Consider the following 50,332-nt stretch of genomic DNA (forward strand, 5'->3'; position numbering starts at 1 on the left):
CCAGGCCGGCTGCATGGAGAAATGATCGGTGAGACGACGGCGGTTTTCGGCAACAGCTTCAGGGCTGTCCTCGACATGATCGCCCAGATTGAGGCTGTCGAACGGCGCCACACTGACGCCGCCCGCACGGGTGGTGACACAGGCTTTGACCCCGGCCGGCGCGGGCCAGTCTGGAATCAGCCAGTCACTCATCCGACAAACGCCTCGCGGTCTTGCTTGAGTAGGGTCAGCAGCCAGACGAAATCTTCCGGCAGCGGCGACTCCCAGCTCATGCGCTGGCCCGTGGTCGGGTGCTCCAGTTCCAGGAACCGCGCATGCAGGGCCTGACGCGGGAAGTGCTTCAACGACTCGACCATGGTCTGGCTGGCCGCCGGCGGAATGCGGAAACGACCGCCGTAGGCCGGGTCTCCGACCAACGGGAAGTTGATGTGCGCCATGTGCACGCGAATCTGGTGCGTACGACCGGTTTCCAGCTTGACCCGCACGTGGGTGTGCGAGCGGAAGCGCTCCAGCACGCGGTAATGGCTGACGGCCGGCTTGCCGCCTTCCATCACGGCCATGCGCTGGCGCTGCTGGCCATGGCGACCGATCGGCGCGTTGATCTTGCCGCCGGCCGTCACCACGCCGATCACGATGCATTCGTAGATACGGCTGACGGTGCGGCTCTGCAATTGAGCGACGAGCTTGGTCTGCGCCTGAATGGTCTTGGCCACCACCATCAGACCGGTGGTGTCCTTGTCCAGACGGTGCACGATACCGGCGCGCGGAACATTGATGATGTCCGGCACATGGTGCAGCAAGGCATTGAGCAAGGTGCCATCAGCGTGGCCGGCAGCCGGGTGCACCACCAGGCCTGCAGGCTTGTTGATCACCAGGATGTCGTCGTCTTCATAGACGATGTCCAGCTCGATGTCCTGAGCGACCCACTCACCCTGGGCTTCCTGCTCGGCGGTCAGTTCGAGGATGGAGCCGCCATGCACGATGTCGCGCGGGCGGATGACCGCACCGTCCACGGTCAGGCGACCTTCTTTGATCCAGGCGGAGAGGCGCGAGCGGGAGTGCTCTGCGAAGAGTTGGGCGGCGACTTGATCGAGGCGTTGGCCGCCCAAATCGGACGGCACCTCTGCGCGAAGTTCAATTTTATCGGACATGCTCGGACTGGGCGTCGGCACAGCCTTTGGTTTCGGCTGCGCGCTTGTGGTTAAATACGGCGTCTTTTGCCCCGAGGCTATTCAACGGGGCGCTCATCATAACAGGACGGCCACGCCCAAGACAGCGGCCGTCATAGGGACGCAAGCCGCTATGCAAGTGAAACACCTGCTGCTGATCGCCATCCTCGCATTGACCGCTGCTTGCTCATCGAAGGAAGTCGTAGACGAGAACCTCAGTGAAGTCGAGTTGTACCAACAGGCTCAGGCTGATCTGGACAACAACAGCTACACCAGCGCCACCGCCAAGCTGAAAGCTCTGGAATCGCGTTATCCGTTCGGTCGTTATGCCGATCAGGCGCAGCTGGAACTCATCTACGCCAACTACAAGAATGCCGAGCCCGAGGCTGCCAAAGCCGCTGCCGAGCGTTTCATCCGCCTGCATCCGCAGCATCCGAACGTCGACTACGCCTACTACCTCAAGGGCCTGACCTCGTTCGACCAGGACGTCGGCCTGCTGGCCCGTTTCCTGCCGCTGGACATGACCAAGCGTGACCCGGGCGCCGCGCGCGACTCCTATAACGAGTTCGCCCAGCTGACCAGCCGCTTCCCGAACAGCCGTTACGCACCTGACGCCAAGCAGCGCATGATCTACCTGCGCAACCTGCTGGCCGCCTACGAGATTCACGTTGCCGACTACTACCTGACCCGTCAGGCCTATGTCGCTGCCGCGAACCGTGGTCGCTACGTTGTGGAAAACTTCCAGGAAACCCCATCGGTCGGTGACGGCCTGGCGGTGATGACCGAGTCCTACCAGCGTCTGCACCTGGACGAACTGGCTGCCACCAGCCTCGAAACCCTGAAGCTCAACTACCCGAACCACCCGACCCTGGTGGACGGTCAGTTCGTGCCGACGGTCGACGAAGCCGACAACCGTTCGTGGCTGAGCAAGGCCACCCTGGGCCTGATCGAATCCCGTCCGCCGCTGCCACCGGGAGAAACCCGCGCCAACCAGGACGTGCAGAAGCAGTTCCAGGATGCCAAGGACGCGATCCCGAACGAGCTCAAGCCTAAAGATGCCGACGGTGACGTGATCGAAGAAGAAGACCATGAAGCGGAAGGCAACAACGAAGACCGTTCGTGGTTCAGCTACATGACCTTCGGCGTGTTCGACTGAAAACACCGGCGGTAATGAAAAAGGGAGACTTGAGTCTCCCTTTTTTATTGCACCCTTTTTGACATGCGCATTTGCGCTGTGCGCCCGTCATGACCTTGGCTAAACTGCCGGTTCATCAGTCAGAAAGCTGCTCATCATGCTTCGTTTATTATTCTGGATCGCGGTGATTGCCGCCGCCGTATGGTTCTGGCGCAAGTACAAGGGCCAGGCCGCAGTACCCAAGTCCCCCGCCGAGCTGGAAGCGGCACCGATGGTCCGTTGCGCCCATTGCGGCGTACACCTGCCGCGTGATCGCGCCGTCAGCTTCCAGCAACAATGGTATTGCAGCCAGGCCCACCTGGAGCAAGGCCCCGGTTCCAGTGGTCGCTGAGGCTTCCAGTCACAGCGACAAACAGGCCCAGCGACTGCTGCGCCTTTATCATCTCTACCGTCTGAGCGTCGGCATCCTTCTGGTGCTGCTGATCTCCAGCAACATGGACAACCAGTTGCTGACCTCAGCCAACGACGAGCTGTTGCGCACTGGCAGCTGGTTGTACCTGGTGCTGAATATCCTGCTGGTGGTGTTCTTCGAGAACACCCGGCATCCGACGCAATTGTTTGGCCTGGCGCTGCTCGATGTCCTGCTGCTGTGCGTGTTGTTCTACGCCGGCGGTGGCGTGGCCAGCGCCCTTGGCAATCTGCTGATCGTCTCGGTGGCCATCAGCAACACCCTGCTGCGAAGACGCATCGGGCTGTTGATTGCCGCGATCGGCGCACTTGGCATCATCGGTTCGAGTTTCCTGCTGAGCTTCAGCCACCCTCCCAGCCCCAATGACTATTTGCAGGTCGGCACCCACGGCGCCCTGTGCTTTGCCGCGGCCTTGCTGGTGCAAGGCCTGATCCGACGCCTGGAAGTCAGTGAAACCCTGGCCGAGCAGAAGGCCAGTGAAGTGATCGGCCTGGAAGCGCTCAATGCGCTGATTCTGCAACGGATGCGCACCGGGATTCTGGTGCTCGACGAACTGCGGCGCGTGCAAATGGCCAACCACAGCGCCCGATCCCTGCTCGGCAGCGCCCATCTGGAAGGCTGCCTGATCGATGAACATTTCCCCGCATTGGTCGAACGCCTGGAGCTGTGGCTGAGCAACCCGACGCTGCGCCCCCAGAGCCTGAAAATCGCCGGCAGCGGCGTGGAATTGCAGCCCAGCTTCATTGCGCTGGACCCGAGCCCCCAGCACCAGACCCTGGTGTTTCTCGAAGATCTCGCCCAGATAGCTCAACAGGCCCAACAGCTGAAGCTCGCCGCTCTCGGGCGCCTGACCGCGGGTATCGCCCATGAAATCCGCAACCCGCTGGGCGCCATCAGTCATGCCGCGCAGTTATTGCGAGAATCTGAGGAACTGAGCAGCGCCGATCAACGTCTGACTCAGATTATTCAAGATCACTCTCAGCGAATGAATCGGGTTATCGAAAACGTCCTGCAACTGTCCCGCCGCCAGCAAAGCGTCCCGCAACGACTGGACCTGAAGCCGTGGCTGGAACAATTCGTCACGGAAACCCGTGAGGGTGCGACCGAGCGCCAACAGGTTCATCTGCGCATCGCTGCCGGGGACTTCACGACCCTGATGGACCCGAACCAGCTGAACCAGATTCTCGACAACCTGATCCGCAACGGGTGGCGTCACAGTGCCCAGGATCACGATGTAGCCCAGGTCTGGCTTGAGTTGTTCATCGATGCCGCAAGCCAGCTGCCCATCCTGGAAATCCTCGACGACGGCCCCGGCGTCGCCCCCGACCATCAGGCGCAACTGTTCGAGCCGTTCTTCACCACCAGTCATCAAGGCACTGGCCTGGGGCTCTATCTGTCCCGTGAGCTGTGCGAAAGCAACCAGGCCCGCCTAGACTTCAAACCACGCCAAGGCGGCGGCTGCTTTCGCATCACCTTTGCTCACGGACGGAAACAAAGTTGAACACGAGCCCACGGCAAAAAGTCCTCATCGTCGACGATGAACCGGACATCCGCGAACTCCTGGAAATCACCCTGGGAAGGATGAAACTCGATACCTACAGCGCCCGCAATGCTGCAGAGGCCCTGGCCCTGCTCAAGCGCGAAGCCTTCGACCTGTGCCTGACCGACATGCGCCTGCCAGACGGCACGGGGCTTGAGCTGGTCCAACATATCCAGCAACGCTACCCCAACGTGCCCGTGGCGATGATCACCGCCTACGGCAGTGTCGACACCGCGATCAATGCCCTCAAGGCCGGTGCGTTCGACTTCCTGACCAAGCCGGTGGACCTCACCCGATTGCGCGAACTGGTGACCAGCGCCCTGCTTCTGCCCGCTCCGGGCATTGCCATCGACCGGCGCCTGCTGGGCGATTCCCTGCCGATGCGCAACCTGCGCAAGCAGATCGACAAGCTGGCGCGCAGTCAGGCGCCGGTGTACATCAGCGGCGAGTCCGGCAGCGGCAAGGAGCTGGTCGCACGTTTAATCCACGATCGCGGGCCCCGGGCCAACCAGCCCTTCGTTCCGGTCAACTGCGGCGCCATCCCGTCGGAGCTGATGGAGAGCGAGTTTTTCGGCCATCGCAAAGGCAGCTTCAGCGGTGCCATCGAGGACAAACCCGGGCTGTTCCAGGCCGCCCATGGCGGCACCCTGTTTCTCGATGAGGTGGCTGATTTGCCGCTGCCGATGCAGGTCAAACTGCTGCGGGCGATTCAGGAGAAAGCCGTGCGCAGTGTCGGCGGACAGCAGGAGGTGGTGGTCGATGTGCGCATCCTGTGTGCCACCCACAAGGACCTCGCTGCCGAAGTCACGGCCGAGCGCTTCCGCCAGGATTTGTACTATCGCCTGAACGTGATCGAGCTGCGGGTGCCGCCCTTGCGCGAGCGTCGCGACGACATCGAACCGCTGGCCAACCATATGCTCAAGCGCCTGGCTTCAGACACCGGCGAACCGTTGGCAAAACTTCATCCGCAAGCCCTCGATGCGCTGAAAAGCTACCGTTTTCCGGGCAATGTGCGGGAACTGGAGAACATGCTCGAGCGGGCGCATACGCTGTGCGAGAACAAACAAATCGAAGCCGGCGACCTGCGCCTGGCCGAGGGCAACAGCAGCGCAGAGGCCGGGGTGCCGGACCTCACGCAGATCGACAATCTGGAGGCGTACCTGGAAAACGTCGAGCGCCAGCTGATTCTCCAGGCGCTGGAAGAGACGCGCTGGAACCGCACGGCGGCGGCGCAGCGGTTGAATCTTTCCTTCAGGTCGATGCGCTACAGGCTGAAGAAATTGGGTCTGGATTGAGGGCTCTTTCGCGGGCAAGCCTCGCTCCTACAGACGGTGATAACCCTGTAGGAGCGAAGCTTGCCTGCGAATGCATTCAACTGGAAATCAGATCCGACCGCTCGGCGCATACGGCGCCGGATCAATGATCGGCTCCCTGCCCAGCATCACATCGGCAAACAACTGACACGACGCCGGCGCCAGCACCAGGCCGTTGCGGAAATGCCCGCAGTTGAGCCACAAACCGTCGAACCCCGGCACCCGGCCGATGTAGGGAATGCCCTCCGGCGAGCCCGGCCGCAGACCGGCCCAATGCCCCACCACCTCGGCATCCGCCAACGCCGGAATCAACTCCACCGCCGAAGCCTTGAGGCTTTCCAGTGCCGAGTCGGTCGGCGTCTTGTCGTAGCCTTCGTGCTCAAGCGTGCTGCCAATCAGAATGTGCCCGTCGCGACGGGGAATCGCATAACGCCCCTTGGCAAGCACCATGCTCGGCAGAAAATCCGCCGCGCACTTGTAGAGAATCATTTGGCCTTTCACGGGTTCGACCGGCAGATCCAGGCCCAGGCTCTTGAGCAAGTCGCCACTCCAGGCGCCAGCAGTGAGGACCACCTGATCGCCACGGATCACGCCAGCGGACGTCTGCACGCCCACCACTTTTTCGCCTTCGCGAACAAAGCCGCTGACTTCGCACTGTTCCTGAATCGTCACGTTCGGCAGCGCCTGCAACGCCGCCTTGAGGGATTTCACCAGTCGCGGGTTACGTACGTTGGCCACATCGGCCATGTAGATCGCCCGGGAAAAACCACTGCCCAATACCGGCACGGCGTCATGAGCCGCCGAGATATCCACAGCCCGCAGCGGACGACTCTCCCGCACGGCCCAGGCCAGGGCTTCGGCTTCGTCATCCAGATCCAGCCAGTACAGGCCGGTGGTATGTACTTCGGGATCGACGCCGGTGGCGGCAAACAGGCGTTCGCCCAGCTGTGGATAAAAATCCTGGGACCAATGGGCCAATGCAGTGACCGCCGGGTTGTAGCGCCATGGATAGAGCGGCGAGACGATTCCGCCCCCCGCCCAGGACGATTCCTGGCCGACACTGGAACGGTCCAGCAGCACCACGCTCTGCACCTCGGACGCCAGATTGAATGCCGTCAACAGGCCGATGACCCCACCGCCGACAATCACTACTTGCTGTTGCCTGATCATGTATTGAACCAACCGATAAATAGACAGAAGGGCGCAAAAGGTGCCCGAAAAAGAAAACTCAACGACCCCAGCAATCCTTGGTGGTCAGGCCGGCGGTGGCATTGACCATGCCCCGGGCACCGGTATTGGCGATGGTGAAATCACCGCACTTGTCCGTTGCCATGCTCGTGCCCGACTTGCGTACCGCCGTCAGCAGGAATGTCTGATCGGTAAGGGTCTGGTTGATGGTGTAGTAATCGTTGCCGCCGCTCAGGCCGGTGGCGCCGGTGTAGACGTTTTTCTGTGAATAGAAACGCTCGAGGATCTGCGCCTGTTCCGAGAGCAGGCCGGCCACTTCAGCGCGTCGGCCCTTCTTCAGGTATTCGGTGAAACTCGGGGCAGCGATGGTCATGACGATACCGATGATGGCAATCACGATCATGATTTCGATCAGGGTAAAACCGCGGTTGGATCTATGCATGCCTCAACTCTCGCTTACTGAATTTGTCGCCACATGATGCGACGGCTGCCGCCGCCGGATTTTTCCACCAGCGTGGTGATGCCGCCACTGGAATCGTTCACGATCTTGCGGGTCGCGCCATTGACGATGGCATTGAGGGTCGGGATGCCCCCGCTGAAGACCACACCGCTGGACACCGTGTCGGTACTGTCGACCACGCCGTCGTTGTTGGTGTCGAGCACCGCGTAGTTGAGCATCTTACCGCTGAACGCATCGAGTTCGATCAGTTTGCCGGTACCGAAGCTCGCGCAGGGGTCCGTGGTGTCGACGCTGGCCGTGGTGAAAATGATTCGCCCCAGGACCAGGCTGGCCTGATTGATCACCCGCTCGCCGGTCAGCGCGTTGTTATACACCAATGGCAGGAACCAACCCTTTTTCCCGGGATAGGTCACCTCGTTCTGGCTGGTGGTGACGAACTGCCCGCTGCTTCCCGAAAACACGCCGGTGATCGATTGCGCCTGCAAGCTGGAAGTCGTGATCTGCCCGGCACCACCCTCGGCATCCCAGACGGCGTAGAACGCCTGCAAATCCTTGTTGGTCTTGTCCGCGGTCTCGTTGAATTTGCCGGTGCCGAAGAAAATCTCTTTTCCTCCCAGCGCATTGTCCGCCAGCAAAGGCTGCGCAGTGATTGGCTGAGTGGCGCCGCCAGCGGTGGTGAACAGCGGCTTGCCGGAAAACGCCACGCCCCAGCTATCGGGGTTGGTGCTGCTCAGGTCGAATTTCCACAGCCGTCCACTCAGGTCACCGCCATAGGCCGCCTGCACCACATTCTGCGAATTCACGCGCAGCTTGACCGAAGACAGGCCGTTATCGGCGTTGGTGCTGTCGGCAACGATCTTCCTGATCAGCGAACCGTCGCGAACATCCACGACATACAACGCCACCACACCGGTGTTGCTGCCATAGCCGTTGGAAATGAACGCGGCCCATCGACCATCGGACAGGCGTGCCACTTCGGGTCGTGCGTAGGCATAACCCAGATCATTGAAGGCGTTCGCGGTATTGGCGGTGGCCGGCGCACTGATTTCCCACAATGCCCTGATCGCATTACCGGCCGAGGCGTCGAACAGTTGCAGCGCATAGAAGGTCCGCCCACCTGCGCCGGTACCGCCCAGCGCGAGGGTCTTCCAGGCAGTGTTGAGCTGGGCATCGAACACGCCTACCTGGCCGTCCACCAGAAACTTGTGACTGACGCCGTTGATGTAAGTGGTATCGGCGATGTAGCGCAGCGATGGCAGCACACTGGACGGCATGTAGGCGTAACGCCGTGCGCCATTGCCGGAGTTGATTACGCTGACGAAACCGTCATTGGCGTTGACCACCAGACTGGTGTTCATGTTGGCCGCCTTGGTCGCCAGGTAGGCGCTGTAGGAAGTGTCACCCGACAGGTCGGAAGCGGTTTTTTCGGTGGAGGATGCCAGTACCAGCGGCGAGTTGACGATGTCCCCCAGCAGTACGCTGCGTACCTTCAGGCCAGTCTTGTTGGTGCCCTTGCTCCACTCCACCAGATCGTTGCCGGTGATGCCCGTGGGCAACCCCTGATTGAGAGACGTCTGCTGGGGGGTGGAAAAGTTGCCGAAGGCCAGGGTGACTGGCGCGTTGGTCTGAGTGTTCCAGGATTGGTAAGTCGGCGCTGTGGCGCTCGGAACGATGGCGGTGTCGGTGGTCCACTGCACCGCGTTTGTATTGACGGTACCGTTGGCGTTGAAGCCAAACGCCTTGATCGTGCCGCGCCAGTCCTTGGGGTCGTAGCTGGTCTGGAAATAACTGGTTCCACTGGCGAGAATCGTACCGCTGGTCACGCCGCTGCCACCGGAACCCGCCTTGGAGGTGATTTCACTCAGCGCCTGGGACAATGCAGTGCTCAAGCCCGCACTGTCGGTGGCCTGGTAGTACTTGCCCTGACCGTAAGCGGCGGCATCCGAGAGCATCTGGTTGGCCGCGGTAAAACCCACGGTGTAGGTGTTCATGTTCTGCTTGGGAAAATCCGTCGCGTTCCAGCTCTTGTTCGCCAGGTCCACCCCGGTGGAACGCATGTCGATGTCGAACGCGAACTTGGCAATGTCATCCAGGTACAGCGTGTCCCCTTCGGTGTCGCCATTAGGGTTATCGCCGTCGTTGGCACTGTTGCCATCCCAGTTCGGCAGGCGGGTGCCTCCCAGCGGATCATTGGTGGGAAACGTCCGGTCGTAGGTCGGCAAGCCGTCGGTGATCACCACCCCATAGTTTTTCTGGCAACGGTATTGGATCGGGCTGGTATAGGTGCTGGGCGTAGAGTTGTAGTACGGCGCAATGCCGCGCATGTAGCGGGTTATTTCGTAATAGGTTTCTGCCAACGGGGTATTGGCGATCGCACTCAATCCGTTGATCGAGTTGATCAATGCCGTGTAGTTGGCGTTCGCCTGCGCCTGAGTGACAGTACCGCTGACAGGGGACAGGTCGCTGATGGGGCGGGCGATGAAACCGCCGGGGCCGGGGTTGCCGCTGACGGGCGGATTGAAGGTCGACAGACCGATCCGCAGGGAACGGTTGCTGGTGACCAGCGCGGTGGAAACATCCTGCGCCACACTGATACGGTAATCGTTGGGAATGGCGCCGGTGGTGTAGTCACGACTCACACCGTTGGCCTGCGATACCAGATAAGACAGGTAGTTCGCCGTATAACGGGTGCCCTGATTACCCACTGGGTCAGGTAGTTTCAGACAGATCGAGCCCAAACCCAGCAGACCACGATAAAAACCGTACCAGTTGCCATTGGTCGAACAACCGCCACGGTTCAAGCTCGACAATGTGATGTTGGTATCGCTCATGTCCAGATTCTGGCCACCCAGGCACGAAAAATCGGAGTTGCAGTTCGCGATTTGCGGGCGACTGACCGTCGGATCGAATCCTGCCGCCCAAATGATGTTGTTCATGCTCCCGGAATCATCGATCAGCAGCATTACGTTGGGCGGCACCGCCGCCGCGCTCAACAACGGAGAATCCGAAGGTGTGAAGGCATACACCGGCGCAGACAGATACAGGCCCGCGGCAACGCCGCACAAATACCGCCAGATCCGCGAGCGCGTGTCAGTACTTCGCATAGATGCTCTCCACCACGCTGCGCGAACTGCCCGCAATGCCGACTGCGGTGACGCGGTACAACGTTGCCGACGTGTTGCTCGGTACGTTCACCGCGGTGATGGAGGTGCCAATGTTCTGCACGCCATAGAAGCCGTTACCGGAGGCGATCCAGGCCACCCCCGAAGTGGAATTGACCCCGGCGGCCTTGACCGTGGACGACTCGGCCGGCGGCGCGCATTGCGTCGTGCCGCTGCACACCGCCAGCGCATAACTGTCGAGCTGCACCGCACTTTCGCCTACCCGCAACACCGCCTCCGCGGCCTGGAACGACTGATTGCGCAGGCTCACGCTGCCAGCCATTTTTTCCTGCAAGGTGGCGTTCTGCATCGACGAAATCCCGATCAGCGTCAGCAGCAACAGAAATACCAGGCTGACCAGCAGCGCCATGCCGCGCTGGGAACGAGCTGTCATCGAAGAAATACCCATCGGCACTCCCCTCATGGCAAGCGGTTGCGCAAGGCGGCAACGACGTTGAAGGTCTGTTTGCTCACGCGATTGGCGGGATCGACGAGCGTCAGGCTCAACCGCACGCTGCGAATGCGAGCCGGATCGGTCGGATTGGTGCTGTAGCTGGAGGCCGCCGTATCGGTGGCGGAACTGGCCAGGCCAAAGCTCACACTGAAGTCACTGACGTTATCCACCAGCACGGATTGAGCCGGCGTACCAGTGCCGACGCCCATGGTGAGCTGGCCGCTCTTGAGGCTGTAGATCACTCGCCGGATCGGAAACGCCAACTGGCCCGTCGCCGGCGTCTGCGCACCTGTGTAAGCCGTCGCGCTGTTTCGACAATCGGACAGCACCGTCCAGGTCGGCGTACCGCCGCTGCTGCCCACATCCGCCGTCACCAGGGTCAACTTCAGGTTGGCGTTATCCCAACTGATCGGCGTGACCTGGCTTGCATTGAACGTCGTGCCCGTACTGGCGTCGGTGATCGCCCCCAGACAGCCGAACATCCCGACCATGCGGATTTCCTGGATCATTTTGCTCAGGACGAAACGCGCGTCTTCCTGGATCGCGGCGGCGCTGTTCTGACTGAGGAAGGTGTTTTTCGCGGCGATGAACACCTGCACCACGCCCAGCACCACGATCAGGCTCAAGGTCAGGGCGATCAGCAGTTCGATCAGGCCAAAGCCTTTCTGGCGGCTCATGGCGTGGCCATCGGGTCGACGGTTGCACGGCTGGTCAGGACGAAGCTGCGACGGGCGTTGGCGGTGTTGGCCGCCCGGGAGTCATCCCAGGTAATGGTGATGGTGTACACGCGCTGGTTGAGAGCGATGCTGCCGGTGGCGGTGGCACCACCGAAACTGACGATATTGTTGGTGAAATCGTAGAGGTCCTGATCCCGGGCCACGCTCGGATTGCTCGAAGTCGGTGGTGTCACGGTGTAATCGGCGGCGGAGTTGGCGCGAATGCGGTCCATCATGTCGTAGGCGATAAAGCTGGCCTGACTGGTCATGCGCGCGCTGTCGGTGTACTTCAACGCATTGAGTTGAAACGCCGCCGCCCCCAACAGTCCGACACTCAGAATCAACAACGCCACCAGGACTTCAATCAGCGTCATGCCTTCCTGTGCACGCTTGCTCCATGAACTCATCCGCAACTTCCACCCAATAGAATTCGTCCGTTCAGACACACGTTCAGCGTCCTGCTTTGTGCTCCCAGCACGTAGTTGATCACCAACGCCGTCGACGATGATGCCAACCCGCCAAAACTGTTGAAGTCGATGGCGCTCACTCCTGAGGGTAGCGTCAGACTCGCACCGCTGCTCATTGCCGGAACAACCCGCAATACATTGGCCGAGGTCCCGGTGCTGTCGTACACCGACAACTCCCCGGTCCAGACACTGCCCCCGGCGGTGGGGCGCACCCGGATGGCCACTCCCCTGTCGATCGCTTCGAGGCGGGCAAAGTTCAGGCTCCGTTGCAAGTCACCGACCTCGGTATCGGCCTGGGTGATTTGCGTGGAGCGGGTGAACGCCGGTACCGCCAGAGTGATCAGGACCAGGAAGATCGCGATGGCGACCAGCAATTCGATCAGCGTGAAACCTTTTGAACGATGATCCATCGGTGCCCTCCTTTGCCGTCCGCTATACCTGCTGTTACACGCTAGAACATTCGAGCGCCGAAGCGAGATTGTTTCGCCATTACTGGTGCATGGATTGCACGGGCCATCACACTCCAGGGAGGGAGATGTCATGCATCAACGAGGTTTCAGCCTGGTTGAGTTACTCATGGGACTGACGATTGCCGGGATTGTTCTGCATTTGGTCAGTCCGGCGTTTGCGGCTGTTGTGAAAGCGAATCATCGGGAAGACGCGGCGCAATCACTTTTCCATGGCCTGCGCACCGCCAGGACCGAGGCCATCACACGCAATCAGACCATCGTGATCCATGCCATCAACGAGGACTGGAGCCAGGGCTGGCGGATGATTCTGGATATCAATGGCAAGGGTCATGAAGACAGCAACAATCCGCTGCTGATCGAACGCCCGAGCAGTGCCCGAGTGCCGGTAGTGGGCAATCGGCCGGTGAGGAGTTTCGTGAGGTTCAGCGGTCTGGGTGAGCCGCTCATGCCAAGCGGGGCCTTTCAAGCGGGGACGTTGCACATCTGCTCGGCCCGGGAGGCGCTGAGCCAATACCAGGTGGTACTGGCCCGGTCCGGCCTGGTCAGCCTGCGCAGCAAAAAGACCGAGCAGGCTTTGTGTATAGGCGGGGAAGACTCAGAGGACGGAACGAACGCGTAGCTCTTTCGGCATGGAGAACGTGATGTTTTCCTCGCGACCGGCCAATTCGTCGGCGCCGGTGGCACCCCAGGCCTGCAGTTGCTGAATCACGCCACGGACCAGCACTTCCGGAGCCGATGCGCCGGCGGTGATGCCGATGCGCTCGACGCCGTCGAACCAGCTTTTCTGCAAGTCTTCGGCACCGTCGATCAGGTACGCCGGCGTGGCCATGCGCTCGGCGAGTTCACGCAGGCGGTTGGAGTTGGAGCTGTTGGGGCTGCCGACTACCAGGACCACGTCGCATTCGTCGGCCAGTTGCTTGACCGCGTCCTGACGGTTTTGCGTGGCGTAGCAGATGTCGTCCTTGCGCGGACCGCCAATGGCCGGGAAACGCGTACGCAGGGCATCGATGACGCGGCTGGTATCGTCCATCGACAGGGTGGTCTGGGTGACGAACGCCAGTTTTTCCGGGTTGCGCACTTGCAGCTTGGCGACATCTTCTTCGTCTTCGACCAGATAGATCGACCCGCCATTGGCTGGATCATACTGGCCCATGGTGCCTTCGACTTCCGGGTGACCGGCGTGGCCGATGAGGATGCATTCACGCCCGTCGCGGCTGTAACGCGCGACTTCGATGTGCACCTTGGTCACCAGCGGGCAGGTGGCGTCGAACACTTTCAGGCCACGGCCGGCGGCTTCGCTACGAACAGCCTGGGACACGCCGTGGGCACTGAAGATCACGATGACGTCGTCCGGCACCTGATCCAGCTCCTCGACAAAGATCGCGCCACGGTTGCGCAGGTCCTCGACGACGAATTTGTTGTGGACCACTTCATGACGCACGTAGATCGGCGGCCCGAAGACTTCCAGGGCGCGGTTGACGATTTCGATCGCCCGGTCCACACCGGCGCAAAAGCCACGGGGGTTGGCGAGTTTGATTTGCATGCTGTGCCTCGTGTCTTGCGCGCAAGAAATAGCGAAAACTGTGAAAAACACTGTGGGAGCGGGCTTGCTCGCGAATGCTGACTGACATTCAACTCGGACGTTGTCTGACACACCGCTTTCGCGAGCAAGCCCGCTCCCACATTTTTGACCGTGTCTGGTCGGTTACAGCGCCTTGACGGAGATGATTTCCACGTCAAAGGTCAGCGTCTTGCCCGCCAGCGGGTGGTTGAAGTCGACGGTCACTTGCGTGTCGTCGAACTCTTTCACCACGCCCGGCAATTCAGTATTGGCCGCATCGTTGAAGATCACCAGCAAACCCGGCGAGAGGTCCATGTTCTGGAACTGCGAGCGCGGGATGATCTGCACGTTCTGCGGATTGGGCTGGCCGAAGGCGTTTTCAGGTTCGACGGTCAGGGTACGCTTGTCCCCTGCCTTGAAACCGAACAGCGCCGCTTCGAAGCCTGGCAACAGGTTGCCGTCACCGACCTTGAAGGTCGCCGGGGCCTTGTCGAAGGTGCTGTCCACCGTGTCGCCGTTCTCCAGGCGCAATGCGAAATGCAAGGTGACTTCCGTGTTCTGGCCGATACGTTGTTCAGCCAATACCTGTTCAGTCATGAACGGTTTCTCCGGTTTTCTTACTTTTGAACATATCCAGTGCCAGCATCACGGCGCCTACAGTGATAGCACTGTCGGCAAAGTTGAACGCCGGGAAGTACCAGCGGTTCTGCCAGTGCACCAGGATGAAATCGATCACATGGCCCAGGGCAATGCGGTCATACAGGTTGCCCAGCGCGCCGCCCAGCACCAGTGCCAGAGCGACCGCGAGCCAGGTTTCGTTGCGGCCCAGGCGCTTGAGCCAGACCACCAGCACCCCGCTGACCACCACTGCGATCAGGGCGAACAGCCAGCGCTGCCAACCGGAGCTGTCAGCCAGGAAGCTGAACGCAGCGCCCGTGTTGTAGGCCAGGGTCCAGCTGAAGTAATCGGGAATGATCACGATCTGCTGGTACATCTGGAGCCTGTCTTCGAAGTAGAACTTGCTGGCCTGGTCGATGACCAGGACCAGCAAACTCAACCAGAGCCAGCTCAGCCGTCCGAAACGGCCAACGGCATTAGGCATAGTGGCGAACCTCGCCGGTGCCGCTGATGTTGTCGACGCAACGACCGCAGATTTCCGGATGCTCCGGGTTCACGCCAACGTCTTCACGGCAGTGCCAGCAGCGGGCGCACTTGGCGTGAGCCGACTTGACGATTTTCAGCTTCAGGCCGCTGACTTCGGTCACCACGGCGTCGGCCGGAGCCTGCACCAACGGTGCAACACTGGCGGTGGAGGTGATCAGCACGAAGCGCAGTTCGTTGCTCAGCTTGGCCAGATCGGCGGTCAGGGCGTCTTCGGCGAACAGCGTCACTTCGGCCTGCAAGTTGCCACCGACGGCCTTGGCCGCGCGCTGGATCTCCATTTCCTTGTTGACCGCTACCTTGACCGCCATGATGCGGTCCCAGTACGCACGATCCAGCTCGAAGCCTTCCGGCAATTCGCTCAGGCCTTCATACCAGGTGTTGAGCATCACCGACTCGTTGCGCTCGCCCGGCAGGTACTGCCACAGCTCGTCGGCGGTGAACGCGAGGATCGGAGCGATCCAGCGCACCAGCGCTTCGCAGATGTGGAACAGCGCGGTCTGGCACGAACGACGGGCCTTGCTGTCGGCGCCGGTGGTGTACTGGCGGTCCTTGATGATGTCGAGGTAGAAACCGCCCAGCTCCTGCACGCAGAAGTTGTGGATCTTGGAGTAGACGTTCCAGAAGCGGTATTCGCCGTAATGCTCTTGCAACTCGCGTTGCAGCAGCAGGGTGCGGTCCACGGCCCAACGGTCCAGTGCCAGCATTTCATCGGCCGGCAGCAGGTCGGTGGCCGGGTTGAAACCGGTCAGGTTGGAAAGCAGGAAACGCGCGGTGTTGCGGATACGACGGTAGGCGTCGGCGCTGCGCTGCAGGATCTGCTCGGAAACCGCCATCTCGCCGGAGTAGTCGGTCGATGCCACCCACAGACGCATGATGTCGGCGCCCAGAGTGTCGTTGACCTTTTGCGGCGCGATCACGTTGCCCAGGGATTTGGACATCTTGCGGCCAGCTTCGTCGACGGTGAAACCGTGGGTCAGCAGTTCGCGGTATGGCGCGTGGTTGTCGATGGCGCAGCCGGTCAGCAGGGACGAGTGGAACCAGCCGCGGTGCTGGTCCGAACCTTCCAGGTACAGGTCGGCGCGAGGACCGGTTTCGTGGCCCATCGGGTGCGAACCGCGCAGGACGTGCCAGTGCGTGGTGCCCGAATCGAACCAGACGTCCAGGGTGTCGCTGATCTTGTCGTACTGCGGCGCTTCATCGCCCAGCAGTTCGGCGGCGTCCAGTTTGAACCAGGCTTCGATGCCTTCGACTTCGACACGCTTGGCAACGATTTCCATCAGCTCGACAGTACGCGGGTGCAGTTCGCCGCTTTCCTTGTTCAGGAAAAACGGGATCGGCACGCCCCAGTTGCGCTGACGGGAGATGCACCAGTCCGGACGGTTGGCGATCATCGAGTGCAGGCGCGCCTGGCCCCAGGCCGGAACGAACTTGGTGTCTTCGATGGCTTTGAGCGAACGCTGACGCAGGGTGTCGCCGGTGGTCGGCTGCTTGTCCATGCCGATGAACCACTGCGCGGTGGCGCGATAGATCAGCGGGGTCTTGTGGCGCCAGCAGTGCATGTAGCTGTGTTCAATGACGGTGGTGTGCATCAGCGCACCGACTTCGGTCAGCTTGTCGACGATGGCCGGGTTGGCCTTCCAGATGAACTGGCCGCCGAAGAATTCCAGCGAAGGCACGTACACGCCGTTGCTCTGCACCGGATTGAGGATGTCGTCGTTGACCATGCCGTACTTCTTGCAGGTCACGAAGTCGTCCACGCCGTAGGCCGGGGCGGAGTGAACCACACCGGTGCCGGCGCCCAGTTCGACGTAGTCGGCCAGGTAAACCGGCGACAGACGGTCGTAGAACGGGTGACGGAAGTTGATCAGTTCCAGGGCGGAACCTGGAGCGGTGGCCAGCACCGAGCCTTCGACGCCGTAACGGGACAGGCAGGATTGCACCAGCTCTTCAGCCAGGACCAGCAGCTTGTCGCCGATATCGACCAGGGCGTAGGTGAATTCAGGGTGAACGTTCAGCGCCTGGTTGGCCGGAATGGTCCACGGGGTGGTGGTCCAGATCACGATCGAGGCAGGCTTGGCCAGCGACGGCAGGCCGAACGCGGCAGCCAGTTTGGCTTCGTCGGCAATCGGGAAGGCTACGTCGATGGTCGAGGACTTCTTGTTCTCGTACTCGACTTCCGCTTCAGCCAGGGCCGAACCGCAGTCGAAGCACCAGTTCACGGGCTTGAGGCCCTTGAACACGAAACCGCCCTTGACGATTTCAGCCAGGGCGCGGATTTCACCAGCCTCGTTCTTGAAGTCCATGGTCTTGTACGGGTTGGCGAAGTCGCCCAACACGCCCAGACGGATGAATTCGGATTTCTGCCCTTCGATCTGCTCGGTGGCGTAGGCACGGCACAGTTCGCGGGTCTTGTCCGCGCCCAGGTTCTTGCCGTGGGTCACTTCGACCTTGTGTTCGATCGGCAGACCGTGGCAGTCCCAGCCCGGAACATAAGGCGCGTCGAATCCCGACAGGGTCTTCGAGCGAATGATCATGTCCTTGAGGATCTTGTTCAGTGCGTGACCGATGTGAATCGTGCCGTTGGCGTAGGGAGGACCGTCGTGCAGGACGAACTTCGGACGATCCTTGCCAATCTCGCGCAACTTTCCGTACAGGCCAATGCTGTCCCAGCGCTGCAGAATCTGCGGTTCGCGCTGAGGCAGGCCGGCCTTCATTGGGAAGGCGGTGTCCGGAAGGTTTAGCGTGGCTTTATAGTCGGTCATTTAAGGCTCTTCATTAGCGATGGGCGCTAGGTGCGGCTAGTGCACGGGCGGCGGCGACATCCGCGTTGATCGCCGTTTTCAACGCCTCCAGAGAGGCAAAACGCTGCTCTTCACGCAGCTTGTGGTGGAAAACCACCGTCAGACGCCGGTCGTACAGGTCGCCGGCAAAATCCAGAAGATGTACTTCAAGGTGGGCCTTGCCATCACCTTGAACCGTTGGCCGTACGCCAATATTGGCGACACCGGGCCAGGTCTTGCCGTCGATATCGACGTTGACCAGGTAAACCCCGGTAAACGGCACGCGACGGCGCTTGAGTTGAATGTTGGCGGTGGCCGTACCCAGCTGGCGAGCGAGCTTCTGACCGTGCAGCACGCGACCGGCGATCCGGTACGGGCGGCCGAGCAAGCGTTCGGCGAGGGCGAAATCGGCGGCGGCCAAGGCATTGCGCACCTGGGTGCTGCTGACCCGGATGCCGTCCAGCTCGACGGTTTGCGCGGCCTCGACGGTAAAGCCCTGCATGACGCCGGCCTGCTGCAGGAAATCGAAATCCCCCGCCCGATCGCAACCGAAACGGAAATCGTCGCCGACCTCAAGGTGCTGCACACCGAGGCCGTCCAACAGAATGGTATCGACGAATTCGCTGGCGCTGAGCTTGCTCAGGCGCTGGTTGAACGCCAGGCACAGGACCCGGTCGACGCCTTCGGCGGCCAGCAGTTGCAGTTTGTCTCGCAGACGGGTCAGCCGCGCCGGCGCGGTGTCGGGGGCGAAAAACTCCCGGGGCTGCGGCTCGAAAATCACCACGCAGCTGGGCACGCCCAACTCGAGCGCACGCTCACGCAGCCGCGCCAGGATAGCCTGGTGGCCACGGTGTACACCGTCAAAGTTGCCAATAGTGGCGACGCAGCCCCGATGCTGGGGGCGCAGATTTTGGAGGCCTCGAACCAGCTGCATAACGCGCTTCTTGCTCATAAAGTGGTCGATTATAACCACACCGGGCGGCCGACGACAGGCAGCACCGCAACCCAAAGTAATCGAGCCGACAAAAATGCCGGCTCGCTGCTGTTTTATCGAGCAATGTTCCTCAGCTCAACGCCTTGCGATTGAAGTCGCGCAGGCGGAAGCCCATCAACACTAACATGCCGAAATACGCCACCACACCTGCAACCACCAGGGCGCCCAGGCGCAGGAAGCGCTCGAGCATCTGCCCTTCGCCCCAGGCCGGCATGAAATGCATCCCGGCCAGCAGCACGGCGGACATCACCGCCACTGCGACCACCAGCTTGAAGGCGAATTTGGTCCAGCCCGGTTGCGGCTGATACATCTGCTGCTTGCGCAGTTGATAGAAGAGCAACCCGGCATTCAGGCACGCCCCGGCGCTGATGGCGAGCGCCAGGCCAGCATGGGCCAGCGGGCCGATCAGCACCAGGTTGAACAACTGAGTGACCACCAGGGTGAAAATCGCGATTTTCACCGGCGTGCGGATGTTCTGTTGCGCATAAAAGCCCGGCGCCAGCACTTTGATCACGATAATCGCGAGCAAACCGACCGAATAAGCGATCAGCGCCCGCTGGGTCATGGCGGCGTCAAATGCGTTGAATTGACCGTACTGGAACAGCGAAACCGTCAGCGGTTCGGCGAGAATCCCCAACGCCAGCGCGCAAGGCAGCACCAGCAGGAAGCACAGGCGCAGGCCCCAATCGAGGATCCGCGAATACTCCTGGCGATCCTTGTTGGCGTAGGTCTTGGCCAGGGTCGGCAGCAGGATAGTCCCCAATGCCACGCCCAACACGCCGGACGGCAGCTCCATCAGGCGATCGGCGTAATACATCCACGACACGGAGCCTGCGACCAGAAACGAGGCGAAAATGGTGTTGATGATCAGGGAAATCTGGCTGACCGAGACCCCGAGGATCGCCGGCAACATCTGCTTCATCACTCGCCAGACGCCGGTATCGCGCAGGTTGATCCGTGGCAGCACCAGCATGCCGATTTTCTTCAGGTGCGGCAGTTGATAGAGCAGCTGAGCCAGACCACCGGCCAGAACGGCCCACCCCAGCGCCATCACGGGTGGATCGAAATACGGCGTCAGGAACAGCGCAAAGATGATCATGCTGACGTTCAGCAGAGTCGGCACGAACGCCGGCACCGAAAAGCGGTTCCAGGTGTTGAGGATCGCGCCGGCCAGCGATGACAGGGAAATCAGCAAAATATAGGGAAAGGTCACCCGTAACAGGCTTGAGGTCAGCTCGAACTTTTCCGGGGTGTCAGTGAATCCCGGCGCCGTGACCCAGATGACCCAGGGCGCAGCCAGCATGCCCAGCGCCGTGACCAGCGCCAGCACCAGCGTCAACAGGCCTGAGACGTAGGCAATAAAGGTACGCGTCGCCTCCTCTCCCTTCTGGCTTTTGTATTCGGCAAGAATCGGCACGAACGCCTGGGAAAAAGCCCCCTCGGCGAAGATGCGTCGCAGCAGGTTGGGCAATTTGAAGGCAATAAAGAAGGCGTCGGTCGCCATTCCCGCGCCGAAAGTGCGCGCAATAAGGGTGTCACGAACAAATCCCAGAATCCGGGAAAGCATCGTGATAGAGCTGACGGCGGCCAACGATTTGAGCAGATTCATTGAAAGAGTGTGTGCCTGTCGATAAACAGCAGGCGAACTATGCGCCTACTTGTGCGATACTCCGCGCCGCAACAGCACAGAGCCAAAGCTCGCGAGTTTACAGGTCACACGCCGGAAAGAAATATCCCGTCGCACCACGCCTACCACTTAGCGGAACGTTTCAAGCGCCCTTGACAAGACTTCAACTCATCGGCATGATTCGCGGCCTATTTTGTTTGCTATTTCCTAAAAAGTCTTTCGAGGAGCTCGACGGTGGCCAACTCACCTTCCGCCAAAAAACGTGCAAAACAGGCTGAGAAGCGTCGCAGCCACAACGCCAGCCTGCGTTCCATGGTTCGTACCTACATCAAGAATGTAGTTAAAGCCATCGACGCAAAAGACGCTGCAAAAGCTCAAGCTGCATACGTTCTGGCTGTGCCTGTTATCGACCGTATGGCCGATAAAGGCATCATCCACAAGAACAAGGCTGCTCGCCATAAGAGCCGTCTGAATGGCCACGTTAAGGCCCTGAACGCTGCCGCTGCCTAAGCGACTCGTTCACTAAAAAACCGACCTAAGGGTCGGTTTTTTATTGCCTGCGATTTGGTGACCACACAAAAACTATGGGAGCGGGCTTGCTCGCGAAAGCGGTGTGCCAGCCGACGATGATATCGGCTGACAGCCCCCCCTTCGCGAGCAAGCCCGCTCCCACATTTTGATTTGCGCTGGACTTATTGAGCGCTCGCCCACGGCAAGATCGGAATCGCAGTCACCGCATTCTGCGGGCTACCCTCGATCAAGCGGTCGCTGTAGACCAGATAAACCAGGGTGTTGCGCTTCTTGTCGAGAAAGCGCACCACCTGCATGGTCTTGAACACCAGGGAAGTGCGCTCCTTGAACACCTCCTCCCCATCCTTCAATTCACCCTTGAAGTTGATCGGCCCGACCTGGCGACAGGCGATGGACGCCTCTGCACGATCTTCAGCCAGACCCAACCCACCCTTCACCCCGCCCGTCTTGGCGCGAGACAGGTAGCAGGTCACGCCCTCCACTTTCGGATCATCAAATGCCTCGACGACGATCCGGTCATTGGGACCGACGAACTTGAACACGGTCGAGACCTGGCCGATTTCCTCGGCCGATGCCAGCAATGGCATCGCCAGCAGCAAGCCCAACAATCCTTTTGCAAAACGCATTCAGGTATTCCCTCAGACCAGGATCAGGTTGTCACGGTGAACCAGTTCCGGCTCAGCCATGTAACCCAGCAAACCGACGATCGCATCAGACGACTGACCGATGATTTTCTGCGCCTCCAGCGCGCTGTAGTTGGCCAGACCACGGGCGATCTCCCGGCCATCCGGCGCCACGCACACCACCATCTCGCCGCGACGGAAGCTGCCTTGAACCAGCTTCACGCCCACCGGCAGCAAGCTCTTGTTGCCCTCGGACAGCGCCGTCACCGCACCCGCGTCCAGCACCAGCGTGCCACGGGTCTGCAGGTGCCCGGCCAGCCACTGCTTGCGCGCCGCGAGCATGCCGCGCTCAGGGGACAGCAAGGTGCCGATGCGCTCGCCTGCCTTGAGGCGATCCAGCACGCGCTCCAGACGCCCACCGACAATGATCGTATGCGCACCGGAACGGGCCGCCAGACGCGCCGCGCGCAATTTGGTCTGCATGCCGCCGCGCCCCAGTGCACCACCGGTGCCGCCCGCCACTGCGTCGAGCGTCGGATCATCGGCACGCGCTTCGTAAATCAGCTGGGCATCGGGGTTGTTGCGCGGATCGGCGTCGAACATGCCGTCGCGGTCCGTCAGAATCACCAGCAAGTCCGCCTCGACCAGGTTGGCCACCAGCGCCGCCAGGGTGTCGTTGTCGCCAAAACGGATTTCGTCGGTGACCACGGTGTCGTTTTCGTTGATCACCGGGATGACCTTCAGCTCGACCAGCGCGCGCAAGGTGCTGCGGGCGTTCAGGTAGCGCTTGCGATCGGACAGGTCATCGTGAGTCAGCAGAATCTGCGCGGTGTGCCGGCCATGCTCGGCAAAGCTCGACTCCCAGGCCTGCACCAACCCCATCTGGCCGATTGCAGCGGCAGCCTGGAGCTCGTGCATCGCACTGGGTCGCGAGGTCCAACCCAGACGGCTCATGCCGGCCGCCACCGCCCCGGAGGACACCAGCACCAGCTCGACGCCCGCCTCATGCAAGGCCACCATCTGCTCAACCCAGACACCCATTGCCGCGCGGTCCAGGCCCTTGCCGTCCGCCGTCAGCAAAGCGCTGCCGATTTTCACGACCCAACGCTGCGCACCCGTCACCTTGCTCCGCATCATCTTCAACCTTAGCTCGAGGGCAGCGCGACCGGCGCTGCCCATACATTATTCGTGACTACCAATTTCCAGATGCTATCGATTTCCAGATACTAAAACGCCGCTCTATTGAGCGGCGCTTAAGTTTATCGCAATGGATCAGTCACGCACGTAAATGATTTCCGGACCATCTTCATCATCCACATCTTCTTCGTCCCAATCATCGTCACCGATGTCGTGGACCGACTTCACGCCGCTGCGACGCAGGGCACGCTGGTCGTCCAGGGCCTGCAACTGAGCACGCGCTTCATCTTCGATGCGCTGATCGAGCTCGGACAGCTCTTCCTGGTAAGCCGGATCGTTGGCCAGACGGTCGGCACGATCCTCCAGGTAACGCATGATGTCGTGGCACAGACGCTCGGTGTTCTGCTTGGCGATGGCCGAGATCACGTAAACCGGACCGGTCCACTCCAGGCGATCGACGATTTCCTTGACGCGGGCATCGTGCTCTTCTTCGAGGATCTGGTCGCTCTTGTTCAGGATCAACCAGCGATCACGCTCGGCCAAGGACGGGCTGAACTTGGTCAGCTCGTTGACGATCACTTCAGCGGCCTCGGCAGCATCGGACTCATCCAGCGGCGCCATGTCGACGAGGTGCAGCAACAGACGGGTACGCGACAGGTGCTTGAGGAAGCGAATCCCCAGGCCCGCGCCGTCGGAAGCACCTTCGATCAGACCCGGAATGTCCGCAATCACGAAGCTTTTCCAGCGGTCGACGCTGACCACACCCAGGTTTGGCACCAGCGTGGTGAATGGATAGTCGGCGACTTTCGGCTTGGCGGCCGACACCGAACGGATAAAGGTACTCTTGCCGGCGTTCGGCAAGCCCAGCAGACCCACGTCCGCCAGCACTTTCATTTCCAGCTTGAGGTCACGCTGCTCGCCCGGCTTGCCCGGCGTGGTCTGACGTGGCGCACGATTGGTACTGGATTTGAAACGGGTGTTACCCAGACCGTGCCAGCCACCGTGAGCCACCAGCAGCTTCTGACCAGCCTTGGTCAGGTCGCCGATCACTTCCTGGGTAGCGGAGTCGATCACCGTGGTGCCGACCGGTACGCGCAGCACCAGATCCTCACCCTTCTTGCCGGTGCAGTCGGTGCTGCCGCCGTTGGAACCACGCTCGGCATCGAAGTGCCGGGTGTAACGGTAGTCAACCAGGGTATTGAGGTTCTCGTCGGCGACCATGAAGACCGAGCCGCCATCACCACCATCACCACCGTTCGGACCACCGTTTTCGATGAATTTTTCGCGACGGAAACTCATGCAACCGTTACCGCCGTCGCCTGCCTTTACTCGAATCGATACTTCATCAACAAACTTCATAACAAAACGCCTCTCGCCATACGGACGAGCCGAAAAAAACTAGACATAAGACTCTTGCAAAAATGAGCGCAGCGACCTCAATCCACGACCGCAAACCCAGCGCGCCGGCAGCCCATACAAACAGTTTTGCAAGAGACTCACCCCACAAACGAAAAAGCCCCGTCGCGAGACAGGGCTTTTCCAGCGATCGCGCAATTAAGCCGCGACTACGCTCACGTAACGACGACCGAAGGCGCCTTTTACTTCGAACTTGATCACGCCTTCGACTTTAGCGAAGAGGGTGTGATCCTTACCCATGCCAACGCCGTAGCCAGCGTGGAATTGGGTGCCGCGCTGACGCACGATGATGTTGCCTGCTTTGATAGCCTGGCCGCCATACATCTTCACGCCAAGGCGTTTGGCTTCTGAGTCGCGACCGTTACGGGTACTACCACCAGCTTTTTTGTGTGCCATGAGTTCAATTCTCCTAGTGAGGAATTAGGCTGTAATTAAGCCTGAATACCGGTGATTTTGATCTCGGTGTACCACTGGCGGTGGCCCATGCGCTTCATGTGGTGCTTACGGCGACGGAACTTGATGATGCGGACTTTATCGTGACGACCTTGGGAGATCACTTCAGCCACAACGGTAGCGCCAGCAACAACTGGAGCACCGATATTCACGTCGTCACCGTTGGCAACCAACAGAACGCGATCAAAGGTAACGGATTCGCCGGTAGCGACTTCCAGTTTTTCGATCTTCAGGTATTCACCTGGGGCGACTTTGTATTGCTTGCCGCCAGTAACGATTACTGCATAAGACATGGTATTTCTCCGATAATCCTGCTCACCCAGCTCTTTATAAGAAGAGGTATTGGCTGGCATGGCTGCATGGGGCTGGAGGCCCGCTTGCAATTGCGTAAGGCAGGTGCTGCCCAGGAAGTTCAGGGTGCGCGATTGTACGCAAGGCACGAGCGCCTTGCAATAGGCCGTCCATCGCGCCTTGACAGGCCCGGACGTGGGTCCTAGCATGCCGCGCAACCCCTCTGGAGCGACTGTCGCTGATGCAACCCCAAGCTTTCTACCGCGCGGTCGCGGACGATTTTAGCGCCGTCGACGGCATCATCAAGAAGCAGCTGACTTCCCGAGTCCCGCTGGTATCGAAAATCGGCGATTACATCACTTCGGCCGGCGGCAAACGCCTTCGTCCTTTGCTGGTTTTGCTGTCCGGCAAGGCCCTGGGCCGCGAAGGCGACGATCTGCGCCTGTTGGCCGCGACCATCGAATTCCTGCACACCGCCACCCTGCTGCATGACGACGTGGTCGACATGTCCGGCATGCGCCGTGGCCGCTCCACCGCCAACGCCATGTGGGGCAACGCGCCAAGCGTGCTGGTGGGCGACTTCCTGTACTCGCGCTCCTTCGAAATGATGGTCGAACTGGGCTCCATGCCGGTGATGAAGATCCTTTCGCAGGCCACCCGCGTCATCGCCGAAGGCGAAGTGTTGCAGTTGTCCAAAGTCCGTGACGCCAGCACCACCGAAGAAACCTACATGGAAGTCATCCGCGGCAAGACCGCGATGCTCTTCGAAGCCTCGACCCACAGCGCCGCCGCCCTGTGCGGAGCCACGCCGGAACAGGCCGAGGCCCTGCGCACCTTCGGTGACCACCTGGGCGTGGCCTTCCAGTTGGTCGACGACCTGCTGGACTACAAAGGCGACGCGGAAACACTGGGCAAGAACGTCGGCGACGATCTGGCCGAAGGCAAACCGACCCTGCCGTTGATCTACACCATGCGCGAAGGCACGCCGGAACAGGCGGCCCTGGTGCGCAAGGCGATCCAGAAAGGCGGTATCGAAGACCTGGAAAGCATCCGCATCGCCGTGGAAGCCTCCGGCTCGCTGGAATACACCGCACAATTGGCCCGCGACTACGTGGCCCGCGCGATCAAATGCCTCGAAGCGCTGCCAGCCAACGAGTATCGCGATGCACTGGTGGAACTGAGCGAGTTTGCGGTAGCCCGCACGCACTGATCCCCTCCCCCGACTCCTGTAGGAGCGAGCTTGCTCGCGATGGACGCCAGCGATGACGCTGGCATTCAGGATGCCAGTGGTGTCCTTGAGACCATCGCGAGCATGCTCGCTCCTACGGAGATTCTGAAAACCCTATACAATGTGCGCTTTTTAGCGATCCTGAATTCAAGGAGCCTTAGTGAGCACGTTGCCACCCTGCCCGAAATGCAATTCCGAATACACCTATGAAGACGGCGCCCAGCTGATCTGCCCCGAGTGCGCCCACGAATGGTCCGCCAGCGGCGAAGCTGAAGCTGCGTCCGATGACGCGGTGAAAAAGGACTCGGTGGGCAATGTCCTGCAGGACGGCGACACCATCACCGTCATCAAGGACCTGAAGGTCAAGGGCACCTCCTTGGTGGTCAAGGTCGGCACCAAGGTCAAGAACATCCGCCTGTGTGACGGTGACCATGACATCGACTGCAAGATCGATGGCATCGGCCCGATGAAGCTCAAGTCCGAGTTCGTCAGGAAAGTCTGATTTCGCTGCATTCCATCCCGCGCCTGCCGCGGGATGGCGCCTCTCCCTCCCCCTCTCGCTCGACTCCCCGCAATAGCAAAGCGCCAGCCGCTTTGACCTTACGCAATCTTTACCCGGAAAAATCCGCCATTCGCCAATCGTCTCTTGCTATTTATTGAATAGGAATTATTCTCATTGAACCCAATCAATGGAGATGAGACATGACGTATCTGATCGATGCCTGGCTGGACCGCCCGCACCCGTACCTGCGGATTCTGCATCGGGAAACCGGGGAAGTCTGCGCAGTGCTTGAAGAGGAAGCCTTGAACGAGCTGCAGGATCAGGGTGACCTGGACCTCAATGGCTTGAGTTCTAACGAGCCGGTGGTGCTCAAGGAAGTGGTGAGGAATCTGTTTCTGTTCTGCTATGCGCGGGCGTTGCGTCCGGCGGCGGATCTCAATGGCAAGTTCCACCCATGAAGCGCTGTAACTGTAGGAGCGAGCTTGCTCGCGATGGTGACTCAGACAACGCGGGCTTCCAGCAAGCCCGCGTTATCGTTGAAGTCCATCGCGAGCAAGCTCGGCTCCTACAGGTGAATCAGTAATCGGCGAGGATTACAGAACGTCCAGCAGCTCGACGTCGAACACCAGTACGCTGTGCGGCGGGATGCTGCCAACGCCTTGAGCGCCGTAAGCCAGTTCGCTCGGCACGTACAGGCGCCATTTGCTGCCGGCATTCATCAGTTGCAGGGCCTCGGTCCAGCCGGCGATCACGCCGCCAACCGGGAATTCCGCAGGCTGGCCGCGCTCGTAGGAGCTGTCGAACACAGTGCCGTCGATCAGGGTGCCGTGGTAGTGAGTACGCACGCTGTCTTCACGGGTCGGCTTGGCGCCTTCACCGGCGGTCAGCACTTCGAACTGCAGGCCGGAAGCCAGAGTGGTGATGCCGTCACGCTTGGCGTTTTCAGCCAGGAAGGCACGGCCTTCGCCAGCGGCCGCTTCAGCCTTGGCTGCAGCTTCGGCCTGCATGATTTCGCGGATCACCTTGAAGCTGGCGGACATTTCTTCCTGGCCAACGCGGCTTGGCAGGCCTGCGAAAGCGTCGGTCAGACCGGCCAGGATCGCGTCCAGGCTCACGCCCGGTGGCGGGTTGTCGCGCAGTTGGTCGCCCAGCTGACGGCCAATGCCGTAGCTGACGCGGGTTTCGTCGGTGGACAGATTTACTTCGGACATGACACTGCTCCGCTGTGCGAACGCCCGGAACGTGCCGTGCATGCACAGCGCGTCCCGAAGCGCCCGGAACCAAAAAGGGTCAGCAGACTAGCACAGATGCCATGGTGTTGATCAGAGGCCGTCAGCGCTGCGACGTGGAGCGTTGCTCGATCGGCACCTTCAGGATTTCATCGATGCCGCCCATCCCGCACATCTCGTCATGAACCAGGTGGTGCACCAGATTGAAGTTCAGCTTGGGAAAGGAGCGCAGCATGTCACGGGCATGCTCCACCGAGCGAAGGTGCATCATGTGGCCGTGGGTATCGCTCAGGGGGTAGGCGGCGCCGTGCATCCGCGCCTCCAGCAGGTAGATTCCGCCTTCCAGGGAAATCAGGTTCAGCTCATCGAGCTTCCCGGCGACGGCATAGGCATTCAGCTCTTGCAGGTTCATGAACGCACCTCGTGCAATGGCGAGTCATCACACTCACAGGCATATGCCTCGGCGCATCAAAGTACAACCCACCCGCATGACCGCCCGTCTGTTTCCCGCCATTGACGGGAACAGACGGGCGATGCGATCAGTGTTTGGTCACTTTATCCAGGTAACCCATGGCAAATGCCGACACGACGAACGTCATGTGAATGATCACGTACCACATCAGGTGCTCGGGATCGACGTTCTTGGCATCCATGAAGATCCGCAGCAGGTGGATCGAAGAAATCGCCACGATCGACGCCGCCACCTTCATCTTCAGGGAAGACGAGTCCATGGTGCCGAGCCAGTTGAGCTTTTCCTTGGTGTCGTCGATGTCCAGTTGGGAAACGAAGTTCTCGTAGCCGGAAATCATCACCATCACCAGCAAGCCGCCCACCAGCGCCATGTCGATCAGCGACAGCAGCACCAGGATCAGGTCCGATTCGGCCATCGAAAAGACGTTGGGGATGACGTGGAAGACTTCCTGGAAGAATTTCAGCGCCAGAGCCAGCAGCCCAAGGGACAGGCCGAAGTAGATCGGCGCCAGCAGCCAGCGGGAGGCGTACATTGCGTTTTCGATAAAGCGTTCCATTGAATCTCACACAAGGTCTGAAAATGGCCGCGAGTATAACAGCCGCCCGTTACCCCCAGAAACCGTTGGGAAATCCGCCACCTGCGCGTGTATGTCGAAATTTTTCTGCTAGTGTCCAAACCATTGACAGTTCAGTGTTATCGGACAGGAAGACTGGAAATGGATGTGCGTTTGCCTTTGACCAGTGCCGCAATCCTTCTGGCGCTAGCGCTGAGCGGCTGCTCGCCCGACGAGGAGAAACACGAGGTCAGCCTTGAGGAAAAGACCGCGCAGTTCGAGAAGTCCCTCGATGCCATCACCGACCCCAAGCTCAAGGACGCCGTGGCCGAACTCGGTGGCTCGTTGCTGCTGCTGGAACGGGCGCAACTCAAGCTCGACACCAAGCCGGTAGTGACCGAATACGGTGAAGACGCCCTCGCCGTGCTCAAGCACTACCCCACGCCCCAGGCCCTGGTCGACACCTACATCAACGGCCTGTTCGTGCTGCACAAGGACTCCAGCTCCGATTACCTGACCGATCTGCAACCGGTGTTTCCCTTCAACTTCAGCATTCCGGCCACCTTCCTTTTCCCCCACGGTCTGGAATGGCAGTCGGTGACCCTGAGCAACAAGCGCGTGATCGCCTTTCAGCCGGAATGGTCGGAAACCGATCCCGGCATCCAGCTGAGCCCGTCCAGCTCGAACCTGACCAACCCCGATGATCTGACCGTGACCTACCCGTTCATCGAGGGTCTGGACGTCGACATCAAGAACCAGCCGCAACCGGTCAGCCTGCAAGGCAAGGTGGAAGTCATCGCGCCACACAGGCTCTACAGCTTCGACCTGAGCAAAAAGGACGTCGGCCAGACTCGCACCAACGACAACCTCAGCGTCACCCTGGTGAAACTGGGCAACAACTACGCGGAAATCGAATACAGCAACAGCGCGCCACAGGCGGCGGAGGTCGGTGATACGGCATTGAACCCGTTGATCGCCCAGGCGCGTGACAGCAGCGGGCAGTTTCTTTCCCGCTCAGGTTCGATCAATGAGACCGCCGCGCAAGTGAGGTTCTATCAGAGCCAGCTGGCAAAAATGCAGCAACAAAAAGGCTGGAGCGAATCCTTCGAAAAGCAGATCGATGAAGAACAGCGCGCCTTCGAGAAACAACAGACCCGCCATTACTCGAAGGTGTATTTCAACGGGGTGATCGATACCCTCGAAGTCAGCCTGCTGGATTTCTCCACGGTCACGGTCACCCGCAAGGACCTGAACCTGCCGGTGCGGCGCTTCGATCCCCACACCACACAGAAATCCATTCAACCTTTGGATCTGCCGGTGCTGGTGTATGACGACCAGGCACAGAGCTGGCTCAAGGGCGCGACGCTGACCGAGGACCAACTCAAGAGCAACGTAAGTATCAGCCAGTCGGTGGATGATCCGAGCGCGGCACGCATCGAGTTCAGCCACCTCAGAACCTTCAACGACGAACTGCTCGGTACGTCCTTCAATCCCGGGGAAAGCCCGGTGAGTTTCTTCACCGAGAACAGCAAGGGCAAACTTGACGAGCCCATCGAATTGCCCGCGGAAGCCTATCAGGTCGATCCGCTGCGCGGCACCATCACTTACGACTTGAACCTGTTCCCGGAAACCCCGGCCTACGCCGTGGGTTCCATCCCGCTGTTTCTCGCCACGGTCGATAAACAGACCGTCGACGCCAGCAAACTGCCCAAGGGCCTGGAGCTCAAGGGCAATGCGCTGGTGGTGGATCTGAAGGTGTTTCCGGAAACGGACTGGCGTTTTTACGCCAAGGACGACAGCGGTCACTACCTGAAGGAAATTCTGGCGGTCAACCATGACGCCAGTGCAGAAGGCCCGTCGCTATTTGCCGTGCACTATTTCTACGGGCAACCCACGCGCCTGGAAACCTACCAACGAACTGACCTCGTCACCGTGCAATACGGCTACGAGGTCAAACTCGACAAGGCGGACATGACCAAACTGGTCGAATAACGTCGTCAATGTTCCGGCCGGAACTCCGGGCCGCCGAGGTTGCGGCCACGTCCCCCGTTGATTTCACGTAGCTGGGCTTGCAGGTGCAGGCACCAGATCTGCGGGTCGTCGGCCAGCTCATATCCGTGCAGGGTCAGGCTTTCAACAATGGTATCGAGAATGGATTCGGCCACGAACGGACCATGGAACGGGCCCTGGGCTTTGATGGCTGAAGGTTGTTCACCGGCCATTCCGGCGGCGAAGAGCAAGGTCCACATGCCGTTATCGCCGGCCAGGGGCTTGATGGCGCATTCGATACGGGTCACGAGACCCAAGCATTGACGGGTGAGGCAGAGGTTGCGCGACATGGCGGCGACCCTCGGAAAATCCGGTATTCAGCCTCCATGGGAAGCTGTTTCATTCCTGATTACTGTCTCTATCCTTGAGCAGAGAATAGAAGAAAAGTTCGAGATGCAGGCTTTTCGACACCAGAAGGCGCCGAGCGGTCATTGTGTGAATATTGACGCCAGAGTGATGGCACTTCTGCAGTTTTGATCGGGTAAAAAATGTGGGAGCGGGCTTGCTCGCGAAGGCGGTGTGCCAGTCGGTATTTGTGCTGACTGACACTACGCATTCGCGAGCAAGTCCGCTCCCACAGTTGGAGGGTGTTGATTCAGATCAGGCGGGCTTGGCCTCTGCCAGCGCTTCGATCGCCATTTCCTTCTCGGCCTCTTTCAGGTCGTCCTCGCTGATCATTTCGGCAATGACCCGCAGACGCTCCACCACCCGCGCGTTGACGCTGCCTTCCGGGAACTCGCCGTTCTCGTCCGGCTCACCCGCAGGCTCGCCGACCAGCAGGCTCAGGGCCTCGTCGGCCTGACGCACCGCATAGACATGGAACTGCCCCGCGCGCACTGCGGCCAGCACCTTCTCGTCGAGCATCAGCGTGGCGACGTTGGCGTGGGGAATGATCGCGCCCTGCTCGCCCGTCAGACCGCGGGCTTCGCAGAGACGGAAGAAGCCTTCGATCTTCTCGTTGACCCCACCCACCGCCTGCACTTCACCGAACTGGTTGATCGAGCCGGTGATGGCAAAGCACTGCTTGAGTGGCGTTTTCGACAGCGCCGAAATCAGCGTGCACGCCTCACCGAGGGACGCACTGTCGCCGTCCACGTAACCGTAGGACTGCTCCAGGGCGATACTCGCCGAAATCGCCAGCGGGAATTCCTGAGCGTAACGGCTGCCCAGATACCCGGTGAGGATCATCACGCCCTTGGAGTGGATCGGTTGGCCAAGGTTGACCTCACGCTCGATGTCGACGATGCCGCTGCCGCCCGGGTAGACCGTCGCGGAAATCCGCGCCGGCACGCCGAAGGCCGAGTCACCGACTTCCAGCACCGTCAGACCGTTGCACTTGCCGACCGCCGCACCTGCGGTATCGATCAGGATGATCCCGGCCAGCATGTCGTCGAGGATCCGCGCCGAGACGCGCCCGGTGCGAGTCGCCTTGGCCTTGAGCGCACGCTCGATGTGGCCGGCATCGGTCATCTCGTCCCCGGCCAGATGGCGAATGAAATCCGCTTCGCTGACCAGCTGGAACAGATCGCCGATACGCGCCGACAAGCGCCCCTGATGCTCGGCCAGACGCGCGCTGTAGGTCGCCAGACGCGCCACCGCATCGGCGGTCAGCGGCGCCATGCCTTCCTCGGAAGTACGGGTTTTCAGCAACTGGGCGAACTGCTCGAGGCTTTCGTCGACCATCGGGATGTCTTCATCGAAATCCACCAGGACGCGGAACATCTCCTGGAAATCCGGATCCAGGTCCTGCAGCGTGTAGTAGAGCGAGCGGGCGCCGATGATGATCACTTTGACCTGCAGCGGAATGTGCTGCGGCGTCAGGGTGACGGTGGCGAATCGCCCCATTTCGCTCAGTGGCGATTCCATCTTCAGCTTGCGCGATTGCAGGGCGCGTTTCAGCGCGTCCCACACGAACGGCTCGCCGAGCATTTTTTCCGCTTCAAGGATCAGGAAACCGCCGTTGGCCCGGTGCAGCGCACCCGGGCGCAACTGGCGGTAAGTGGTGTACAGCGCGCCCTGGTCGGTGCTGTATTCGATGCGGCCGAACAAGTTCTCGTAGGTCGGGTGCGGCTCGAACACCACCGGCGCGCCACCGCTGACGGAGTGGCCGACCACCAGGCTCGGCGCGTACTGCTCTTCAAGCAGCTTGCGGGCGACGGCGTCGGTCTTGCTGTCGTCCACCAGTTGCTCGACCACGGTCTTGAGCAGGTAAACCTGCATCGCTTGCAGATAACCGCAGACGGCCGCGTTCTCGGCATATTTCTCCGACAGCGGCGACAGTAGCGGCTGCAAGGCCAGGGTGATGGTTTCTTCGTTGAGGTGGCGCAACTGATTGCTCGACTCGCGCTTCCACTGCGGCAGGCTGGCGAGCTCTTCATTCAGGCGCTCTTCCAGGGCGGAAATGTCATCGTGGAAACGCTCGCGCTCGGCTTCCGGCAGCTGGGCGAATTCCGCCTCGTCCAGGGCCTTGCCTTCGAGCATCGGGGTGAAGGCGATGTTGCTGCTGTCGCGGTAGAGCGCGACGTCCTTTTCCAGGGCCAGACGCTCGATCACGTCCAGCGCCCGGTCGTAGCGCTGATTGAAAGCGCGGTCGATGGCGCTTTTCTTCTGCTGGTAGGACGGGTGTTCGAACACTGCCGGGAAAGTGGCCAGCAGGTTGTCGATCAAGCCGTTGATATCACCGATGAACGTACCGGCGGTGCCCGATGGCAGCTCCAGCGCACGGGGCTCGCGGGCTTCATCGAAGTTGTTGACGTAGACCCAGTCCGCCGGGGTCTGCAGGCGCTTGCCTTCGGCCTTCAGGTAGCGTTTGACGAACGAGAACCGGCCGGTACCGGGCTCGCCCATGACGAATACGTTGTAACCGGGGCGTGGCATGGCCACACCGAACTGCAAGGCTTCGACCGCGCGTTCCTGGCCGAGCACACCGCGAAAGGGCTCCAGATCGTTGGTGGTAGAGAAGCTGAACTGTTCAGCGGAAAACGGACGGGTCAGCGCTTCGGGCGCTAGACGCAAGCTGGCAGCAACAGGATCAGGCATCGGGCTTCCTTACATCAGGCGGGGCAGATAGCGGCATTCTGGCGCTGCCTGTGCCGAACTGGCAAGGAGCGCCTCAGGCCAAAGCATAGACAAGTGCGAACCCGGGCACAGGGCTGCACCAATTCACGGTTTTTGATGAATGTTCAGCAAAAAATCACGGAACCCTGTGATCGTGCCTAAACTCCAAACTGCGCGGCTGGAGTTATAACCGGCCCAACTGGCTCCGCAGGCCGGGCCAGACCCCAAAAATCGGTACGCACATTAAGAGAACAAAGCTATGAAACGGATTCTTCTCGGTACTCTCTTCACCGCTGTATCCATCAACGCCATGGCACAGGCGCCAGGCGGCCCGGATTGTGGTTGGGGCAACATGCTGTTCGAAGGACAGCGCGGCACTCCGGCTCACTTCCTGGCATCCACCACCAACGGCACTTCCGGTAATGCAACCTTCGGCATGACCTCGGGCACCAACGGTTGCTCCACCAACGCGTCGCTGACCTATGGCGGCAAATCCTGGTTTGCCATGAATGGCATGATGAACGAGCTGTCCGAAGACATGGCAAAAGGCAACGGCGAAGCGCTGACGACCTATGCCGTGGTACTGGGCGTGGCGCCGGAAGATCGCGCGCACTTCGCCGCCGTCACTCACGAGCACTTCCAGCAGATCTTCAGCAAGGCTGACGTGACCGCCGAAGATGTGCATACCAACACAATGGCCGTACTGAAGAACGATCCTCGTCTGGCCAAGTACGCCACGCAGGCTTAAGCTCGGCCCTGCCCCGCTTCTTTCGGGAAGCGGGTTTTATTTTTTGGAACTGCCCCTCTTTGGGTCTTTTTCTCACGTATTAAGTTGCCACCTATGCTCAAACGCCTCGCCTGGCTGGCGCTCTGTGTCTGCGCCCCGCTATCCGCCGCGCCACACATCGATAATCAACGTTTGCAGCAACTGGCCAACGACCCTTTCTGGATTTCCCTGGGCCATTACGAAACCGCCAAGCTCGGTGGTTGGCGCAGCTATGTCAGCGACAAGAAGTTCTTCCTCGCGCCTGATGGCAATTCACACCCTGACCACGAACTCGCCGCCACCGTGCAGGCCCTGTACGCGCCGGCCAGTGCCGGCGAGCAGCACGCTCAATGCGTCTACCCGGCACGTACCCGCTGGCTGAAAGACCAGTTGAACCTGACCGATCTGCCAGCGCCGGACTGCGCCGAGTTCAAAAAGTGGTTCAAGGACGTCTCACCCCACAGCGCGGTGATGATTTTCCCGGCGGCCTATCTGAACAGCCCGTCCTCGATGTTCGGCCACACCCTGTTGCGCATCGATCAGGCCGAAGCCCAGAGCGACAAAACCTCGCTGCTCAGTTACGCGATCAACTTCGGCGCCTACATCGAAGGCTCGGACAACAGCATCCTGTATGCCTGGAAAGGCTTGATGGGGGGCTATCCGGGGCTGTTCGCGCTGGTGCCGTATCAGGAAAAACTCTCGGAATACCGAAGCCTGGAAAACCGCGACTTGTGGGAATACCGGTTGAACCTGACTCAGGCTGAAACCGCGCGCATGGTTGAGCACGTCTGGGAGTTGAAGCAGATCCAGTTCGACTACTTCTTCTTCGACGAAAACTGCTCCTATCGCCTGCTGGAACTGCTGCAGGTGGCGCGCCCGAGCTTGCGCCTGACCGAACAATTCCCGCTGACCGCCATTCCCACCGACACCGTCAAGGCGGTGAAAGAGGCCGGACTGGTGGAGTCGATCCAGTACCGCCCTTCCCGTGAACGGGAGCTGCTCGCTCGCGCCGAACCTCTGAGCGATGAAGAACAACAGTGGGTGTTGAAAGTCAGCGCCGATCAGAAACAGCTGCAAACCGCGCAATTCAAGGCGCAGCCCCGGGAGCGCCAGGCGCTGATCATCGATGCGGCCTATCGCCTCGAACGCTACCGCGCCAATGGCCAGGAGCGTGACCCGGCGCGGGCGCAGCGCAGTTTCGAGCTGCTGCGGGCGATCAACCAGAACCCCGCGCCGGAGCTGGAAATCCCGCAGCCCGGCCTGCCCGAGGACGGCCACGAATCGCGCACCTGGCAGGCCGGCCTGGGCACCCGGGGCGACCGGGCTTTCGGCGAATACGGCCTGCGCATGGCGTATCACGATCTCAATGACAATTCCGAGAGTTTTCCCCTCGGCGCGCAGATCGAAATCCTCCAGCTGAAATTGCGTCAGTACGAAGGCAATGACTGGCAGGTGCAACAACTGGACCTGGCGACCATTCGTTCGCTGACGCCGCGCAACGAGCTGCTGCAACCGCTGTCGTGGCAGGTCACCGGGGGCCTGGAGCGGGTGCCGGGCAAGCATGACGATGAGAACCTGGTCAGCCACGTCAACGGCGGTGGCGGCGGCACCTGGCAATTGGCCGACGATATGCTGGGTTTCGCCCTGGGCACCGTACGCGTGGAGCACAATAACGATTTCGCCGAGTTCGTATCACCTGCGGCGGGGTTCAACACAGGGGTGCTGTGGAAAAATCCGTTGGGCAACTTCAGCCTGGAAACCAAAGGTGATTTTTTCACCAATGGCGAAGTACGTCGCAGCGTGAGCCTGAATCAGCAATGGGAGTTGTCGCGCAACCTCGGATTACGCCTGAGCGCCCAGCGCGAGTTCAGCCACCTGGCCTCGCCGGAAAACGAAGTGATGCTTGAGGTGAAGTGGTATCACTATTGAAAAGCGCAGGAGCGAGGCTTGCCCGCGAAAGCGGTGTGTCAGGCGACATCAATGTTGGATGTGCCGGCCTCTTCGCGGGCAAGCCTCGCTCCTACAGTGAAGGCTGCGATCTTTTGATCTTTCTTTCACGCCACACTGACGAACCCGCACCTAGACTTTCCCTGTAGGCCGTTTAACGGTCAGGGAGCCCGAGATGTTGCGTTGTGCAGGTGTGATTGGTTTGTTGCTGTTGATTGCGGGTTGCCAGACAACCCACGAAGATCTGATCGCCAGGGGTTATCCACCGGCGTTCGCCGATGGTTTCGATGACGGCTGCAGCAGTGGCCGCCAAGCCGCAGGCGCCATCACCGGCGAGTTTCGCAAGAACGTGCCGCGCTATCTGAAAGACAACAACTACGCCGAAGGCTGGAGCGATGGCTTCCGCCAGTGTCAGGCCATGCGCGAGAGCCAGGACCGCCAGGACTATTACAACAGCCACCAGAGCGAGCGCGACAAAGCCTGGCAACAGCAAAAGGACCAGGACGCCGCCCGGGCCTATCGCTCGCCATAGGTCGCTAATAGACATTCACTGAAACCAAAAGCCTGCAACCATGGCCCAAACCCTATAACGGGAGGAAACCATGAGTCGCGCCTTCGTCAATGAGGATAATGCCGCCGCGCAAACCGATCAGCCGGTCGAACGGCAGGTCAGTGCGCAGCCCAATTACGTCACGCCCGCAGGCATTGGCCAGTTGCAGGACAAAGTGGCGCAATTACAGGCGCAGCACGCAGAGCAATTGGCGCTTGGCGATCAGGCGGACAAGCAGCAACTGGTCAACCTTGAACGCGATCTGCGCTATTTCCTCCAGCGCCTGCAAAGTGCTCAAGTAGTGCCAGCGGCCACTTCGAACAAGAAGGTGCAGATCGGCAGTTGGGTCACCTATGCCGATGAACACGGCACCGAGCGCCGCGTGCAACTGGTCGGTGAAGACCAGGCCGCGGCCGCCAAAGGCCTGATCAACTGGGGCTCGCCACTGGGTCGGGCGCTGCTCGGGGCACAACTCAACGATGAGGTGCTCTGGCAGCGCCCGGCCGGCGATCAGTTGATCGAGGTCATCCGCATCGAGCCGACTTAAACCACGCCCTGAGCGAGCATCGCTTCGGCAACCTTGACGAAGCCGGCGATGTTCGCGCCCTTGACGTAGTTGACCTGGCCATTCTCTTCGCCGTAATGCACGCAAGCGTGATGAATCGACTGCATGATCGCGTGCAGCTTGCTGTCTACTTCCCCGCCGGTCCACAGCAGGCGCATGGCGTTCTGCGACATCTCCAGCCCGCTCACGGCCACGCCACCGGCGTTGGACGCCTTGCCCGGAGCGAACAGGGTGCCCGCCTCGATGAACAGGTCCACCGCCTCGAGCGTGGTCGGCATGTTCGCGCCTTCGGCCACGCAGACGCAGCCGTTGCGCAGCAAGGTGCGAGCGGCCTCGGCATCCAGTTCGTTCTGGGTGGCGCAAGGCAATGCGATGTCGCAACGCAGCCCCCACGGGTGCTGGCCGGCGAGGAACTCCAGGCCGAAGCGAGCGGCCAGTTCACGGATACGCCCGCGCTGGACGTTCTTCAACTCCAGCACCGCCTGCCACTGCTCTTCGGTCAAACCGCTTTCGCAATACAGTGTGCCTTCGGAATCGGACAGCGAAATCACCTTTCCGCCCAGGTCCATCACCTTGCGCGCCGCGTATTGCGCAACGTTGCCAGAACCGGAAATCGCCACGCGCTTGCCTTCGACGGTTTCACCGCGACGCTTGAGCATTTCCTCGGCGAAGTACACGCAACCGAAACCGGTCGCCTCAGGACGAATCAGGCTGCCGCCGTAGCTTGGGCCCTTGCCGGTCAGCACGCTGGTGAACTGGTTGCTCAGGCGCTTGTACTGGCCGAACAGGAAGCCGATCTCGCGGGCGCCCACACCGATATCACCGGCCGGCACGTCAACGTCGGCACCGATGTGGCGGTACAGCTCGCTCATGAAGGCCTGGCAGAAACGCATGACTTCCGCGTCGCTCTTGCCCTTCGGATCGAAGTCCGAACCGCCCTTGCCGCCGCCCATGGGCAGCGAGGTCAGCGAGTTCTTGAAGGTCTGTTCGAAGGCGAGGAATTTCAGCACGCCGAGGTTCACCGAAGGATGGAAGCGAAGGCCACCCTTGTAAGGGCCGATGGCGCTGTTCATCTGCACGCGGAAACCGCGGTTGACCTGCACTTTGCCGTGATCGTCGACCCAGGACACACGAAAGGTGATCGCCCGCTCCGGCTCGCAGATGCGCTCCAGGATGCCCGAGGTCAGGTAGTGCGGGTTGGCCTCCAGAAACGGCCACAGACTGCGCAGAACTTCTTCTACGGCCTGATGGAATTCAGGTTGGTCAGGGTCGCGTTGCTTGAGGCGGGCGAGGAAGGATTCGACGGATTCGATCATGGAAAAGTCTCGGCAAATTTATTGTCGTTGGAAAATTTGAGCCGGACTGTAACAAAGGACTCACGCACTGGAACAGCGCAGAATGTCGCATTGATGAAATTAAATGGTGCACAGGATATAAATCGAGTGTGGTTTTCGGTGGTTTTTGCACCAGAAAAGGGATTCACATTTCGGGTTTTGCACCATCAGGTAGATCGCCTTCGCGGGCAAGCCTCGCTCCTACAGGTCACCCATTCCCCTGTAGGAGCGAGGCTTGCCCGCAAACGGTACGACGCGGTGCCACTGAATAAACCGGCCCATAAAAAAAACGGAGCCCGAAGGCTCCGTTCTCTTTGCAACCAACCCCAAATCAGGCCAGTTTCTTGTGCCGTACACGGTGCGGCTGGGCAGCCGCTTCGCCGAGGCGCTTCTTGCGGTCGGCTTCGTATTCGGTGTAGTTGCCTTCGAAGAACACCGCTTGCGAGTCGTCTTCGTAAGCCAGGATGTGGGTCGCCACGCGGTCCAGGAACCACCGGTCGTGGGAGATCACAATGGCGGCGCCCGGGAAGTCCAGCAGGGCTTCTTCCAGGGAACGCAGGGTTTCAACGTCGAGGTCGTTGGACGGTTCGTCGAGCAGCAGGACGTTGCCGCCCTCCTTCAGGGTCAGCGCCAGGTGAAGACGACCGCGCTCACCACCGGACAGGTCCTTGACGAACTTCTGCTGATCGCCGCCCTTGAAGTTGAAGCGACCAACGTAGGTACGCGACGGGATCTCGTAGTTGCCAATGCGGATCTGGTCGGAACCGTCGGAGATCTGCTGGAACACGGTCTTGCTGCCGTCCAGGTCTTCGCGGCTCTGGTCGACGCAGGCCAGTTGCACGGTTTCGCCGATTTCGATGGAGCCCGAATCCGGAGTTTCCTTGCCCATCAGCATGCGGAACAGGGTCGACTTACCGGCACCGTTACCACCGATAACGCCGACGATCGCGCCTTTTGGCATGGCGAACGACAGGTTGTCGATCAGTACGCGATCGCCGTAGCCCTTGGTGACATTCTTGAATTCGATGACCTTGTCACCCAGGCGCGGACCGGCCGGGATGTAGATCTCGTTGGTTTCGCTGCGCTTCTGGAATTCCTGCGATTGCATTTCTTCGAAGCGTTGCAGACGAGCCTTGGATTTGGACTGGCGGGCCTTGGCGCCTTTGCGCACCCACTCCAGTTCTTCCTTCATGGCTTTTTCATGAGCCGACTGCTGCTTGGATTCCTGGGCCAGACGATCGGATTTGGCTTCCAGCCAGCCCGAATAGTTGCCCTCGTAAGGAATGCCCGCGCCGCGGTCGAGTTCCAGAATCCAGCCAGCGACGTTGTCCAGGAAGTAACGGTCGTGCGTAATCGCTACCACAGTGCCCGGGAAGTCGTGAAGGAAGTGCTCCAGCCAGGCGACGGAATCGGCGTCCAGGTGGTTGGTCGGTTCGTCGAGCAGCAGCATGTCAGGGGCCGACAGCAGCAGGCGGCACAGGGCCACACGACGCTTCTCACCACCGGACAGGTGTTCGACCTTGGCGTCCCAGGCCGGCAGGCGCAGCGCATCGGCGGCGACTTCCAGCTGGCGCTCCAGGTTGTGGCCATCGCTGGCCTGCAGGATCGCTTCGAGCTTGGCCTGCTCGGCAGCCAGCTTGTCGAAGTCGGCATCCGGATCGGCGTAGGCGGCGTAGACCTCGTCCAGACGCGCCTGGGCGTCCTTGATTACGCTGACCGCCTCCTCGACCACTTCACGCACGGTCTTGGTCGGATCAAGTTGCGGCTCTTGCGGCAGATAACCAATGTTGAGTTCTGGCATCGGACGCGCTTCGCCTTCGAACTCGGTGTCGACACCCGCCATGATCTTCAGCAGGGTGGATTTACCCGAACCGTTGAGGCCGAGCACGCCGATCTTGGCGCCGGGGAAGAAAGACAGGGAGATGTTTTTCAGGATTTCCCGCTTCGGCGGCACAACTTTGCCCAGCCGATGCATGGTGAATACGTATTGAGCCATGGAGAACCTAGGGTCAGTGACTGATGAATGATGAAAGCGCAGGCGATGCCCGGGCCAGACCGTGCGCGTGGACCGCTTGATGGAGACCCAAGCGTGCGCGCTGAAAAAAGTCTGATTCTAGGAGCTGGAACGCTCCCGCGTAACCGGCAAAGCTACCTGAATGACGAGAGGCCGTCCAGCCGAGCGGGGCTGGCACTTTGCCACAACTCAAGGCATGCTAGCCGCCCTTCGGGCGTCCGGCTTATAGTGCACGTCGCGCCAGTCCAGCCCAACCGCAGGATTACAGTTTGTCCATTGCCCCTCCGCCCCTGACCACTCGTGCGCCGACAACCGCGAACGGTTCGCCCCTGCGCGGAACACTGAAAAGCGCCCTGGCGACCCTGGTGCTGTTGCTGCTCGCGCTGATGTTCTGGCAATTGCTGGACCAACTGCGAGAAACCCAGAAAACCCAGCGTCAGTACACCATCGACTACACCGCCGACCTGGCCACCCAGGTCAGCCTGAACATGGCGCTGAACGCTCGAATCGCCCTCAACCTGTTGCCCATCGTCGAACAGCCGCAAGGCCTCGAGGAGCAACAGGCGTTGCTGCGCAAGCTGCAAAAATCGCTGCCGGACCTGACCAGCCTCGCCTTGCTCAGCCCGTCGGGAGCCATTCTCGCCGACAGCTCGAGCAACAGCGAAGACGCCGATTACCTGAGCGCGCTGGTCCGGCGCAGTCACGCCCAGCCTCATTACTTCAGCAATGCCATCGATGGTTCGGTCGTGCATCTGTTGTTGCATCAAGGCAGCGGCAGCAGCCGCGGTTACTGGGCCCTGCGCTTCAAACCGACCTTTTTCTCGTCCCTGACTCAGCTTGGCGATGCCGACAATCGTCCGCAATGGCTGGTGGAAAACCGCAACAACCACCAGATCATCAGTCGCGACGAGGCGCTGCCCCTGGTCAATCCGGGCACGCTGACCCAGGACGATCTGAGCAACAGCGTGCTGACCGTGCCCCTGAGCAGCAGCGACTGGCAACTGCGCGGGCTGTTCGATCGCCAGCAGGTGCTGGAAGAACTGCTGCCGGCCTTCATCGGCAAATGCCTGCTGGGCCTGGCCTTCTCGATGCTGCCTTTTATCGTTCTGCTGAACATGCGCCGGCGTCAGCGCCAACTGCATGAAGGTCGTCGGCGATATCAGGAGATTTTCGAAGGCACGGGCGTGGCCCTGTGTGTACTCGACATGTCCGGCCTGATGAGCGCTTTCGACAAGGCCCGCGTGCAGAGCAACGAGCAACTGCGCGAATGGCTGCGGGACCCGGAACAACGCCGGCAGCTGTTGCAGGCGCTGCGCATTACCGAAGTCAACCAGGTGGCGTTGCAACTGCTCAACGTCGGCTCCCGCGAACAGGCCTGGGATCTGCTGATAGAAGGCAACCCGCTGGATGGCAGCGCCATCGGCAATCAGGTGCTCGAGGCGACGCTCAATCAACAGAAGCAGCTGGAACTGGAGATCAAGCTCCAGGACGCCGCCGGCCGCGACCAGCACCTTTGGCTGGTGCTGCGCCTGCCGCAAAGCCCGGAAGATTATAAAGCGGTGATCCTGAGCATCACCGATATCACCAGCCGCAAGCTCACGGAGCTGTCGCTGCAGGAGCGGGAAGGTTTCTGGTCCGACGTGGTGCGTACCGTGCCCGATCACCTCTATGTGCAGGATGTGATCAGCCAGCGGATGATTTTCAGCAACCACCACCTGGGCCAGACCCTGGGTTACAACCGCACCGAACTGCAGCAGATGGGTGAGTATTTCTGGGAAATCCTTCTGCACCCCGACGATGCCGACTTCTATCACCGCTCGCGCCATCTGCAACGCCAGGATGGCTACAGCCAGTTGATGCAATGCCAGTTGCGCTTCCGTCACCGTAACGGTGAATGGCGGCGTTTCGACATTCGCGAACAGGCCCTGGCCCGGGACAAGCACAACCAGGTGACCCGCATCATTGGTGTCGCCAAGGACGTTACCGAGCAGATCGAAGCCAGTGAATCGCTGCGCGACAGCGAGCAGCGTTACCGGATGCTCGCCGAAAGCATCAGCGACGTGATCATCTCGACCGACAGCCGCCTGAGCCTCAACTACGTCAGCCCGTCGGTGCAGGCCGTGCTGGGCTACGACGCCGAGTGGATTTTCCAGAACGGCTGGCACTCGACCATCGCCAACCCGCAGCAGCTGACCGGTATCTACAGCCTGATGGAACGGGTCAGCAAGGCGCTCGATCAGCCCGAGCAACTGGCGCTGCTGCGCAGCCAGGTGCAGACGCAACTGTTCCTGTTCGACTGCCTGCGGGCCGACGGGCGCAAGATTCCGATCGAGCTGCGACTGGTGCTGGTATGGGACGAGCACGACGCGTTCGAAGGTGTGCTCGGTGTCGGTCGCGACGTCAGCCAGCAGCGCCGCGCGGAAAAAGACCTGCGCATGGCGGCCACGGTTTTCGAGCACTCGACCTCGGCGATTCTGATCACCGACCCGGCCGGCTATATCGTCCAGGCCAACGAAGCCTTCAGCCGTGTCAGCGGTTATGCGGTGGAACAGGTCCTCGACCAGTTGCCGAACATGCTGACGGTCGATGAGCAGCAGGAAGCCCACCTGCGTTATGTACTCAAGCAACTGAACCAGAACAGCACCTGGGAAGGCGAAGTCTGGCTCAAGCGACGCAACGGCGAGCACTACCCGGCCTGGGTCGGTATCACTGCGGTGTTCGACGACGAAGGCGATCTGGCCAGCTACGTGTGCTTCTTCAGCGACATCAGCGAGCGCAAGGCCAGCGAGCAGCGGATTCATCGCCTGGCCTATTACGACGCCCTGACGCACCTGCCCAACCGCTCGCTGTTCCAGGACCGCCTGCACACCGCTCTACAAGCGGCCGAACGACAGAAGTCGTGGGTGGTGCTGATGTTCCTCGACCTCGACCGTTTCAAGCCGATCAACGACTCCCTGGGGCACGCCGCGGGCGATCGCATGCTCAAGGAAATGGCGACCCGTCTGCTCGAATGCGTCGACGATGACGACACCGTGGCGCGCATGGGTGGCGACGAGTTCACCCTGCTCCTGCAACCTCGGGCCAACCGTGAGACCGCCTTGAACCGGGCGATTCACGTGGCAGAACAGATTCTCGCCGGGCTGGTGAAGCCGTTCGTGCTCGAAGGCCGCGAGTTCTTCGTCACGGCCAGTATCGGCATCGCCCTGAGCCCGCAGGACGGCAACGAACTCAGCCAACTGATGAAGAACGCCGACACCGCGATGTACCACGCCAAGGAACGCGGCAAGAACAACTTCCAGTTCTACCAGGCGGACATGAACGCCAGCGCCCTGGAGCGTCTGGAGCTGGAAAGCGATTTGCGTCATGCCCTGGAACAGAACGAGTTCACGCTGTTCTATCAGCCTCAGTTCAGCGGCGATGGCAAACGTTTGACCGGCGCCGAAGCCCTGCTGCGCTGGCGTCATCCGCGCCGCGGCATGGTGCCGCCGGGGGACTTCATTCCGGTGCTCGAGGAACTGGGCCTGGTGGTGGATGTGGGCGAGTGGGTGATCAGCGAGGCCAGCCGCCAGCTCAAGACCTGGCATCAGGCCAAAATGCGGGTGCCGAAAGTCTCGGTGAATATCTCGGCCCGGCAGTTCTCCGACGGCCAGCTCGGCACGCGGATCGCCACCATCCTCAAGGACACCGGCCTGCCGCCGGCGTGCCTGGAGCTGGAACTGACCGAAAGCATCCTGATGCGCGAAGTCAGCGAGGCGATGCAGATTCTCGATGGCCTGAAAAACCTCGGCCTGAGCCTGGCGGTCGACGACTTCGGCACCGGTTATTCATCGCTCAACTACCTCAAGCAGTTCCCGATCGACGTGCTGAAGATCGACCGCACCTTCGTCGATGGCCTGCCCTCGGGTGAACAGGATGCGCAGATCGCCCGGGCGATCATCGCCATGGCTCACAGCCTGAATCTGGCGGTAATCGCCGAGGGTGTGGAAACCCAGGAACAGCTGGATTTCCTGCGCGAACACGGCTGCGACGAAGTCCAGGGCTACCTGTTCGGGCGCCCGATGCCGGCGGACCGGTTCGAAGAGCAGTTCATCAGAGATGCAGTGGGGCAGCTTTAAGCTGCAAGCTGCAAGCTGCAAGCTGCAAGCTGCAAGCTGCAAGCTGCAAGCTGCAAGCTTCAAGCTTCAAGCTTCAAGCAAAGCCAATCCGCTTTTCCTCTTGAGGCTTGCAGCTTGAAGCTTGAAGCTGAATCCCTTTCGTCTGCGACATGACGTCCTTTCATATGCCTTCCAAAACCCGTTGGGGTAGAATGCCCCCCTTTTCCGCCCCCGATCCTTGAGGACCGCCATGTTCAGCCGTGATTTGACTATTGCCAAGTACGACGCCGATCTCTTTGCCGCCATGGAGCAAGAAGCTCAGCGCCAGGAAGAGCACATTGAGCTGATCGCTTCGGAAAACTACACCAGCCCTGCGGTGATGGAAGCTCAAGGCTCGGTACTGACCAACAAGTACGCCGAAGGCTACCCGGGCAAGCGCTACTACGGTGGTTGCGAGTACGTCGACGTCGTTGAGCAACTGGCCATCGACCGTGCAAAAGAGCTGTTCGGCGCCGATTACGCCAACGTTCAGCCGCACGCCGGCTCGCAAGCCAACAGCGCCGTCTACCTGGCCCTGCTGTCCGCTGGCGACACCATCCTGGGCATGAGCCTGGCCCACGGCGGTCACCTGACCCACGGCGCCAGCGTTTCGTCCTCGGGCAAGCTGTACAACGCCATCCAGTACGGCATCGACGCCAACGGCCTGATCGACTACGACGAAGTCGAGCGTCTGGCTGTTGAAAACAAGCCGAAAATGATCGTGGCCGGTTTCTCCGCCTACTCGCAGGTTCTGGACTTCCCGCGCTTCCGCGCCATCGCTGACAAGGTCGGTGCCTACCTGTTCGTCGACATGGCCCACGTGGCCGGTCTGGTTGCCGCCGGTGTCTACCCGAACCCGGTTCCATTCGCCGACGTCGTGACCACCACCACTCACAAGACCCTGCGCGGTCCACGTGGCGGCCTGATCCTGGCTCGCGCCAACGCCGACATCGAGAAGAAGCTGAACTCTGCGGTATTCCCTGGCGCCCAGGGCGGCCCGCTGGAGCACGTGATCGCTGCCAAGGCGATCTGCTTCAAGGAAGCACTGCAGCCTGAGTTCAAGGCCTACCAGCAACAAGTGGTAAAAAACGCCCAGGCCATGGCCAGCGTGTTCATCGAGCGCGGTTTCGACGTGGTTTCCGGCGGTACTCAGAACCACCTGTTCCTGCTGTCGCTGATCAAGCAGGAAATCTCCGGTAAAGATGCCGACGCCGCTCTGGGCAAGGCTTTCATCACCGTGAACAAGAACTCCGTGCCAAACGACCCTCGCTCCCCGTTCGTCACCTCCGGCCTGCGCTTCGGTACTCCGGCTGTGACCACTCGCGGCTTCAAGGAAGCCGAGTGCAAGGAACTGGCAGGCTGGATCTGCGACATCCTGGCTGACCTGAACAACGAAGCGGTGATCGACGCCGTTCGTGAGAAAGTCAAAGCCATCTGCAAGAAGCTGCCGGTGTACGGCGCCTGATAGCAGAGCGTTTAAAAAAGCCCGGCCATATTGGCCGGGCTTTTTTTTGCAAATCAAACATCCGAAAAGCCCTCCACAAGCTCAATAAAAATTCCGAAATATTCGATTATCAAACAAAAGCCAATTCAAACTTCGTTGCTGCTAGCTTAGTCACAAGCCGAACTGACTCGGCCCTGCTTAAAACAATGAAATGGAGTTCTCGAACATGGCCAAAAGCAAAGACCAATCTTTCGTTGCATCATTGAAAACAAACTATGGAAACCTTCATCTACCGAAAATAACCTACGGAAAAACCACCCATGTAAAAAAGCTCGATTATGATGCCTGGTCATTCGAGGCCAACATGGATGTATCCAGTTACCTGTGCGTAAAAAGTGATGCCCAGAACCATCAGATCAAGTTTTATTTTTATTGCATCGAAGACTACTATTCGATCTACCTTCTCACTAATGGCTTGTATCACCGCCAGGCCCTTAGTAACGAAAACAAGGATTTCATTGGCGCCTTCCCGCCTGACCGCAACCAAACCACATTCAACCTGCTCGATGACCGGGGACGCATCGTCACGCTCGACCAGCTCGACAGCGACCACAAAAAAATCAGGATCCAGACCCGGGGCGGAAAGACCCTGAGTGTGCGCGGCAACACCACAGTGGGCGGCCTCGTCTGCACCGAATCGGCCAAAGCAAAGCCTCTGGAATTCACACTCGATATCCTCAATCGCGGTGCGGTTTGACCATCACGGCAGGTAACGTCAATGAATACTGATCGACAAAAATCCTTCATCGCGACTATCGGCACTGATTTCGGACTTCTTAACTTTCTGGAGGTAATGCACGGTGAGCGCGCGATTTCCACACCCGTTCGTGCCAGTGGCGGATTTTTCACCGGGCGTCCGCAAGTTCGCGATGATTCACATCTATTGGGATTGCGCAGCGATGTCCCTATAAATCACATGCCTCGCCTGATGATTTACTTTAGATATTCCGATAACGGGTATCGACTCTACATTCGCACGCCAGGACCTTACTACGGAATGTGCCTCAGCATCGATGACAACGGATTAGCCGGTGCCTTTCCCGCGGACAAATCAGACATCTTTTATATAACCCGAGAAAACGGCACACCCATCAACCTTGAAAACCTCAAAAACATTACACCTTGCATTTACTTGCTACCCAGAGAATCGCAAGCTCTTCACGCGCAAATAATCCGAGGGTCACCTTATACTTATATCGCCGCCAAAGGTGGAACAGCCCAGACCTTTAACTTGAACATATTGGAAAGAAACGTTCCTTATATCAATCATCCTGATGAAGTCTGAAGCGGCAAGGTTTTGCACCTGCGGGTGACGATTGCAACATCGCACCCGCTTCGGTGACGTCTCAATCCGCCACCACCCTGGCAAACCCCTTGCGGATTTTCTCTTCCGGCAAATCATCAGCAATGAACACGATCACGCTTTCACGCGTTTCATCGTCCGCCCACTCTGTGTCCCAGTCGAAACCGTATAGCTTCAGCACCCCCTGAAACACCATGCGTCGCGGCTCGCCCAGGATGTTCAACACGCCTTTGTAGCGCAGCAATTGCTTGCCATGGTCCTCCAGCAGTTCGTTCATGAATTCGCTGAGCTTGTCGATGTCCAGCGGCTTGTCGGTGCGCAACACAAGACTGGAAATACGATCGATGGAAGGTGCCGTACTGACCGGACGCAAGCTCACACTGCCGCCCAGGTCGGCATTGAGATTAAAACCGCGCACGTCGAGCATTTCCGCCAGGTCGATTTTGCCGTGATCAACCACACGTATGGGCGCGCGGCGGTTGATGCGGGTCAGGCGCTCGCTCAGGGCATTGAAAGTCGATTCGTCCACCAGGTCACGCTTGCTCACCAACAAACGATCGGCGAAACCGATCTGCGCCTGGGCGATGGTTTGGGTCAGCTGCTGCTCGGCATGCGCCGCGTCCACCAGGGTGATGATGCCGTCGAGGATGTAACGCTCGCGCAGTTCCTCGTCGATGAAGAAGGTTTGCGCCACCGGTGCCGGATCGGCCAGCCCGGTGCATTCGATCACCAGGCGGTCGAAGGCGATTTCGCCGCTGTCCAGGCGTTCGAGCAGCAGGTAAAGCGCCTTGGTCAGATCGGTGTGGATGGTGCAGCAGACGCAGCCGTTGGACAGCGTCATCACTTGCACCGGCTCTTCGCCCAGCAACTGGGTGTCGATACCGGCGTCGCTGAATTCGTTTTCGATCACGGCGATCTTCAGGCCGTGCTCGGCCTTGAGCAGATGGCGCAGCAGCGTGGTCTTGCCGGCGCCGAGGAAGCCGCTGAGGATCGTGACCGGGATGGGAGAGGACACGGTGAATCTCCTGTCGCATGAAATTTAAAGACAAACGCAAAACAAATGTGGGAGCGGGCTTGCTCGCGAAGGGGTCGTGTCAGTCGACATGAATGCTGAATGACACACCGCTTTCGCGAGCAAGCCCGCTCCCACAAGGTATTGCGTCAACCTTCGCGCTGAATCAACAGCACTTCGGCCCACCCTTGCCACCGTAACGGGCTTCCTGGCGCTCGCGGAAGAACGCCTCGTAGCTCATCACCGGTTTGTCCGGGTGTTTGTTTTGCATGTGCTCGACGTAGTTGTCGTAGTCGGGCATGCCGACCATCAGGCGCGCGGCCTGACCGAGGTACTTACCGAGGCGACTCAGGTCATTGAACATGCTGCACTCCTCGATCACGCATCCGGTAGCGCCTGGAAGGGCGATTCTTTATCCGTACGCTCTTTTTTACCCCAGGAGGCAATGCCGACCTTGAGTGCATAGAACAGGATGCTGAACACCACGAACAGGAACAGCGCGGTCAGCGTAGCGTTGGTGTAGGCGTTGAAGATCACATGTTGCATCTGCGTGATGTCCTTGGCCGGCGCGAGGATCTGACCGTTGGCCAGGGCATCGCTGTATTTCTTGGCCAGGGACAGGAAGCCGATCGCCGGACTTGGGTCGAACAACTTGATGAAGCCTGCGGTCGAGGTGCAGATCAGCAGCCAGACCGCCGGCAGCATGGTCACCCAGACATAACGCTGGCGCTTCATTTTGATCAGAACCACGGTGCCGAGCATCAAGGCAATACCGGCCAGCATCTGGTTGGAGATGCCGAACAGCGGCCACAGGGTGTTGATGCCACCCAGCGGATCGATCACGCCCTGATACAGCAGCCAGCCCCACATGGCCACGCAGCCTGCGGTGGCGATCAGGTTGGCGGTCCAGGATTCGGTACGTTGCAACGCCGGCACGAAGGAGCCCAGCAGGTCCTGCAGCATGAAACGACCGGCACGGGTACCGGCGTCGACCG

At 60.2% G+C, this 50,332-nt stretch carries 50 protein-coding genes (1 of these 50 cut by a window edge); 20 read left to right on the forward strand and 30 right to left on the reverse strand.

Going from position 1 to position 50,332, the window contains the following annotated elements; all coding sequences use genetic code 11:
* Together pgeF and rluD are read right to left on the reverse strand one after the other, a co-directional pair.
* Window positions 1–192 carry the 5' end (the start) of a peptidoglycan editing factor PgeF gene (pgeF, locus tag HNO86_RS20875; protein ID WP_175378820.1) on the reverse strand. 534 nt of this gene lie to the left of the window's left edge, so only the first 192 of its 726 coding nucleotides appear in the window; its start codon is at window positions 190–192; its stop codon lies beyond the left edge, outside the window.
* A complete protein-coding gene (rluD, locus tag HNO86_RS20880; protein ID WP_175378821.1) occupies window positions 189–1,151 on the reverse strand; it encodes a 23S rRNA pseudouridine(1911/1915/1917) synthase RluD in 963 nt (320 codons plus the stop codon). The genes pgeF and rluD overlap by 4 nt, the downstream gene beginning before the upstream one ends.
* Window positions 1,152–1,302: 151 nt before the next feature.
* Between rluD and HNO86_RS20885 the strand changes: the two genes are divergently transcribed.
* The 4 genes from HNO86_RS20885 (at window position 1,303) to HNO86_RS20900 (ending at window position 5,608) form a co-directional block, all read left to right on the forward strand.
* The gene (locus HNO86_RS20885) at window positions 1,303–2,325 is read left to right on the forward strand and encodes an outer membrane protein assembly factor BamD (RefSeq protein ID WP_175378822.1); all 1,023 of its coding nucleotides are present in this window, start codon (window positions 1,303–1,305) and stop codon (window positions 2,323–2,325) included.
* A 136-nt stretch (window positions 2,326–2,461) separates the two neighbouring features.
* A complete protein-coding gene (locus HNO86_RS20890; RefSeq protein ID WP_175378823.1) occupies window positions 2,462–2,695 on the forward strand; it encodes a PP0621 family protein in 234 nt (77 codons plus the stop codon).
* Complete coding sequence (locus HNO86_RS20895; RefSeq protein WP_175378824.1) at window positions 2,685–4,274, forward strand: ATP-binding protein; 1,590 nt, start codon at window positions 2,685–2,687, stop codon at window positions 4,272–4,274. The genes HNO86_RS20890 and HNO86_RS20895 overlap by 11 nt, the downstream gene beginning before the upstream one ends.
* Window positions 4,271–5,608: a sigma-54 dependent transcriptional regulator gene (locus HNO86_RS20900; protein ID WP_175378825.1), complete on the forward strand. Its 1,338-nt coding sequence runs from the start codon at window positions 4,271–4,273 to the stop codon at window positions 5,606–5,608. Before HNO86_RS20895 ends, HNO86_RS20900 begins: the two co-directional genes overlap by 4 nt.
* 87 nt (window positions 5,609–5,695) lie before the next feature.
* Here HNO86_RS20900 and thiO read toward each other — a convergent pair whose 3' ends face one another.
* Genes thiO through HNO86_RS20935 form a run of 7 tightly spaced genes read right to left on the reverse strand, consistent with a single transcriptional unit; the run spans window position 5,696 to window position 12,482 of the window.
* Complete coding sequence (gene thiO, locus HNO86_RS20905; protein ID WP_175378826.1) at window positions 5,696–6,796, reverse strand: glycine oxidase ThiO; 1,101 nt, start codon at window positions 6,794–6,796, stop codon at window positions 5,696–5,698.
* Window positions 6,797–6,854: 58 nt separating this feature from the next.
* Entirely contained in the window at window positions 6,855–7,256 is a 402-nt protein-coding gene (locus tag HNO86_RS20910; protein ID WP_175378827.1) for a type IV pilin protein, read from the reverse strand.
* Window positions 7,257–7,270: 14 nt separating this feature from the next.
* Window positions 7,271–10,378: a pilus assembly protein gene (locus HNO86_RS20915; RefSeq protein WP_175378828.1), complete on the reverse strand. Its 3,108-nt coding sequence runs from the start codon at window positions 10,376–10,378 to the stop codon at window positions 7,271–7,273.
* Window positions 10,365–10,844, reverse strand: a complete 480-nt coding sequence (locus HNO86_RS20920; protein ID WP_175378829.1) for a PilX N-terminal domain-containing pilus assembly protein — start codon at window positions 10,842–10,844, stop codon at window positions 10,365–10,367. Before HNO86_RS20920 ends, HNO86_RS20915 begins: the two co-directional genes overlap by 14 nt.
* A gap of 11 nt (window positions 10,845–10,855) precedes the next feature.
* Complete coding sequence (locus HNO86_RS20925; protein ID WP_175378830.1) at window positions 10,856–11,566, reverse strand: PilW family protein; 711 nt, start codon at window positions 11,564–11,566, stop codon at window positions 10,856–10,858.
* On the reverse strand, window positions 11,563–12,012 hold the full coding sequence (gene pilV, locus HNO86_RS20930) for a type IV pilus modification protein PilV (RefSeq protein ID WP_175378831.1): 450 nt from the start codon (window positions 12,010–12,012) through the stop codon (window positions 11,563–11,565). Before pilV ends, HNO86_RS20925 begins: the two co-directional genes overlap by 4 nt.
* Complete coding sequence (locus HNO86_RS20935; protein WP_175378832.1) at window positions 12,009–12,482, reverse strand: GspH/FimT family pseudopilin; 474 nt, start codon at window positions 12,480–12,482, stop codon at window positions 12,009–12,011. Before HNO86_RS20935 ends, pilV begins: the two co-directional genes overlap by 4 nt.
* Window positions 12,483–12,612: 130 nt before the next feature.
* Between HNO86_RS20935 and HNO86_RS20940 the strand changes: the two genes are divergently transcribed.
* Window positions 12,613–13,161, forward strand: a complete 549-nt coding sequence (locus HNO86_RS20940) for a GspH/FimT family pseudopilin (protein ID WP_175378833.1) — start codon at window positions 12,613–12,615, stop codon at window positions 13,159–13,161.
* Here the strand turns inward: HNO86_RS20940 and ispH are convergent.
* From ispH to ribF, 5 genes are all read right to left on the reverse strand, one after another.
* Window positions 13,138–14,085: a 4-hydroxy-3-methylbut-2-enyl diphosphate reductase gene (ispH, locus tag HNO86_RS20945; RefSeq protein WP_175378834.1), complete on the reverse strand. Its 948-nt coding sequence runs from the start codon at window positions 14,083–14,085 to the stop codon at window positions 13,138–13,140. The two genes, HNO86_RS20940 and ispH, sit on opposite strands and share 24 nt — an antisense overlap.
* A 162-nt stretch (window positions 14,086–14,247) precedes the next feature.
* Window positions 14,248–14,685 carry an FKBP-type peptidyl-prolyl cis-trans isomerase gene (fkpB, locus tag HNO86_RS20950; protein WP_175378862.1) on the reverse strand — a complete coding sequence of 146 codons (438 nt, stop codon included), beginning with the start codon at window positions 14,683–14,685 and terminating at the stop codon, window positions 14,248–14,250.
* Window positions 14,686–14,692: 7 nt separating this feature from the next.
* Window positions 14,693–15,205, reverse strand: a complete 513-nt coding sequence (gene lspA, locus HNO86_RS20955; RefSeq protein ID WP_175378835.1) for a signal peptidase II — start codon at window positions 15,203–15,205, stop codon at window positions 14,693–14,695.
* A complete protein-coding gene (gene ileS / locus HNO86_RS20960; RefSeq protein WP_175378836.1) occupies window positions 15,198–18,029 on the reverse strand; it encodes an isoleucine--tRNA ligase in 2,832 nt (943 codons plus the stop codon). Before ileS ends, lspA begins: the two co-directional genes overlap by 8 nt.
* A gap of 13 nt (window positions 18,030–18,042) precedes the next feature.
* Window positions 18,043–18,981 carry a bifunctional riboflavin kinase/FAD synthetase gene (gene ribF, locus HNO86_RS20965; RefSeq protein ID WP_175378837.1) on the reverse strand — a complete coding sequence of 313 codons (939 nt, stop codon included), beginning with the start codon at window positions 18,979–18,981 and terminating at the stop codon, window positions 18,043–18,045.
* On the opposite strand from ribF, the gene HNO86_RS20970 reads away from it, so the two are divergent.
* Window positions 18,889–19,134: a hypothetical protein gene (locus tag HNO86_RS20970; protein ID WP_175378777.1), complete on the forward strand. Its 246-nt coding sequence runs from the start codon at window positions 18,889–18,891 to the stop codon at window positions 19,132–19,134. The two genes, ribF and HNO86_RS20970, sit on opposite strands and share 93 nt — an antisense overlap.
* On the opposite strand, the gene murJ is transcribed toward HNO86_RS20970, so the two are convergent.
* Window positions 19,112–20,650 (reverse strand): murein biosynthesis integral membrane protein MurJ, encoded by a 1,539-nt coding sequence (murJ, locus tag HNO86_RS20975; protein WP_175378838.1) that lies wholly within the window; start codon window positions 20,648–20,650, stop codon window positions 19,112–19,114. The two genes, HNO86_RS20970 and murJ, sit on opposite strands and share 23 nt — an antisense overlap.
* A 252-nt stretch (window positions 20,651–20,902) precedes the next feature.
* On the opposite strand from murJ, the gene rpsT reads away from it, so the two are divergent.
* Window positions 20,903–21,178: a 30S ribosomal protein S20 gene (gene rpsT / locus HNO86_RS20980; protein ID WP_175378839.1), complete on the forward strand. Its 276-nt coding sequence runs from the start codon at window positions 20,903–20,905 to the stop codon at window positions 21,176–21,178.
* A 182-nt stretch (window positions 21,179–21,360) separates the two neighbouring features.
* Here rpsT and HNO86_RS20985 read toward each other — a convergent pair whose 3' ends face one another.
* The 5 genes from HNO86_RS20985 to rplU form a co-directional block, all read right to left on the reverse strand.
* Window positions 21,361–21,825: a CreA family protein gene (locus HNO86_RS20985; RefSeq protein WP_175378840.1), complete on the reverse strand. Its 465-nt coding sequence runs from the start codon at window positions 21,823–21,825 to the stop codon at window positions 21,361–21,363.
* Window positions 21,826–21,837: 12 nt separating this feature from the next.
* A complete protein-coding gene (gene proB, locus HNO86_RS20990; RefSeq protein WP_175378863.1) occupies window positions 21,838–22,956 on the reverse strand; it encodes a glutamate 5-kinase in 1,119 nt (372 codons plus the stop codon).
* Between the two features lie 138 nt (window positions 22,957–23,094).
* On the reverse strand, window positions 23,095–24,318 hold the full coding sequence (gene cgtA / locus HNO86_RS20995; RefSeq protein WP_175378841.1) for an Obg family GTPase CgtA: 1,224 nt from the start codon (window positions 24,316–24,318) through the stop codon (window positions 23,095–23,097).
* A 195-nt stretch (window positions 24,319–24,513) separates the two neighbouring features.
* A complete protein-coding gene (gene rpmA, locus HNO86_RS21000; protein ID WP_003281574.1) occupies window positions 24,514–24,771 on the reverse strand; it encodes a 50S ribosomal protein L27 in 258 nt (85 codons plus the stop codon).
* A gap of 35 nt (window positions 24,772–24,806) precedes the next feature.
* On the reverse strand, window positions 24,807–25,121 hold the full coding sequence (gene rplU, locus HNO86_RS21005; protein ID WP_007950961.1) for a 50S ribosomal protein L21: 315 nt from the start codon (window positions 25,119–25,121) through the stop codon (window positions 24,807–24,809).
* Between the two features lie 239 nt (window positions 25,122–25,360).
* Between rplU and HNO86_RS21010 the strand changes: the two genes are divergently transcribed.
* From HNO86_RS21010 to HNO86_RS21020, 3 genes are all read left to right on the forward strand, one after another.
* Window positions 25,361–26,329 carry a polyprenyl synthetase family protein gene (locus HNO86_RS21010; protein WP_175378842.1) on the forward strand — a complete coding sequence of 323 codons (969 nt, stop codon included), beginning with the start codon at window positions 25,361–25,363 and terminating at the stop codon, window positions 26,327–26,329.
* Window positions 26,330–26,507: 178 nt separating this feature from the next.
* Window positions 26,508–26,849, forward strand: coding sequence for a zinc ribbon domain-containing protein YjdM (locus HNO86_RS21015; protein ID WP_008028840.1), 342 nt, complete (start codon window positions 26,508–26,510; stop codon window positions 26,847–26,849).
* A gap of 200 nt (window positions 26,850–27,049) precedes the next feature.
* On the forward strand, window positions 27,050–27,307 hold the full coding sequence (locus HNO86_RS21020) for a hypothetical protein (protein ID WP_175378843.1): 258 nt from the start codon (window positions 27,050–27,052) through the stop codon (window positions 27,305–27,307).
* A 135-nt stretch (window positions 27,308–27,442) separates the two neighbouring features.
* On the opposite strand, the gene HNO86_RS21025 is transcribed toward HNO86_RS21020, so the two are convergent.
* The 3 genes from HNO86_RS21025 to HNO86_RS21035 form a co-directional block, all read right to left on the reverse strand.
* Complete coding sequence (locus HNO86_RS21025; RefSeq protein WP_175378844.1) at window positions 27,443–28,060, reverse strand: FKBP-type peptidyl-prolyl cis-trans isomerase; 618 nt, start codon at window positions 28,058–28,060, stop codon at window positions 27,443–27,445.
* Between the two features lie 121 nt (window positions 28,061–28,181).
* Window positions 28,182–28,490 carry a DUF6482 family protein gene (locus tag HNO86_RS21030; protein WP_175378845.1) on the reverse strand — a complete coding sequence of 103 codons (309 nt, stop codon included), beginning with the start codon at window positions 28,488–28,490 and terminating at the stop codon, window positions 28,182–28,184.
* A 127-nt stretch (window positions 28,491–28,617) separates the two neighbouring features.
* On the reverse strand, window positions 28,618–29,106 hold the full coding sequence (locus HNO86_RS21035; protein WP_175378846.1) for a TIGR00645 family protein: 489 nt from the start codon (window positions 29,104–29,106) through the stop codon (window positions 28,618–28,620).
* 159 nt (window positions 29,107–29,265) lie between these two features.
* Between HNO86_RS21035 and HNO86_RS21040 the strand changes: the two genes are divergently transcribed.
* Window positions 29,266–31,095: a hypothetical protein gene (locus HNO86_RS21040; protein ID WP_175378847.1), complete on the forward strand. Its 1,830-nt coding sequence runs from the start codon at window positions 29,266–29,268 to the stop codon at window positions 31,093–31,095.
* Window positions 31,096–31,100: 5 nt separating this feature from the next.
* On the opposite strand, the gene HNO86_RS21045 is transcribed toward HNO86_RS21040, so the two are convergent.
* Window positions 31,101–31,442, reverse strand: coding sequence for a hypothetical protein (locus tag HNO86_RS21045; RefSeq protein WP_175378848.1), 342 nt, complete (start codon window positions 31,440–31,442; stop codon window positions 31,101–31,103).
* Between HNO86_RS21045 and HNO86_RS21050 the strand changes: the two genes are divergently transcribed.
* Window positions 31,441–31,629, forward strand: a complete 189-nt coding sequence (locus HNO86_RS21050) for a hypothetical protein (protein WP_175378849.1) — start codon at window positions 31,441–31,443, stop codon at window positions 31,627–31,629. The two genes, HNO86_RS21045 and HNO86_RS21050, sit on opposite strands and share 2 nt — an antisense overlap.
* Window positions 31,630–31,752: 123 nt before the next feature.
* On the opposite strand, the gene HNO86_RS21055 is transcribed toward HNO86_RS21050, so the two are convergent.
* On the reverse strand, window positions 31,753–34,191 hold the full coding sequence (locus HNO86_RS21055; RefSeq protein ID WP_175378850.1) for a Lon protease family protein: 2,439 nt from the start codon (window positions 34,189–34,191) through the stop codon (window positions 31,753–31,755).
* A 277-nt stretch (window positions 34,192–34,468) separates the two neighbouring features.
* Between HNO86_RS21055 and HNO86_RS21060 the strand changes: the two genes are divergently transcribed.
* The 4 genes from HNO86_RS21060 to HNO86_RS21075 all read left to right on the forward strand — a co-directional run bounded on the left by HNO86_RS21060 (window position 34,469) and on the right by HNO86_RS21075 (window position 38,019).
* Complete coding sequence (locus HNO86_RS21060) at window positions 34,469–34,957, forward strand: DUF3015 domain-containing protein (RefSeq protein WP_175378851.1); 489 nt, start codon at window positions 34,469–34,471, stop codon at window positions 34,955–34,957.
* A gap of 93 nt (window positions 34,958–35,050) precedes the next feature.
* Window positions 35,051–36,904 carry a DUF4105 domain-containing protein gene (locus HNO86_RS21065; protein WP_175378852.1) on the forward strand — a complete coding sequence of 618 codons (1,854 nt, stop codon included), beginning with the start codon at window positions 35,051–35,053 and terminating at the stop codon, window positions 36,902–36,904.
* 193 nt (window positions 36,905–37,097) lie between these two features.
* On the forward strand, window positions 37,098–37,454 hold the full coding sequence (locus HNO86_RS21070; RefSeq protein WP_175378853.1) for a hypothetical protein: 357 nt from the start codon (window positions 37,098–37,100) through the stop codon (window positions 37,452–37,454).
* A 70-nt stretch (window positions 37,455–37,524) separates the two neighbouring features.
* On the forward strand, window positions 37,525–38,019 hold the full coding sequence (locus HNO86_RS21075; protein ID WP_175378854.1) for a GreA/GreB family elongation factor: 495 nt from the start codon (window positions 37,525–37,527) through the stop codon (window positions 38,017–38,019).
* Here the strand turns inward: HNO86_RS21075 and gdhA are convergent.
* A complete protein-coding gene (gdhA, locus tag HNO86_RS21080) occupies window positions 38,016–39,353 on the reverse strand; it encodes an NADP-specific glutamate dehydrogenase (RefSeq protein ID WP_175378855.1) in 1,338 nt (445 codons plus the stop codon). The two genes, HNO86_RS21075 and gdhA, sit on opposite strands and share 4 nt — an antisense overlap.
* Before the next feature lie 349 nt (window positions 39,354–39,702).
* Window positions 39,703–41,367, reverse strand: a complete 1,665-nt coding sequence (ettA, locus tag HNO86_RS21085; protein WP_175378856.1) for an energy-dependent translational throttle protein EttA — start codon at window positions 41,365–41,367, stop codon at window positions 39,703–39,705.
* Window positions 41,368–41,654: 287 nt separating this feature from the next.
* On the opposite strand from ettA, the gene HNO86_RS21090 reads away from it, so the two are divergent.
* The 4 genes from HNO86_RS21090 (at window position 41,655) to HNO86_RS21105 (ending at window position 48,307) form a co-directional block, all read left to right on the forward strand.
* Window positions 41,655–45,500, forward strand: a complete 3,846-nt coding sequence (locus HNO86_RS21090; RefSeq protein WP_175378857.1) for a GGDEF and EAL domain-containing protein — start codon at window positions 41,655–41,657, stop codon at window positions 45,498–45,500.
* Between the two features lie 229 nt (window positions 45,501–45,729).
* Window positions 45,730–46,983, forward strand: a complete 1,254-nt coding sequence (glyA, locus tag HNO86_RS21095; protein WP_175378858.1) for a serine hydroxymethyltransferase — start codon at window positions 45,730–45,732, stop codon at window positions 46,981–46,983.
* Between the two features lie 205 nt (window positions 46,984–47,188).
* Window positions 47,189–47,719: a hypothetical protein gene (locus HNO86_RS21100; protein WP_175378859.1), complete on the forward strand. Its 531-nt coding sequence runs from the start codon at window positions 47,189–47,191 to the stop codon at window positions 47,717–47,719.
* A 21-nt stretch (window positions 47,720–47,740) separates the two neighbouring features.
* On the forward strand, window positions 47,741–48,307 hold the full coding sequence (locus HNO86_RS21105) for a hypothetical protein (RefSeq protein ID WP_175378860.1): 567 nt from the start codon (window positions 47,741–47,743) through the stop codon (window positions 48,305–48,307).
* 61 nt (window positions 48,308–48,368) lie between these two features.
* Here HNO86_RS21105 and yjiA read toward each other — a convergent pair whose 3' ends face one another.
* The 3 genes from yjiA to HNO86_RS21120 form a co-directional block, all read right to left on the reverse strand.
* Window positions 48,369–49,340 (reverse strand): GTPase, encoded by a 972-nt coding sequence (yjiA, locus tag HNO86_RS21110; RefSeq protein WP_175378861.1) that lies wholly within the window; start codon window positions 49,338–49,340, stop codon window positions 48,369–48,371.
* A 163-nt stretch (window positions 49,341–49,503) separates the two neighbouring features.
* Window positions 49,504–49,701 (reverse strand): YbdD/YjiX family protein, encoded by a 198-nt coding sequence (locus HNO86_RS21115; protein ID WP_077046022.1) that lies wholly within the window; start codon window positions 49,699–49,701, stop codon window positions 49,504–49,506.
* A gap of 14 nt (window positions 49,702–49,715) precedes the next feature.
* On the reverse strand, window positions 49,716–50,332 hold a 617-nt coding region (locus HNO86_RS21120), incomplete at its 5' end, for a carbon starvation CstA family protein (protein WP_306167734.1).

The organism is Pseudomonas sp. C1C7, assembly GCF_013359595.1.
GTDB lineage: Bacteria > Pseudomonadota > Gammaproteobacteria > Pseudomonadales > Pseudomonadaceae > Aquipseudomonas.

Bases quoted from the DNA above. Each gene is read 5' to 3' on its own strand.
- cgtA (WP_175378841.1), bottom strand. From the start codon at position 24,318: ATGAAGTTTGTTGATGAAGTATCGATTCGAGTAAAGGCAGGCGACGGC.
- HNO86_RS21025 (WP_175378844.1), bottom strand. From the start codon at position 28,060: ATGTCCGAAGTAAATCTGTCCACCGACGAAACCCGCGTCAGCTACGGC.
- HNO86_RS20890 (WP_175378823.1), top strand. From the start codon at position 2,462: ATGCTTCGTTTATTATTCTGGATCGCGGTGATTGCCGCCGCCGTATGG.
- glyA (WP_175378858.1), top strand. From the start codon at position 45,730: ATGTTCAGCCGTGATTTGACTATTGCCAAGTACGACGCCGATCTCTTT.
- ileS (WP_175378836.1), bottom strand. From the start codon at position 18,029: ATGACCGACTATAAAGCCACGCTAAACCTTCCGGACACCGCCTTCCCA.
- HNO86_RS21040 (WP_175378847.1), top strand. From the start codon at position 29,266: ATGGATGTGCGTTTGCCTTTGACCAGTGCCGCAATCCTTCTGGCGCTA.
- thiO (WP_175378826.1), bottom strand. From the start codon at position 6,796: ATGATCAGGCAACAGCAAGTAGTGATTGTCGGCGGTGGGGTCATCGGC.
- HNO86_RS21100 (WP_175378859.1), top strand. From the start codon at position 47,189: ATGGCCAAAAGCAAAGACCAATCTTTCGTTGCATCATTGAAAACAAAC.
- HNO86_RS21105 (WP_175378860.1), top strand. From the start codon at position 47,741: ATGAATACTGATCGACAAAAATCCTTCATCGCGACTATCGGCACTGAT.
- rluD (WP_175378821.1), bottom strand. From the start codon at position 1,151: ATGTCCGATAAAATTGAACTTCGCGCAGAGGTGCCGTCCGATTTGGGC.
- ribF (WP_175378837.1), bottom strand. From the start codon at position 18,981: ATGCAGCTGGTTCGAGGCCTCCAAAATCTGCGCCCCCAGCATCGGGGC.
- HNO86_RS20935 (WP_175378832.1), bottom strand. From the start codon at position 12,482: ATGGATCATCGTTCAAAAGGTTTCACGCTGATCGAATTGCTGGTCGCC.
- HNO86_RS20920 (WP_175378829.1), bottom strand. From the start codon at position 10,844: ATGGGTATTTCTTCGATGACAGCTCGTTCCCAGCGCGGCATGGCGCTG.
- pilV (WP_175378831.1), bottom strand. From the start codon at position 12,012: ATGAGTTCATGGAGCAAGCGTGCACAGGAAGGCATGACGCTGATTGAA.
- HNO86_RS21030 (WP_175378845.1), bottom strand. From the start codon at position 28,490: ATGAACCTGCAAGAGCTGAATGCCTATGCCGTCGCCGGGAAGCTCGAT.
- rplU (WP_007950961.1), bottom strand. From the start codon at position 25,121: ATGTCTTATGCAGTAATCGTTACTGGCGGCAAGCAATACAAAGTCGCC.
- murJ (WP_175378838.1), bottom strand. From the start codon at position 20,650: ATGAATCTGCTCAAATCGTTGGCCGCCGTCAGCTCTATCACGATGCTT.
- HNO86_RS21010 (WP_175378842.1), top strand. From the start codon at position 25,361: ATGCAACCCCAAGCTTTCTACCGCGCGGTCGCGGACGATTTTAGCGCC.
- rpmA (WP_003281574.1), bottom strand. From the start codon at position 24,771: ATGGCACACAAAAAAGCTGGTGGTAGTACCCGTAACGGTCGCGACTCA.
- HNO86_RS21060 (WP_175378851.1), top strand. From the start codon at position 34,469: ATGAAACGGATTCTTCTCGGTACTCTCTTCACCGCTGTATCCATCAAC.
- proB (WP_175378863.1), bottom strand. From the start codon at position 22,956: ATGCGGAGCAAGGTGACGGGTGCGCAGCGTTGGGTCGTGAAAATCGGC.
- HNO86_RS20915 (WP_175378828.1), bottom strand. From the start codon at position 10,378: ATGCGAAGTACTGACACGCGCTCGCGGATCTGGCGGTATTTGTGCGGC.
- gdhA (WP_175378855.1), bottom strand. From the start codon at position 39,353: ATGATCGAATCCGTCGAATCCTTCCTCGCCCGCCTCAAGCAACGCGAC.
- HNO86_RS21115 (WP_077046022.1), bottom strand. From the start codon at position 49,701: ATGTTCAATGACCTGAGTCGCCTCGGTAAGTACCTCGGTCAGGCCGCG.
- HNO86_RS21020 (WP_175378843.1), top strand. From the start codon at position 27,050: ATGACGTATCTGATCGATGCCTGGCTGGACCGCCCGCACCCGTACCTG.
- lspA (WP_175378835.1), bottom strand. From the start codon at position 15,205: ATGCCTAATGCCGTTGGCCGTTTCGGACGGCTGAGCTGGCTCTGGTTG.
- HNO86_RS20910 (WP_175378827.1), bottom strand. From the start codon at position 7,256: ATGCATAGATCCAACCGCGGTTTTACCCTGATCGAAATCATGATCGTG.
- HNO86_RS20985 (WP_175378840.1), bottom strand. From the start codon at position 21,825: ATGCGTTTTGCAAAAGGATTGTTGGGCTTGCTGCTGGCGATGCCATTG.
- HNO86_RS21050 (WP_175378849.1), top strand. From the start codon at position 31,441: ATGGCGGCGACCCTCGGAAAATCCGGTATTCAGCCTCCATGGGAAGCT.
- HNO86_RS20885 (WP_175378822.1), top strand. From the start codon at position 1,303: ATGCAAGTGAAACACCTGCTGCTGATCGCCATCCTCGCATTGACCGCT.
- HNO86_RS20925 (WP_175378830.1), bottom strand. From the start codon at position 11,566: ATGAGCCGCCAGAAAGGCTTTGGCCTGATCGAACTGCTGATCGCCCTG.
- ettA (WP_175378856.1), bottom strand. From the start codon at position 41,367: ATGGCTCAATACGTATTCACCATGCATCGGCTGGGCAAAGTTGTGCCG.
- HNO86_RS21045 (WP_175378848.1), bottom strand. From the start codon at position 31,442: ATGTCGCGCAACCTCTGCCTCACCCGTCAATGCTTGGGTCTCGTGACC.
- HNO86_RS21065 (WP_175378852.1), top strand. From the start codon at position 35,051: ATGCTCAAACGCCTCGCCTGGCTGGCGCTCTGTGTCTGCGCCCCGCTA.
- ispH (WP_175378834.1), bottom strand. From the start codon at position 14,085: ATGCAAATCAAACTCGCCAACCCCCGTGGCTTTTGCGCCGGTGTGGAC.
- HNO86_RS21055 (WP_175378850.1), bottom strand. From the start codon at position 34,191: ATGCCTGATCCTGTTGCTGCCAGCTTGCGTCTAGCGCCCGAAGCGCTG.
- HNO86_RS21070 (WP_175378853.1), top strand. From the start codon at position 37,098: ATGTTGCGTTGTGCAGGTGTGATTGGTTTGTTGCTGTTGATTGCGGGT.
- HNO86_RS21075 (WP_175378854.1), top strand. From the start codon at position 37,525: ATGAGTCGCGCCTTCGTCAATGAGGATAATGCCGCCGCGCAAACCGAT.
- HNO86_RS20940 (WP_175378833.1), top strand. From the start codon at position 12,613: ATGCATCAACGAGGTTTCAGCCTGGTTGAGTTACTCATGGGACTGACG.
- HNO86_RS21035 (WP_175378846.1), bottom strand. From the start codon at position 29,106: ATGGAACGCTTTATCGAAAACGCAATGTACGCCTCCCGCTGGCTGCTG.